Here is a 57,671-nt window from a genome sequence, read left to right on the forward strand (position 1 = left end):
GCCGCCAGCGTTCGTCCTGAGCCAGGATCAAACTCTCCAATAAAGTTTGATTGCTCATTTGTTTTAAAAAAATTAACGTTGACGCTTTTGTTTTGTTTAGTTTTCAAAGAACATTTTTTGTTGCTGCCGCTCAGAAGCGACTTTATTAATTTAACATTTTTGCTTGTTGATGTCAACACTTTTTTAAAATGTTTTTTCATGCTTTCATCTGTGTTATCGCGTTGTTTATCAGCGACGTTTATTAATATATCACCCTAACACTATGAAGTCAACATGTTTTTTGCTTTTTTAAAAGAACAAAATTCCACAACAATATTTGAATAATAAACACTGGCTATGAAAGCTATATATTTATATTCCAAAAGACCTTCAATGCTTTTATAACATCACTTATCATTCTGAAAAATATGCTTTTTTTGAGCGAATATATCGATTACATTCTGATGGTGTTGCAACCTTTCTAAATAGTTGAAACAATATTTGATATCTTTCTTCCATCGCACGCTTAACTACATAGTCAATTCGAGAATCTTGAAAATCAAGTAGTAATTCTTCTAACTCTCTTTTTATTAAATATTCAATTTCTTTTATTTCCTTTTTTGTTACTAAAAGTCCAAGCATAATGTCACCTCACTATTAGTTATTCTAGTTATTTCCACTGTGAAACAGTTTTATGAAATTTTTTCTTTACTAGTCAGTCTTTTATCATATCTTCTAATAGGGAGCATAGTATGTAGACAAGTAATTGTATAAGATAGGCTATTTTCGTAAACTTTGTTGTTTTTAGATAGTGTCATCGTTTTCTAGCAAAAAGGATGATACGCACCTTAATAGGTTTCATATTTATTTCTTAATACGAAAAACAACAATGAATGCGAACCAGCTGTATGAGAAAAGGAGGGGGTTATGTGAATTTCTTTTTCGTTGTAAATGGGAAAAAGGGAAAACAAGCACTAATAATTATTGCTGCTGCTTTATTTACAGCTATTTTTCTTTATCTTGAGGACGCGCTAAATAATACAGTTTTTTCGACTGAAGATGGTCCTAGAGCTATTTATAAAGGAGATGAACGAGGGGAGAAAATAGCTTTAACATTTGATGTCAATTGGGGTGACGAGCATATATTAAACATCCTAGAGGTATTAAAAAAAGAAAAAGTGAATGCAACTTTTTTCATTCTAGCAGATTGGGCTGAACGACATCCTGAAGTCGTAACTCAAATTGCAGACGACGGACATGAAATAGGTAGCAAAGGATATAGTTATAAAGATTATTCAGAGCTGGAAGCTAGTGAGATTAAAACCGATATTTTAAAATCTAGGGACGTATTTAAGGTATTACAAGTAAAAGCTGCCCCGCTACTACGACCACCTACTGGGAATATAAATGAAGAAGTGATTACTACTGCATCCGAAGTTGGATACACTGTTGTACATTGGAGCATAGATTCACAAGATTGGCTACGGCCTGGTACTAAAGAAATAACTAAAAATGTTACAAAAAACCTTAATGGCGGAGACATTATTTTACTTCACGCATCTGACTCTGCCAGTCAAACGGCTGAGGCACTTCCATCAATTATTCAATTTATAAAAAAGAAAGGATACAAAAATGTTACAGTGACTGAACTTATTACAAACACAGATACAAAAAGCGGAGAAATTAAGTGAAATGATGGGAATAAGAAATTCCTCTCTATTTGGAAGTAAAAAATGAGTGGATTAAACCTCCACTCATTTTGTTTGAAATCAATTTTTAGCTGTTAGTTAATTTCGGTAATATTAGTAGCTGGTACATGTTACATAGCAATAGAGGAAATAACATCAAATATAACCAACTATCATCATTTGCTTGAACTGCTGGTATTAACTCTATGATTGTTACGACTATCATAAAAAACATAGCCGGGACAAATGCCTGTTTATTTGTTTGTTGCTTTTTTAACAATGCAACTACAATGCCTACAACAGCAATAATTAAAGCTACTACGATATACGAGAATATTGAATCTCCCTCATCTGCAAACAATTTATATCGAAAATATATAAGATCGAATAACACAAATACAATTAATACAATTTGTACTGCATTCCATAACTTAACCGATCGAAAGATCCCTAAGCCAAACCGATGGATCGTTAAATAAGCAAAAAATCCCATTTGACTAATAACACTAAATATAAGGCCTACACCAACAAACCAAATAAATGCCAATACAATATCCATAAATTCAAATGAAGAGAATAGCTCTTTGTATTCACTCCACTTTACAATAAATCCTATAATACCTGCACTAAATCCGCCAACAGCTAAGGTCGACATAAACAAACGAACCCAATTTCGACTATTCACAGCAAGACTCCTCCATTACACATTCTCCTACTGATTGTACCAATCGACTGCTGAAAATACCACATTTTCAGCATTAACAACGTATAATTTTTTGTATATAAACTATCCTAAAGTATAGGACAACCCTGAAAGGAGTTAGTGAGCAATGAAAACAAACGTGTTGCTCCTATTTATCATAGTCACAATTTTAACGGCTAGTGGGTGTGGACAGCAGGAACAAGCACAAGAATTGGATTATGAACAATCTAAGAAAATGATTGTTGATATTTTAAAGACTGATGAAGGAAAAAAGGCGATTCAAGACATTATGTCTGAGGACGGCATGAAGCAACAATTAATTATGGACCAAACAATTGTTACAGCTGCAATTGAAAAATCACTTACTTCTAAAGAAGCTACTGAATTTTGGAAAGAAAGTCTATCAGATCCTGAATTTGCAGAAAGCTTTGCAAAGGGCCTGCAAGAAGAACAAGAAAAATTAATAAAGGAATTAATGAAAGATCCTGAATACCAAGGAATGATGCTAGAACTATTTCAAAATCCAGAGATGGAAGAGCAAACTTTAACTGTGCTCAAAGGTAAAGAATATCGGACTCATCTACAGAAGGTAATAACAGAAACGATAGAAAGCCCCTTATTTAAAGTTAAAATTCAAGAAATTCTATTAAAAGGTGCGGAGGAATTACAAAGCGGTGAAAAAAGTAGTGATGAAGAACAAAGCGCCGATAATGAAGAAGGTGGAGGTGATTCTGGAGGTAATGGAGAAGGAGGGTAACCTCTTACAAGTGTTTGAAAGCAGCAAATAAAAAGGGTCTACCTCACAATTTTTAAAAATGCTCACAAAAAATTGTAGGTCTGACCCTCTGTCTAATAAGAATTTACGACCATTTATACTATCGATGTAACCCTTTCAGCCATGTTCATATAAATTTTACCTAGTTGATGATCTTCAGCATAAATAGAAGGTGCAAAATCATCATCATCCCAATCAGGTTGCTGCAACGGAAGTTGTCCTAGCAGCTCTGTTTGTAGCTCCTTCGCTAATTTCGTGCCACCGCCATTCCCAAAGACATATTCCTTTTCCCCCGTCAGCTTGCTTTCAAAATAAGACATATTTTCAATGACACCAATAACTTCATGCTCAGTGCGCAGAGCCATAGCACCAGCACGAGCAGCTACAAAAGCGGCAGTAGGATGTGGTGTTGTCACAATAATTTCTTTACAAGAAGGTAGCATAGCATGGACATCTAACGCAACATCCCCTGTTCCAGGAGGTAAATCTAACAATAGATAATCCAACTCGCCCCATTCAACCTCTTGAAAAAAGCTATTAAGCATCTTTCCTAACATTGGGCCTCTCCAAATAATAGGTGCATTATCTTCGACAAAGAATCCCATTGAAACCACTTTTACTCCTAATCTTTCAACAGGAATAATTTTCTCGCCTCTAACAACTGGCCTCTTCGTAATACCCATCATGTCTGGTACACTAAATCCATATATGTCAGCATCAACTAAGCCAACTTTTTTCCCTAGTCGTGCTAAAGATACAGCTAAATTAACAGAAACAGTTGATTTTCCAACCCCACCTTTACCACTTGCAATCGCAATAAACTTTGTGTTGCTACCTGATGATAATGGTGAATCACTACCTGCCTCAGAGGGTGGTGGGCTTTCCGACTTAGCAGTTTTATCCTGCGGTAATTCTGAAAAACGGAGCCCAACAGACTTAGCACCGGCATCCTTTAATACTTGTACGATATGTCCTTGTATTTGCAACTGCTCAGATGTACCAATTTTTGATAATGCAATTTTTACACTTACATGCCCTTTCTCTTCTTTAATATTTATGTCTTGGATTGCACCAGTCTCTTCAAAAGTTTTATGTAAAAATGGATCTTTTAATTGACGTAATAGCTCAACTACTTGATCTTTCGTTATCAATTATTACACCGTCCTTTTTGTGTATTCGTTTTCATACGTTCAACTGTTAGTATACCATAATTACATATGACGGCTAAAAGAATTCACAATAATTAACTATTACTCAGGAGCCTTCCCCTCATTAGAAAAATATCTAATAATCCCTTTATATATGGAAAACGCTAATGTTTCTTGATATGTGTCATCAGATAATAAATTCCTTTCTGCACTATTCGATAAAAATCCTACTTCGACTAAGGAACCAGGTATATTTGCATTTTTCAATAAGTACACACCACTAATTGCCTTAGCTTTTCTCGTAGTATTGTCTAGAGTTGTTCGAAATTCATCTTGTATAAACCTTGCGATTTCCTTATTTTCAATATAATTGGGGTTGTAAAACGTTTGTGCCCCCCTATATTTTGATGAAGGTATCGCATTTAAGTGAACACTGATAAATAAGTCACCTTGCGACTCATTAACTATTTCTGCTCTTTTTTTCAAATCCTCAGTTTTCCTTTTGCTATAGCCTTTTGTACCGCTAGATGCGAGGTCGTGATCATCTTCACGAGTCAAAATAACGAGCGCACCCTGTTCCTGAAGAAAATCCTTCAATAAGATAGTAACCTTTAAAGCTACATCTTTCTCAAGCACATCACCACCAACTGCTCCTCCGTCAGGACCACCGTGGCCAGGGTCTAAAATAATTATCTTACCAGATAGAGGTAAATTCCATGATTTCCATGAAGCATTTTCTGTAAACTGGTATTGAACGATTATTAGTAGGATAATAAAACCTATTAAGTATCCAGCAAATTTCAGTTTTTTCTTCACTTTGTCTCTTCCTCCCACTTTTTCCTTGTAAACACTATATGGGACAAGAGGCAAAAATAGACCACCTAGCTTTATGCCTATCGTTAATAATGCTAGATGAGCAGTGAAGAAAATGATCAACTTAAATTTTTCATGTTATAGACACTTATCACCGTTTGCTAATGTAATTTCATTCGATACCGTTTTTCCCCTTTATAAAAACCTTCATTAAACCAATAGTCAACAAAGTGTTCGCATGTGTAATACATTGATTCATTCATTAGACTAAAATCATCAACATTCCCCCAATATATAACGTAATCATACAAAGTATTAATTAAATACTTTTCTTCTGTTATACACCTTAGCTTTACCTTTTCTAAAGGTTCACCAAAATAACCAAATCGACTATAGCTTGCTCCCAACAAATATGATTCTACAGCGATGTCAATACACCCATCCTCAATAGCACTAATCGCCACAACTCCTAACTCGTAAAAATCATTAAAAGTTTGCTCAACTTGTTTTTTTATAATTTCAAGAGATAACTCTCTTAGCATTTTCCGTTCGTAAATGACTTGCTTTTCCTTCTGCTTCGCAGCAAAAGTTGTAATAACATTCATTTCTTATTCAACCCCTTTTGAAGGTAGTTTACACTTCTCTAAAAGCTTCATACGTTACTGTCTTTACCAATTGAGAAAAGGTGAGGACATCTCATTATCCCTTATAACTTGCTCCCATGTAGCATGCACTGCTGATCGTCTTCAGCCAGTCCTCGGGCCAAGAATAGATGCTCCTTATATCTTTATATCAGTACGAAAGGCTTTTTCGTAAACTTTGTTGTTTTTTTCACTTACATTTAAGTAACTAATGTGTTTAATATGATTTTTATGTTTTTATCGTATTTAGTGAAGAAAAGTTGCCACGAACGTTAAGTGTATACGTGCTTATACCTTTGAATGAAAAGCAACAATAAACCGAAAACAGCTATAAGAAAAGAATATCCATCTGGCTGACATCGACATGCGTTAGATAGTGTTTTTTGTCTTAACGAAAAGTGGTGGAGTGATTTCGTGGGGACAAGCGTGGAACTGCAAATTCTCAATATATTGTGAGTCTATTCATCTGAACACTCATTAGTCATAACAATTAGTGAGTCAGTTTATAAAAATTGTTTAACAAAAAGTTTATTTATCATAAACTTTGTTCCTATTGTCAAACGCTAGTAATGATTTTTTTTACAGAAGAAAAAGGTGTCATCAACTCTAGTAGTGTATGTATTACTTAATTCAAAAAACAACAATTAATAAGAAAACAGTCAACAAAAAAACCCCCAACCAAATTGGTTGAGAGTCTTTGAAACGTAAATAAAATTAACGTTTTGAGAACTGTGGTGCACGACGAGCGCCTTTAAGACCGTATTTTTTACGTTCTTTCATACGAGCATCACGAGTTAATAAACCAGCACGCTTTAATGTTGGGCGATATTCTGGATCTGCTTGTAGTAAAGCACGTGCGATACCGTGACGAATTGCACCAGCTTGACCAGTATATCCACCGCCATGAACGTTAACTAAAACGTCATAAGCACCTGTAGTTTCAGTTGCTTCAAGTGGTTGTTTTACAACTTCTCTTAATGCTGCAAATGGAATATAGTTTTCAATATCACGATCGTTGATCACGATACGTCCGTCACCAGGAACTAAACGTACACGAGCAACAGAGCTTTTACGACGGCCTGTGCCATAATATTGTACCTGTGCCAAATTAATACCCTCCTAAAAATATTATCCGCGAAGTTCGTAAACTTCAGGTTGTTGAGCTTGATGTGGATGTTCGTTACCAGCATATACATGTAACTTTTTAAACATTTGACGACCTAATGAACCTTTTGGTAACATACCACGAATTGCGCCTTCTAGCATTCTTTCTGGGTAGTTCGTACGCATTTCAAGCGCAGTTCTTACTTTTAATCCGCCTGGATGTTGACTATGACGGTAATATAGTTTGTCAGTTAATTTCTTACCTGTAAGTTCAATTTTCTCTGCATTGATGATGATTACATGATCACCAGTATCAACATGTGGTGTATAAGTTGGTTTATGTTTACCACGTAAAATCGATGCAATTTCGCTTGCAAGACGACCTAAAGTCTTTCCTTCAGCATCAACCACGTACCATTTACGTTGTACTTCTGCTGGCTTTGCCATAAAAGTTGTACGCATGATTTTCCCTCCTAAATAAAAAAATCCATGATTGGTTACATATATTATTCAACACGATTTTTCCGGGGCTAATCGTGGTTTTAAAATACATACCATATGATATAATAAATCTTTATGAGTCTATTGTCAAGAAAATGTTACACCAGGTTTAGTTGTCATAATTCACTTGCCATAAATACAATCCATGAGATGGCGCAGTTTGCCCCGCTAGCATCCGATTCTTTTGTTCTAAAATAGTTTTTATTTCCTGAGGCTTTATTTTTCCTTGACCCACTTTTAATAAAGTACCGACAAGAATTCTTACCATATTATATAAAAATCCTGACCCATTGAAGTGCAAAATCAACTCGTCGTTTTCTTCATACAAATCTATATAATAAATCGTTCGAACTTTATCTTCTTTTGCAGTTTTAGCAGAGCAAAAGCTTGTAAAATCATGAGTACCAATGAAATATTCTTTCGCCATTTTCATAGCTGAAATATCAAGGGGATATGGATAATGATATACGTACTTTCTAGTGAATACATCATATTGTTTTGACCTTAGTATTTTATACCGATATTCCTTTGAAGTTACATCATAACGCGCATGAAATGTTGGGTCTACCTGAATGACTTCCTTAATCACAATGTCATCAGGGACGATCGAATTTAATGCAGCGGGCCACCTGTTCGCAGGGATATCTAATGGTGAGTCGAAATGGATGACCTGTCCATAAGCATGAACACCCGAATCTGTTCTTCCTGAAGCATATATTGTAACATGATGTCCCTTATGAATTTTCATTAGGGCTTTCTCAAGGTAACCTTGCACGGTCCGCTGATTTGGGAGAGACTGAATTTGAAATCCATTAAATTGTGACCCATCATAGGCTATTGTACATTTTAAACGTTGCATGATTTTTCTACCTTCTCCATTAACTTCTTAGTAAAAATAACAAAACAGATACTAATAAAGGACTCATAATTACAATGGTATCTCTACTATGCCACTGCAATTGATGAAATTTCGTTCTACCGTCACCGCCACGATAACCTCTTGCCTCCATGGCTGTTGCTAAATCTTCAGCTCTCTTAAACGCGCTAATAAACAGAGGAATTAACAAAGGAACAATTGACTTTATTCGATCCTTTATTGGTCCACTTGTGAAATCTGCTCCTCTAGCTGTTTGGGCCTTAATTATTTTTTCTGTTTCTTGCATTAATGTCGGTATAAACCGAAGTGATATAGACATCATTAAAGCAATCTCATGAACAGGCAAACCAAACCGTTTGAATGGGTTTAATAGACTTTCCATCCCATCTGTAATTTCTATCGGTGTTGTCGTTAACGTAAGCATAGAAGTCATTAAAATCAAATTTAAAAAACGTAGGGAGATAAATACACCTTGCCTAATACCTTCTTCATAGATTTCAATCCATCCTAAACTAAATAATAGTGCACCTTCCTTAGTTACAAAAATATGTAATATGAAAGTAAAAATAATAATCCAAAATATAAGTTTTAGCCCTTTCAAAATAAACCGAATAGGTATTCGAGTTAGCAGCATCATACCTACTGTATATATACATAAAATCCCATATGTAAGTTCATTATTTGCTAAAAAAACAACTATGACATAAAGAAATATTAATGATAATTTCGAACGAGGGTCCAACTGATGGACAATTGATGAACCTGGTACATACCTACCTATTATAATTTTATCCATCATGCTGCTTCACCTTACCCATAATCAATTGTGCTTGTTCTAGTGCATCGTCGATCGTAAGGCATGTGGACGATAGCTGAATACCAAATTTGCTTTCTAATTTCATCTTAAACTTTAATGCTTCAGGAACATCTAACCCTAGTTTGACCAGTTCTTTTGGTTTAGAAAATATTTCTTCTGGTTTCCCCTTCATTCTAATCGTACCATTATCCATGACCACAATCTCATCAGCATACTTTGCTGCATCCTCCATGCTATGAGTTACCAATACCGTCGTTATCTTCTTCTTCTGATGTAGTTTATAGAACATATCCATTATCTCTGTACGCCCTCTAGGATCTAATCCAGCTGTTGGCTCATCTAACACAAGAACTTCTGGTTCCATTGCTAAAACTCCAGCAATTGCTACTCTTCTCATTTGACCACCACTTAAGTCAAAGGGTGATCTTTGCAAAAATTCACTTGGTAATCCAACTAACTCCAACGCTTCTAGTGCCTTCTTCTTCGCTTCTTTCTCAGATACACCAAAGTTAGTCGGACCAAAACATATATCTTTTTCTACTGTTTCCTCAAATAATTGATGTTCAGGAAATTGAAATACAATGCCCACTCTTTGTCTAAGCTTCTTTATCTTTTTATTCTTTTTCCCAGAGTCGATTGTCATTTCACCAACGGTTAAACTTCCTACTGTCGGTTTTAATAGACCATTTAAATGTTGTAAAAGAGTCGATTTTCCTGAACCAGTGTGTCCAATAATTGCTAGAAAAGTCCCAGAATTAATAGCTAAATTAATATCGTAAAGTGCTAACCGTTCAAGAGGGGTATGTTGATGATATTTATGTTCTACATTTTGTATTGTAATGTCCATAACTCATCCACCAATCCTTCATCTGTTAAATGATCAACTGTCAAAGGAATACCTGCTCGCCTCATTTTTTTACTAAGTCTAACGGAGAAAGGAAGATCAAGACCTATATTAACAAGCTCCTTCTCTAAAGCAAAAATATCTTCGGGTCGTCCCTCCGTGAAAATATTACCCTTATTCATAACCAATATACGATCAGCTTTACTTGCTTCATCCAAATCATGCGTGATTGAAATAACAGATATAACTTGCTCATCTTTAAGTTTTCTAATTGTTCTCAAGACTTCTTCTTTCCCTTTTGGATCAAGCATAGATGTCGCTTCATCTAGAATAATAATATCAGGCCTCACAGCTAACACACCAGCAATTGCAACTCTTTGCTTCTGTCCTCCGGAGAGATTATGTGGCTCTTGATCAACAAATGCTTCCATTTTCACTCTATTAATTGCTTCGTCAACTCGATCTACCATTTCCGAACGTTCTACACCATTATTTTCTAACCCAAAAGCTACATCATCAATGACAGTTGTACCAACAAATTGATTGTCTGGATTTTGGAACACCATACCAATTTTCTTACGAACATCCCAAATCGACTCATTTGTAAGTGTGATACCAGCCACTGATACCTCTCCAGACTCTGGTATTAACAACCCATTCAATATTCTCGCCAGTGTTGATTTTCCAGAACCATTATGGCCTACAATTGCTAACCATTCACCATTTTTAAGTGAAAATGAAATATCTTTTAACGCATAATGTGATTGGTCATTATAGCGAAAGGAAACACCTTTGACTGATAATAGTTCATTCCCCATATCCTTTCCTCCTCTATTATTCGACATATTTCCTAAGAAATAAAAAAGAGCTTTATTGCAACATTAGTTCTGATGGTAAGATGAGGAGACTTAAAGGAGATATGCACTGAGGGTGGACAGTTAGTTAAGCGTTGACTCTCGATTTACTCCAATCCGCCTGATAATTTTCTTGCCCCTTGTTGGCCCCTGCTATCATTATAAAGAGAAAATATGAAGCATCATAGTTTAGACATTTATTGATAGTATAAAAACAATAGCAAAAAAGGGCATAGATTCAGTCATTAAAACTGTCCTGCCCTCATTTACTCATACAAAGATGTTCAAAAATCTCCTTTTGAACATTCAGTAGTATTAAACTAATTCAATAATAACCATTGGTGCTCCGTCTCCACGACGTGGACCCATTTTCATAATACGAGTGTAACCACCTTGGCGTTCTTCATAACGTGGTGCAATATCGCCAAATAACTTTTGAAGAGCGTCGTCACCTGTTTCTTCATTCGCAACTTCATTACGAATAAATGCTGCAGCTTGACGGCGAGCATGTAAATCTCCACGCTTACCTAAAGTTATCATTTTATCTACAAGAGAACGTAATTCTTTTGCACGTGTCTCTGTTGTTTGAATGCGTTCATTGATAATTAAATCAGTAGTTAAATCACGTAGTAACGCTTTACGTTGAGCGCTTGTACGTCCTAATTTACGATATGACATGAGATGTCCCTCCTTTTTAGAGTGTTATCATAGCAGTAAGGAAAACATGAAAATGCCTAGTTAAGAGTCTCATAACTAGTCATCTTTTCGCAATCCCAACCCTAACTCATCAAGCTTTGCTTTAACCTCTTCTAAAGACTTTCGACCTAGGTTTCGTACTTTCATCATGTCTTCTTCGGTTTTATGAGCTAGTTCTTGTACAGTGTTAATACCTGCACGTTTTAAACAATTATAAGAACGAACTGAAAGATCTAATTCTTCAATTGTCATCTCAAGCACTTTTTCTTTTTGGTCTTCTTCTTTTTCAACCATGATTTCAGCATTTTGTGCTTCGTCAGTTAAACCAACAAAAATATTTAAGTGCTCAGTCAAAATTTTCGATCCAAGAGCAATAGCCTCTTTAGGACCTGTACTTCCATCTGCCCATACGTCAAATGTTAGTTTATCAAAATTTGACAACTGACCTACACGAGTGTTTTCAACTTGATATGAAACACGAGATACCGGTGTGAAAATCGAATCAATTGGAATCACCCCTATTGGTTGATCCTCACTTTTATTTGCATCAGCTGAAGTATATCCACGTCCACGTCTTGCGGTTAATCTCATACGCAAATGACCATCTTTTGCTAAAGTAGCGATATGAAGGTCAGGGTTAAGAATTTCCACATCACTATCATGTGTAATATCAGCAGCTGTTACTGCTCCTTCACCTTGTATATCAATTTCAAGCGTCTTGTCCTCGTCTGAATAAATTTTCAATCCGAGTTTCTTTACGTGTAAAATAATAGACGTTACATCTTCCACGACGCCTTCAATTGTTGAGAACTCATGCAGTACACCATCTATTTGAATAGATGTGACAGCTGCACCAGGTAGTGAGGATAATAGAATACGACGTAAGGAGTTACCCAAAGTTGTACCATATCCACGCTCAAGTGGCTCGATGACGAATTTACCGTATTTGGCATCATCGCTGATCTCAACCGTTTCGATTTTTGGTTTTTCAATTTCTATCATTACAAACCCTCCTTCAAAACGTCGAAACCCCGGCTAGACAATTTAATGTTAGTTTGTCTATGGATGTCTAACCGAAATTCCCCAATAATAAGTTCCCGAATGTGCACAACAACTAAAATAATTAATCTGTTTCGCAATAAAAATGATTTATCATAACCCATTATTGACATGAATTCAAAATCTATACAGAGAAATTATACACGGCGACGTTTTGGTGGACGACATCCGTTATGTGGAACAGGTGTAACATCCTTAATTGCAGTAACTTCAAGTCCTGCTGCTTGTAGTGCACGGATAGCAGCTTCACGTCCAGCTCCAGGTCCTTTTACAGTTACTTCAAGTGTTTTTAAACCATTTTCTATAGAAGTCTTGGCAGCCGTTTCTGCAGCCATTTGAGCAGCAAAAGGAGTAGATTTTTTAGAACCTTTGAAACCTAATGCACCGGCGCTAGACCAAGAAATCGCGTTACCATGAACGTCAGTGATCGTAACGATTGTATTATTAAACGTTGAACGAATATGTGCAATACCAGACTCAATATTCTTTTTCACACGACGTTTACGTGTATTTGTTTTACGTGCCATTTCTTAAGAACCTCCTTTACTATTTCTTCTTATTCGCTACAGTACGACGTGGACCTTTACGTGTACGAGCATTATTTTTAGAATTTTGTCCTCGAACTGGTAATCCACGACGATGACGAATTCCTCTATATGAACCGATTTCGATTAGACGTTTAATATTTAATGATACTTCACGACGAAGGTCACCCTCTACTTTATAGCCGTCGATGATATCACGGATTTTCCCTAATTCTTCTTCAGTTAAATCACGCACACGAGTATCTTCTGAAACTCCTGCATCAGCTAGAATTTTCTCTGCTTTTGTGCGTCCAATACCAAAAATATATGTTAATGATACTACAACACGTTTATCACGAGGAATATCTACACCAGCAATACGCGCCATTATACGTGCACCTCCTTATGCTTATCCTTGTTTTTGTTTATGTTTTGGATTTTCACAAATAACCATTACTTTTCCATTTCTGCGAATAACTTTACATTTTTCACAAATAGGTTTAACTGATGGTCTTACCTTCACTGTTCTAACCTCCTTGGTAATAACGGAGTTTAATTATTTAAAGCGGTACGTAATCCGTCCGCGAGTTAAATCATATGGTGATAATTCTACAGTAACTTTATCTCCTGGTAAGATTCGAATGAAATGCATACGAATTTTACCTGAAACATGTGCTAATACTGTATGTCCGTTTTCAAGTTCTACCTTAAACATTGCATTTGGTAATGTTTCTACGACAGTACCTTCAACTTCAATTACATCGTCTTTCGCCATCTAAAAGCTCTCCCTTCTTCAAATCAGTAACTTGCTCATTGACAAACTTTGTTAATGCATAGCGCAATTTCCCGTTTGTCACACGACCAGTTTCACTTATACTGTTCTGAACTTCCGGAGATACGTAATCAAAAAACTCAAGGTGTTGAATATTCTTCTTTTTTGGCCGATCATATTTTCGCTTTTCTCCATCCGCAAGTAAAACAAATCGCTCATCAACACTTTTTATAATTATTGCATACTGTCCAGCGTCTCTGCCTTGAGTGATTAAAACAAACTGACCTATGCGCGGACTCGAATCAGAATCGTTCAACTATTATCACCTTCACTTAGGCTTTTGTTAAAATTTCATAACCAGTCTCTGTAATAACAATCGTATGCTCAAAATGTGCACACATTTTACCATCAACAGTTACAACTGTCCAGTCATCTGCTAGCGTTTTTACATATCGACTACCTGCATTTATCATCGGCTCAATCGCCAATACCATCCCTGGTTTCAATCGCGGACCCTTATTTGGTGGGCCATAATGTGGTATTTGAGGATCTTCATGCAAATCTTGACCAACACCGTGGCCAACATACTCACGAACGACTGAGAAATTATTTTCTTCAGCATACGTTTGGATCGCATGAGAGATGTTTGATAACCTTACATGAGACTTAGCTTCTTTTAAACCCTCATATAATGAATTCTCAGTCACATCTAAGAGCCTCTGTGTTTCTTCAGTAATATTCCCAACTGGATATGTCCAAGCAGAATCACCGTGATATCCATTGTATTTAGCCCCAATGTCTATGCTGATGATGTCTCCATCTTTTAAGACACGATCACCAGGAATACCGTGAACTAACTCTTCGTTTACTGAAGCACATATACTCCCGCGAAAACCATTATACCCCTTAAATGATGGAATTGCATCATGTTTCCGAATAAACTCTTCAGCAATTGTATCCAATTGCTTAGTAGTAATACCAGGTTTAATATGTTTCTGTAATTCCTTGTGAGTCAAAGCAACGATACGGCCTGCTTCACGCATTATTTCTATCTCACGTGGGGTCTTACAAATAATCATTTAGATATGCCTCCAAGCAATTTATCTATATCTACAAATACTTTATCAATTGCTTGTTGTCCATCAATGTTTTGTAAATAACCTTTTTGCTTGTAGAAATTTAACAAAGGCTCTGACTGTTTAATGTTTACCTCTAGGCGAGTTTCTACAGTAGCCTCATTATCATCAGCACGTTGATATAATTCTCCTCCACACTTGTCGCAAACGCCCTCTTGTTGTGGTGGATTAAATACTAGATGATATGTGGAACCACAGTTCTTGCAAATTCTTCTACCTGTTAAACGATCTAATAGTATAGATTTATCAACATTTATATTGATAACAAAATCTATCGTACTGTTCATGACATGTAGCAATTGTTCTAACGCCTCTGCTTGAGCGACTGTTCGAGGGAAACCATCTAACAGAAAGCCATTTTTACAATCATTTTTACCTAATCTTTCACGAACAATACCTATTGTAACTTCATCAGGAACAAGTTTGCCCTCATCCATAAAAGCCTTTGCTTTTAAGCCTAATTCAGTTCCTTCACTTATAGCAGCACGGAACATATCTCCTGTTGATATGTGAGGAATATTATACTTGCTAACAATTTGCTCTGCCTGCGTACCTTTACCAGCACCAGGGAGCCCCATTAATACGAGATTCATATGTGTTCACCCTCATCTAACAATGAGGAAATGGGAGAACCCCAAAACCTCATGACTTAATAAATCCTTTGTAATGACGTTTTACAAGTTGGCTTTCAAGCTGTTTCATTGTCTCAAGTGCAACACCAACAACGATGAGCAAGCTTGTTCCACCAATTTGTACTGATTCCGGAAGACTGGTAAATTTAATAAAAATAATAGGAAGAACAGAAATTGCAGCTAAGAAAATAGAACCTACAAATGTAAGACGATATAGTATCCGAGTTACATATTCTTGCGTATTTATCCCTGGACGAATTCCAGGAATATACCCACCTTGTTTTTTAAGGTTTTCTGCCATTTGCTCAGGATTAACTTGAACAAACGTATAGAAATAGGTAAATGCAATAATTAATGCAACATATATTGTCATACCAACAGGTTCGGTATACCTGAATGTATTTTCAATCCACATAGTAACATCGTTTTGTCCAAAGAATGATGCAATTGTTGGTGGTGTAATAATAAACGATACTGCAAAGATAACAGGTATTACACCCGCAGCATTTACTTTTAAAGGTAAATGAGTAGATTGTCCTCCAACTGGACTACGACCCACTAAGCGTTTTGCATATTGAATTGGAATTTTTCGAAATGCTTGTTGGATGAAAATAACACCAACGACGATTGCAACGATCGCGAGTAGCAATAAAACTACCGTAACGATACGTAAGAATAGCTGTTCTCCAGCACCTTCAAATTGTGTTGCATATACTTGGTTAGCGATATTCGGAATGCCTGCCACAATCCCAGCAAAGATGAGAATGGAAATTCCATTACCAACACCGTGAGCTGTTATTTGTTCACCTAACCACATTAAAAAGGCAGTTCCAGCCGTCAATACTAATGCTATTAACAAATAAGTTGGAATGCCAGGGTTCTCAATTAATGCCCCGTTCGACATAGTGTTAAAGCCAATGGACATACCAATTGCTTGAATAAATCCAAGAACTATTGTGCCGTAGCGGGTAAACTGAGCTAATTTACGACGACCAACTTCACCTTGTTTTGACCACTCAGTAAACTTTGGAACAACATCCATTTGTAGTAATTGAATAATAATGGAAGCCGTGATATAAGGCATAATCCCCATTGCAAAGATGGAAAAGTTCTGTAATGCTCCTCCACCAAATGTATTCAATACTCCAAATAGATTGTTTTCGCCTGTAACCTGTAATACTTCAGCATTGATGTTCGGAACAGGAATAAACGTCCCTATTCTAAACACAACTAACATTAACAAGGTGAATATTATTTTCTTTCTTATATCACCAACGCGCATAAAATTGGAGATTGTTCGGAACATTAAATCACCTCAGTTTTACCGCCTGCAGCTTCAATTGCTTCTTTTGCAGCAGAAGAGAATTTGTGAGCTTTAACAGTAAGCTTTTTCTCAACTTTTCCTTTTGCAAGGACTTTCAAACCCGATTTAAGCTTACTTACTACACCTGTTTCGATTAATAATTCAGGTGTTACTTCCGTACCATCTTCAAAACGATTTAATGTTTCAAGATTAACGACCGCATACTCTTTTCGGTTAATGTTCGTAAAACCACGTTTAGGTAGTCGTTGGAACAAAGGTGTTTGACCACCCTCGAAGCCTGGACGTACGCCACCGCCAGAACGAGACTTTTGACCTTTTTGGCCTCTACCAGATGTTTTACCATTACCAGTAGCAATACCACGTCCTACACGATTACGAGTTTTACGAGACCCTTCAGCTGGTTTAAGTTCATGAAGTTTCATCAGGGCACCTCCTTATTTACTCATGTTAAAATTATTGTTCTTTTACCGTAACTAAATGTGCAACTTTGTTTACCATGCCGCGAATTGCAGCATTATCTTCATGTACGACCGTTTGATGCATTTTTTTCAAACCTAAAGTTTGAACAGTTACTTTTTGATCTTTAGAACGGCCAATAACACTTCTTGTGAGGGTGATAGCTAATTTCTTTGACATTTCATTTCCCCCCTTATCCTAACAATTCTTCAACTGATTTTCCACGCAACTTTGCAACGTCTTCAGCGCGCTTCATATCCTGAATACCACTAATTGTAGCACGAATCATGTTAATAGGTGTATTTGAACCTAAAGATTTTGATAGGATGTCATGTACACCAGCTAGCTCTAATACCGCACGTACAGGACCTCCAGCGATAACTCCAGTACCTTCAGAAGCAGGCTTTAACAAGATTTCTCCTGCGCCAAATCGTCCGATAACTTCATGTGGAATTGTTGTACCAACCATAGGTACAGTAACAAGATTTTTCTTAGCATCTTCTATAGCTTTACGAATAGCTTCTGGAACCTCTTGAGCTTTACCAGTTCCAAAACCAACGTGACCGTTTTTATCACCAACAACAACAAGTGCAGCAAAACGGAAACGACGTCCACCTTTCACTACCTTTGCTACGCGGTTTACGGTAACAACACGTTCTTCAAGTTCTAGTTTACTTGGATCAACACGGACCATCTGTATCCCTCCTTTGACAATTAAAATTCTAAGCCATTTTCACGAGCTGAATCAGCTAACGCTTTAATACGTCCATGGAATAGGTATCCTCCACGATCAAAAACCACTTCTTTAATACCTTTTTCTGACGCACGTTTAGCAACTAACTCGCCAACTTTTTGCGCTGCGTCAACATTACCTGTTGACTCAATGCTTAATTCTTTATCTAAAGTAGATGCACTTGCAAGTGTAACACCATTCACATCATCGATTACTTGCGCATATATGTGTTTGCTAGAACGAAACACATTCAAACGCGGGCGTACAGCTGTTCCTGAAATTTTCGCACGAACACGTCCGTGTCTTTTTTTACGAACTGCATTCTTATCAGGTTTTGTAATCATACTATGCCACTCCTTTCTTATACACTAGGCGGTATTACTTACCAGTCTTACCTTCCTTACGACGTACATATTCGCCTTCATAACGAATTCCTTTACCTTTATAAGGCTCTGGTGGACGTACATCACGAATGTTAGCAGCTAAAGCTCCAACACGTTCCTTATCAGTACCTTTAATAACAATTTTTGTATTCGCAGGCACATCTATTTCGATCCCTGCTTCAGGTTCGATTTCAACAGGATGTGAGTAACCTACATTTAGGATTAGCTTTTTACCTTGCTTTTGTGCACGGTAACCTACCCCGATCAATTCTAGTCCTCTTTCATACCCCTTAGAAACACCTTCAACCATATTAGCTAGTACGCTACGAGTCGTTCCATGTAATGAGCGGTGCTCTTTTGAATCAGATGGTCGAACAACTGTTACAGCGTTTTCTTCTATTGTTAATTCCATATCTGCATGGATTGTACGAGTTAATTCACCCTTCGGTCCTTTAACAATAACGTTTTTATTTTCCTCAGTTACCGTTACACCTGCAGGGATAACAATTGGTTTTTTACCAACGCGTGACATAAATTACACCTCCATTCTAAAAAAACTTTTTACCAAACGTAAGCTAGTACTTCTCCGCCTGTTTGCTTTTGACGAGCTTCTTTGTCACTTAACACACCTTGAGAAGTAGACACAATCGCAATTCCTAAACCATTAAGTACACGAGGTACCTCATCAGCTTTAGCGTATACGCGTAAACCAGGTTTACTAATACGCTTTAATCCAGTAATTACACGTTCATTATTTGCACCATACTTTAAGAAAATACGGAGAATACCTTGTTTGTTATCTTCAATAAATTCCACATCACGAACAAAACCTTCACGTTTTAAAATATCAGCGATATCTTTCTTCATGTTTGAAGCAGGAACCTCTAATTTGTCGTGACGTACCATGTTCGCATTGCGAATACGAGTAAGCAAATCTGCAATAGGATCTGTCATCACCATAATATTTTTACCTCCTTCCCATATCTGGGTTTTACCAACTTGCTTTTTTTACACCTGGGATATGTCCCTTATATGCTAATTCACGGAAACAAATACGGCAAAGTTTAAATTTTCTTAGCACTGAATGAGGACGACCACATCGTTCACAACGTGTGTACTCACGCACTTTAAACTTTTGATCACGTTTTTGTTTTACGACCATTGATTTTTTAGCCACATTTTCGCCTCCTTATATTTAGATGGCACTGATTACTTTTGGAACGGCATACCCATTTGAGTTAATAATTCACGAGCTTCTTCATCAGTATTTGCAGTGGTTACGATAACGATATCCATACCACGAACTTTCGAAACTTTATCATATTCAATTTCAGGGAAAATCAATTGTTCTTTAATCCCTAATGTATAGTTACCACGACCATCGAATGATTTTTTAGATACACCACGGAAGTCACGTACACGTGGAAGTGCAACAGACACTAGTTTATCTAAAAATTCATACATACGCTCACCGCGTAAAGTTACTTTCGCACCAATTGGCATTCCTTCACGAAGACGGAAACCAGCGATAGATTTCTTTGCTTTTGTAACTACAGGCTTTTGACCAGTTATTGTTGTTAATTCTTCAACAGCATTATCTAATGCCTTTGAATTTGCAACTGCATCTCCAACACCCATATTTACAACTATTTTTTCAAGTTGAGGTGTTTGCATAACTGATTTATAACTGAATTTACTCATAACACTAGGAGTAATTTCTTTTTGATATTTTTCCTTTAGGCGGTTCATAATAGTACCTCCTTTCTACAACTAGTTATTTATCTAATAATTCACCAGATTTTTTTGCATAGCGTACGTTTTTGCCATCAACTTGCTTATGTCCAACACGTGTAGGTTCACCCGTCTTTGGATCTAATGGCATAACATTTGATACATGGATAGGTGCCTCTTGGCTGTTAATCCCGCCTTGGGGATTAGCTTGTGAAGGTTTAGAATGCTTCTTCACAATATTCACACCTTCCACAAGAACTCTACTTTTCTTTGGCAATGCAGCAAGGATAACTCCTTGTTTACCTTTATCCTTACCTGAAATCACAAGTACTTTATCACCTTTTTTTACATGCATCTTATCTGCACCTCCTTGATAAGGCATTTCAATTTTCAAATTAAAGAACTTCAGGAGCTAATGATACAATTTTCATGAAGTTGCTATCACGTAATTCACGAGCTACCGGGCCGAAAATACGAGTACCACGTGGACTTTTGTCGTCACGGATAATCACGCATGCATTTTCGTCAAAACGGATGTAAGAACCGTCTGGGCGTCGTGCTCCTTTTTTTGAACGTACAACAACAGCCCTAACTACTTCACCTTTTTTGACAACGCCTCCTGGTGTTGCTTGTTTCACTGTACAAACAATTACATCACCAATATTTGCGTATTTACGTCCAGAGCCACCTAGAACTTTTATCGTTAACACTTCACGAGCTCCAGAATTATCAGCAACTTTCAACCGAGATTCTTGTTGAATCATTCACGAAACCTCCCTTCGGATATAAAATTCATCCGACCTTGTATTATATAATTACCGCTTTTTCAACTACTTCTACTAAACGGAAACGTTTTGTTGCAGATAGTGGACGTGTTTCCATTACTTTAACTACGTCGCCAACTTTTGCAGTATTTTGCTCATCATGTGCTTTGAATTTCTTTGAATACTTAACACGTTTACCATATAGTGAATGAGTTTTGTATGTTTCAACTAATACAGTTATCGTTTTATCCATTTTGTCAGATACAACACGACCTGTATACACTTTACGTTGGTTGCGTTCACTCATTTAAGCAAACCTCCCCTCATTTATCGATTATTCACACCGATCTCTCTTTCACGTATCACAGTTTTCATACGAGCGATCGATTTACGTACTTCGCGAATACGAGCTGTATTTTCAAGTTGTCCAGTCGCTAGCTGGAAACGTAAATTGAATAACTCTTCTTTTAAAGACTTAACTTTTTGTTCAATTTCGGCAGTGGTAAGGTCACGAATTTCATTAGCTTTCATTTGATTCACCACCAATTTCTTCTCGTTTTACAAACTTACATTTTACTGGAAGTTTATGTGATGCAAGACGAAGTGCTTCACGTGCCACCTCTTCAGGTACACCTGAGATTTCAAACATAATCTTACCTGGTTTTACAACAGCAACCCAGCCCTCTGGAGCACCCTTACCGGAACCCATTCGAACTTCTAGAGGTTTAGCTGTATATGGCTTGGATGGGAATATTTTAATCCATACTTTACCGCCACGTTTCATATAACGTGTCATCGCAATACGAGCAGCCTCGATTTGGCGGTTAGTAATCCAAGACGCTTCTAGCGCTTGTAAGCCGAACTCACCGAAATTTACTTCAGTGCCGCCTTTTGCACGACCGCGCATTTTACCGCGGTGTTCGCGACGATACTTAACGCGTTTTGGCATTAACATGATTATTTTCCTCCTTCCTCTTTATTCTTCTTTGTAGGAAGGACTTCTCCACGATAAATCCATACTTTTACGCCTAATTTACCATACGTAGTATCTGCTTCAGCTGTACCATAATCTATGTCAGCACGGAGCGTATGAAGTGGAACTGTTCCCTCACTGTAATATTCAGCACGAGCGATATCTGCACCACCTAAACGACCAGATACCATTGTTTTAATCCCTTTTGCTCCAGCGCGTAAAGCACGTTGAATAGCTTGCTTTTGCACACGACGGAAGGATACACGGTTTTCTAATTGACGAGCAATATTATCTGCTACTAATTTAGCATCTAAGTCAGCTCTCTTAATTTCTACGATATTAATGTGGACACGTTTACCTGTCAACGCATTTAACGCTTTACGAAGTGCTTCTACTTCTGTACCACCTTTACCAATAACCATTCCTGGTTTTGCAGTGTGTACTGAAATATTCACACGATTAGCCGCACGTTCAATTTCCACTTTTGATACTGCAGAGTCACTTAATCTCTTAGTAATGTATTCACGAACCTTAAGGTCTTCATGCAACAAATCTGCATAGTCCTTATCAGCATACCACTTTGATTCCCAATCACGGATGACTCCGATACGCAAACCTACTGGATTTACTTTTTGACCCACTGATTATCCCTCCTTCTTTTCTGATACCACTACAGTAATGTGGCTCGTACGTTTATTAATTTGACTAGCACGTCCCATTGCACGCGGGCGGAAACGTTTCATAGTCGGGCCTTCGTTCACATACGCTTCTTCAACAACTAAATTATTAATATCCATCTCATAGTTGTGTTCTGCGTTTGCAACAGCTGATTTTAATACTTTTTCTACTATCGGAGAAGCCGCTTTGTTTGTTAAGCGTAAAACTGCTAATGCTTCACCAATTTGCTTTCCTCGAATTAAGTCCACTACTAAGCGAGCTTTACGAGGCGCAATTCGAACTGTTCTTGCAACAGCTTTTGCTTGCATTTAGGATGCCTCCTCTCTTAACGTCTTGTTTTCTTGTCATCACTAGCGTGACCTTTATACGTACGAGTTGGTGCAAACTCTCCAAGCTTGTGACCAACCATGTCTTCACTTATATATACAGGCACATGTTTTCGACCATCATAAACTGCAATTGTATGACCAATGAATTGAGGGAAAATCGTTGAACGACGAGACCATGTTTTAACCACACGCTTACCATCAGTTTCATTCAAGCTCTCAATTTTTTTCATTAAATGATCATCTACAAAAGGTCCTTTTTTTAAGCTGCGACCCATATGTGAACCTCCCTTCGCGATTGGCATACGGTTCCTGTGAACCGTAGCACAACCCCGTTATTTTTTACGACGACGCACGATAAATTTATCTGACTTCTTATTTTTCTTGCGCGTTTTATAACCGAGTGTTGGTTTACCCCAAGGTGTCATTGGTGACTTACGTCCGATAGGAGCTCTACCTTCACCACCACCATGTGGGTGATCAACTGGGTTCATTACAGATCCACGTACAGTTGGGCGTTTACCTAACCAACGAGAACGACCTGCTTTACCGATATTAATAAGTTCGTGTTGCTCATTACCAACTTGACCAATAGAAGCACGGCAAGCAGCTAATACCATACGCACTTCACCTGAAGTTAAACGTACTAAAACGTATTTTCCTTCTTTACCAAGAACTTGAGCAGATGTTCCAGCAGAACGTACTAATTGTCCACCTCTACCTGGTTTAAGTTCAATGTTATGAATAACTGTACCAACAGGAATATTAACTAAAGGTAATGCATTACCCACTTTAATATCCGCTTCTGGGCCAGACATGATTTCCATGCCCACTTCTAAATTTTTCGGAGCTAGAATATAACGTTTTTCACCATCAACATAGTTAATTAACGCAATATTAGCTGATCTATTTGGATCATACTCGATTGTAGCAACGCGTCCTGGTATACCATCTTTGTCGCGTTTAAAATCAATGATGCGGTATTGACGCTTATGACCGCCACCTTGATGACGTACTGTTAATCTACCTTGGTTGTTACGTCCACCCTTTTTATTTAAAGGAGCCAATAACGACTTCTCGGGAGTATCAGTAGTGATTTCTGCGAAATCTGATACCGACATACCACGACGACCGTTTGAGGTAGGTTTATACTTTTTAATCGCCATCTCTATTTCCCTCCTTCACTAGTAAACTTATACTTCAAAAAGTTCGATTTCTTTGCTATCAGCAGTTAACTTCACAATTGCTTTTCTGCGACGATTAGTATAACCGCTATGACGACCCATACGCTTGAACTTACCTTTGTAGTTCATGATGTTTACTTTTTCTACTTTCACATCAAAAATTGCCTCAACAGCATCCTTGACTTCAGTTTTATTAGCTTTCACATCAACGTCAAACGTATATTTTTTCTCTTCCATTAAATCTGTAGAACGTTCTGTAATAACGGGGCGCTTAATAATATCACGAGGTTCTTTCATTACGCAAGCACCTCCTCTACTTTTTCCACCGCATCTTTAGTGATCACAAGTTTATCGTGGTTTAATAAGTCCAGTACGTTCACACCTGTAGCAGATACAACTGTTACTCCAGGAATATTACGCGCTGAAAGAGTCACGAATTCATTTTGATCAGCAGTTACGATTAACGCTTTGCGATCTGCAGAAAGACTGTTTAAAATGTTTACCATTTCTTTTGTTTTAGGAGCTTCAAATGCTAGGCTCTCTAATACAACGATATCATTTTCAAGCACTTTTGTTGATAGTGCTGATTTAAGTGCTAAGCGACGTACCTTCTTAGGTAGCTTATAGCTGTAGCTTCTAGGTGTAGGTCCGAATACTATTCCACCACCACGCCATTGTGGAGAACGAATTGATCCTTGACGAGCACGTCCAGTACCTTTTTGACGCCAAGGTTTACGTCCACCGCCACGTACTTCAGAACGACCTTTTACTTTGTGAGTTCCTTGTCTTAAGGAAGCTCTTTGCATAATAACTGCATCGAATAATACACTCTTGTTAGGCTCAATACCAAATACAGATTCATTAAGCTCTACTTCACCTACTGTAGAACCATTTTGGCTATATAATGTTACTTTAGGCATTGGTATATTCCTCCTTTCTTACAAAAATTACTGTGCCTTAACCGCACTATTAATAGTTACAAGACCTTTTTTTGGTCCTGGGACATTACCTTTAATAAGTAAAATGTTACGTTCAGCATCAATTTTTACAACTTCTAAGTTTTGAACAGTTATACGTTCTCCACCCATACGTCCAGGTAAAAGCTTTCCTTTGAATACACGGTTTGGATCAACAGGTCCCATTGAACCAGGACGACGGTGATAGCGCGAACCGTGTGACATAGGGCCGCGTGATTGTCCGTGGCGCTTAATTGCACCTTGGAATCCTTTACCCTTTGAAATACCTGTAACATCTACTACATCGCCTTCAGAGAAGACGTCAACTTTGACTTCCTGACCAACTTCATATTCCTCAACGTTCAGCCCGCGGAATTCACGGATGAAGCGCTTAGGCGTAGTATCCGCTTTTGCAACATGTCCTTTAGCTGGTTTGTTAGCAAGCTTTTCACGCTTGTTATCAAAACCAAGTTGTATAGCTTCATAACCATCTGTTGCTTCAGTTTTCTTCTGAAGAACTACGTTAGGTGAAGCCTCAACTACAGTAACTGGTACAAGTACATCTCCAACGAACACTTGTGTCATACCAATCTTTCTACCTAAGATTCCTTTGGTCATTCGTCACACCTCCTGTTATCTAACTTATTATTTATTATAGTTTAATTTCAATATCTACACCTGACGGCAAGTCTAAACGCATTAGTGAATCTACTGTTTTTGGAGTAGGATTTACGATATCAATTAAGCGTTTATGTGTACGCATTTCAAATTGCTCACGAGAATCTTTATACTTATGAACAGCACGAAGAATCGTATAAACAGACTTTTCAGTTGGTAACGGAATCGGACCAGAGACATTTGCACCTGATCGCTTAGCTGTTGCTACGATTTTTTCTGCAGATTGATCAAGAATTCGGTGATCGTAAGCTTTTAATCGAATACGAATTTTTTCTTTTGCCATTATTTTCCCTCCTTTATCGCCTATTTTATTTAATAGACATTCTCCGTGGAAATTTCCCCACACTCGCCATGGCAAAGCGGCCGGGTGTGTCAGCAACCTTCCACATCATCGCAGTCAAAGACCAACATTCACTATTATATAAAAAAATTGCACCTAATGCAATAGCAAATTTTAATCTATCAATTTTTTTAACCCACGACTTAGTATACACGCCTTACAGTCTCTTTTCAATTACTCTAGCACAACATACTGTTAGCAGTTTTTGTTAATGTCCCTTTAGGTGACTTTTAGATCTTAATATTGTTTAACAAGGAACCATTCCATAAAAAAACAGGTCTACGTATAAACGCAAACCTGTTTCTTATCTATTATCACTCAGTGATAGTAGCTACTACTCCAGCACCTACAGTACGTCCACCCTCACGAATAGAGAATTTAGTACCTTCTTCAAGTGCGATAGGAGCGATAAGCTCAACTGTCATTTCAATGTTATCCCCAGGCATAACCATTTCTACGCCTTCTGGAAGATTAACGATACCAGTTACATCAGTTGTACGGAAGTAGAACTGAGGACGGTAGTTTGTGAAGAATGGAGTATGACGTCCACCTTCTTCTTTTGATAATACGTAAACTTCAGCTTTAAATTTTTGGTGTGGAGTAATTGAACCAGGCTTAGCTAAAACTTGCCCACGCTCAATGTCTTCACGTGATACACCACGAAGTAATGCACCAATGTTGTCTCCAGCTTCAGCATAATCAAGAAGCTTACGGAACATTTCTACACCAGTAACTGTAGTTTTGCTTGACTCTTCAGCTAAACCGATGATTTCGATTTCATCTCCAACATTTAATTTACCGCGGTCAACACGACCAGTAGCAACTGTACCACGACCAGTGATCGAGAATACATCCTCAACTGGCATCATGAAATCTTTTTCTGTGTCACGCTCTGGAGTTGGGATGTAGTCATCAACTGCAGCCATTAACTCAATAATTTTTTCTTCGTATGCAGCGTCTCCTTCAAGAGCTTTAAGAGCTGAACCTTGGATAACAGGAATGTCATCACCAGGGAAGTCATACTCAGATAATAAGTCACGCACTTCCATTTCTACTAATTCTAGTAACTCTTCGTCATCTACCATATCACATTTGTTTAAGAAAACAACGATGTAAGGTACACCAACCTGACGAGAAAGAAGGATGTGCTCACGAGTTTGTGGCATTGGACCATCAGAAGCTGAAACAACTAGGATAGCTCCATCCATTTGCGCCGCACCAGTGATCATATTTTTAACATAGTCAGCATGTCCTGGGCAATCTACGTGTGCATAGTGACGAGTGTCAGTTTCGTACTCAACGTGTGCAGTAGAAATTGTGATTCCACGCTCACGCTCTTCTGGCGCTGCATCAATTTGATCATATGCTTGTGCCTCTGCTCCACCTTTTTTAGCAAGAACAGTTGTAATAGCAGCAGTTAAAGTTGTTTTACCGTGGTCAACGTGACCAATTGTACCGATATTCGCATGTGTTTTGGAACGATCGAATTTTTCTTTACCCATTATAATTTATCCTCCTTAATATACATATCATAATTTATATAAGATAGTAGTTGCTATCTTGAACTACTTTCTTTCTTACATAAGTAGTTATACTTTAATAAATGGAATAAATCAATTATTCACCTTTATTTTTCTTAATAATTTCTTCTGAAATTGCTTTTGGTACTTCTTCGTAGTGATCAAAGTGCATTGAGAATGTACCACGACCTTGCGTATTAGAACGCAATGCAGTAGCATACCCAAACATTTCAGATAATGGAACCATCGCACGAACGACCTGTGCGTTACCGCGAGCTTCCATACCTTCAACGCGACCACGACGTGATGTAACGTCACCCATGATGTCTCCTAAGTACTCATCAGGCATTACAACTTCAACCTTCATAATAGGTTCAAGGATGACTGGGTTACATTTAGAGATCGCATTTTTCAATGCCATAGATGCTGCGATTTTAAAGGCCATCTCAGATGAGTCAACATCATGGTAAGAACCATCTACAAGAGCAGCTTTCACATCAACTAGTGGATACCCAGCAAGTACACCATTGCCCATTGCATCTTCTAATCCAGCTCCAACGGCTGGAATGTACTCACGTGGAACTACACCACCGACAATTTTATTTTCAAATTCAAAGCCTTTACCTTCTTCATTTGGCTCAAATTCGATCCAAACGTGACCGAATTGTCCACGTCCACCTGATTGACGCGCGAATTTCCCTTCAACTTTTGCAGCAGCACGGAAAGTTTCACGATATGCAACCTGTGGAGCACCTACATTTGCTTCTACCTTGAACTCACGGCGCATGCGATCAACGAGGATGTCTAAGTGTAATTCACCCATACCTTCGATAATTACTTGGCCTGTTTCTTGGTCAGTATGTGCTCTAAACGTTGGATCTTCTTCTTGAAGTTTTTGAAGTGCTGTTGTCATTTTATCTTGGTCAGCTTTTGATTTTGGTTCGATCGAAAGTGAAATTACCGGCTCAGGGAATTCCATAGACTCAAGAATAACTTGATTTTTCTCTTCGCTCAACGTATCACCTGTAGTTGTAACTTTTAGTCCAACTGCAGCTGCAATATCACCAGCATAAACTTTTGATATCTCTTCACGTGAGTTTGCGTGCATTTGTAAAATACGACCTACACGTTCACGCTTACCTTTTGTTGAGTTTTGTACATATGAACCCGCGTCTAATGTTCCTGAGTAAACACGGAAGAATGTTAATTTACCAACAAATGGGTCTGTCATAACTTTAAATGCAAGTGCTGAGAATGGCTCATCGTCACTAGAAGGGCGAGTAACTTCTTCGTTAGTATCAGGAAGAGTACCTTTGATAGCCGGAACATCTAATGGTGATGGAAGATAGTCAACAACTGCATCAAGCATTAATTGAACACCTTTGTTTTTGAAAGCTGATCCACAAATTACTGGATAGAACTCAACATTAACTGTTCCTTGACGGATTGCAGCTTTAAGCTCTTCCTTAGTAATTTCTTCGCCGCCTAAGTATTTTTCCATTAAATCTTCATCAAGCTCGGCAACCGCTTCAACTAATTTTTCACGGTATTCTTCAGCTTGATCCATATACTCTTCAGGAATTTCACGAACTTCTATATCAGTTCCTAAATCGTTCCCGTAAAAAACAGCGTTCATTTCAACTAAATCGATAATCCCGTGGAATTCATCTTCCGCTCCGATTGGTAGTTGAATTGCAGCTGCATTGGCTTGTAAACGATCGTGAATAGTGCTTAGAGAATATAAGAAGTCTGCACCGATTTTGTCCATTTTATTAACGAACACCACTCGGGGAACTCCGTAAGTAGTCGCCTGTCGCCAAACTGTTTCAGTTTGAGGCTCAACGCCTGATTGAGCATCAAGAACTGCTACTGCTCCGTCAAGCACACGAAGTGAACGCTCAACTTCAACAGTGAAGTCTACGTGTCCTGGTGTATCGATGATATTAACGCGGTGACCTTCCCACTGTGCAGTTGTTGCAGCAGAAGTAATAGTAATACCACGTTCTTGTTCTTGCTCCATCCAGTCCATTTGAGATGCACCTTCATGAGTTTCACCGATTTTATGAATACGACCAGTGTAATAAAGTACACGCTCAGTTGTTGTTGTTTTACCAGCATCAATATGTGCCATGATACCGATATTTCGAGTCTTTTCTAAGGAGAACTCTCTTGCCATTGGGTCTTTCTCCTTCCATTATAAAGTATCGTATTATAATTATTAGTTGACCATCAAAGAGTCAATGGAGATCTTATAATGATTCACATTGCTCTTTATTAGGTCGATCAAGTTTATTGGCTTACCAACGATAATGAGCAAATGCTTTATTCGCTTCAGCCATTTTATGCGTATCTTCACGCTTTTTAACTGCAGCACCTGTATTGTTAGCTGCATCTAAAATTTCGTTAGCTAAACGCTCTTCCATCGTTCTTTCTCCACGAAGACGTGCATAGTTTACTAACCAACGAAGTCCTAATGTAGTACGACGATCAGGGCGCACCTCAACTGGTACTTGATAGTTAGATCCACCAACACGGCGAGCTTTAACTTCCAATACTGGCATGATGTTTTTAAGAGCTTGCTCAAAAACTTCCATAGCTTCTTTACCAGAACGTTCTTTTACTAATTCAAACGATTTGTAAAGAATATCTTGAGACTTTCCTCTTTTTCCATCAACCATCATTTTATTAATTAAGCGTGTTACTAGCTTTGAATTGTAAATCGGATCTGGTAACACGTCTCTTTTTGCAACGGGTCCTTTACGAGGCATTGATATTCCTCCTTTCAGTCATTGTTCTTACTATGTTGTTATTTCTTTGCTGCTTTAGGTCTTTTCGTTCCATATTTAGAACGACTTTGCATGCGGTTATCAACACCAGCAGTATCTAACGCACCACGAACGATGTGATAACGTACCCCTGGTAAGTCTTTTACACGTCCGCCACGGATTAATACAACACTATGTTCTTGTAGATTATGTCCAATCCCAGGAATATATGCTGTAACTTCAATTCCATTCGTTAAACGAACACGAGCATATTTACGAAGTGCTGAGTTCGGCTTCTTAGGTGTCATTGTACCTACACGTGTACATACACCACGTTTTTGTGGAGATGAAACGTTAGTTTGTGACTTTTTGAAGCTATTGTACCCTTTATTCAAAGCAGGGGACATTGATTTTTTAACTTTCGTCTCGCGACCTTTGCGTACTAATTGATTAATAGTAGGCATCTTGTTTCCTCCTTCCGTATGTTGCTAAGACCACACATCCAGGTGGTTCATTTTTTTACAAAAACAAAGTTTTTGTAGAAAATGATATTTCCACAAAAACAGTTTTAATAAATAATTGCAACTGTTGCTGCTCCCACTTCAATTCCACAAGCTCTACCTAGCTGTTTCATTGAATCTACTTTATTAATAGGCACATCGTTCGCTTTAGCTACATTCACAATTTTACTAATTATGCGTTCATCAGCATCAGCAGCAACGATCACTTCTTTCACAGCTTCCGATTTGAGAGCTTTAACCGTCTGCTTTGTACCTATTATAATCTTTGTTGCCTGTGATACTTTTTCATAAGACAACTTTAATATCCTCCAAAGTAACAGGTTATTTGAAACACCTTTGCTATAATAACATTCTGTTCAACAAATGTCAACAAGAAAAAAACTTGCTTATAGAGGAGGTTACAAACACTCCTCTATAAACTTCAGTCAACAATTACTGCAGCTTCTTCTTCAATGATCGATGGTAATTCTGGTGTGGCTTTGCGATACTGTGTCATTCCAGTACCAGCGGGAACCAATTTACCAATAATTACATTTTCTTTCAACCCAAGTAAATCATCACGTTTACCTTTAATAGCTGCATCCGTTAACACACGCGTTGTTTCTTGGAATGAAGCGGCTGATAAGAAAGAATCTGTCTCTAATGACGCTTTCGTAATACCTAATAGTACTGGACGACCAGTTGCAGGTGTTTTACCTTCTAATAGCACTTTTTCATTTGCATCTGTAAATTGGTGAATATCTAGTAACGATCCAGGTAACACATTTGTATCACCAGCATTATGGACACGTACTTTACGAAGCATTTGTCTTACCATTACTTCGATATGTTTATCACCAATCTCAACACCTTGCATACGGTATACGCGTTGAACTTCTTTGAGTAAGTACTCCTGAACAGCAGTCATATCTTTTACTTTCAACAGCTCTTTAGGATCGATTGAACCTTCAGTTAGCTCTTGGCCACGCTCAATGACCGAACCTTCCGCTACTTTCAATCTTGCGTTATATGGTGCAAGATAATTTCTTGTTTCTACATCATTTCGTATAACAATTTCATGCTGTCTATCACGCGCTTCTTTGATTTCGACGACAGTTCCATCGATTTCAGAAATAATCGCTTGACCTTTTGGATTTCGTGCTTCAAATAATTCTTGAACACGAGGGAGACCTTGGGTAATATCGTCTCCTGCAACCCCACCTGTATGGAATGTACGCATTGTTAACTGTGTTCCTGGTTCTCCAATTGATTGAGCAGCAATAATACCAACAGCTTCCCCAACTTCAACTTCCGATCCAGTAGCTAAATTGCGTCCATAACACTTCTTACATACTCCATGACGGGTATTACATGTGAATGCTGAACGGATCCAAACTTCTTCAACACCCGCTTCAACTATTACACGCGAAAGATCTTCATCAATTTGTTCATTTTCTGCAACAAAAACTTCCCCTGTTTCTGGGTGTTTAATTGCTTTACGAGCATATCTACCAATCAAACGCTCTTCAAGCTTCTCAATTACTTCAGTACCTTCCATTAATGAACGAATAAACAATCCTCTGTCCGTGCCGCAGTCGTCTTCACGTACAATAACATCCTGGGCAACATCAACTAGACGACGAGTTAAGTAACCAGAGTCAGCTGTTTTTAACGCTGTATCTGCTAAACCTTTACGAGCACCGTGTGTAGAAATAAAGTACTCTTGTACGTTCAGCCCTTCACGGAAACTTGATTTAATCGGTAATTCAATAATTCTACCAGCTGGGTTGGCCATGAGTCCGCGCATCCCTGCAAGCTGAGTAAAGTTAGATGCGTTACCACGAGCACCTGAATCACTCATCATAAAGATTGGGTTACGCTTATTTAATGACGCCATTAATTTCCCTTGAATAACATCCTTAGCTGAGCTCCAAATAGATATCACTCGATCAAAACGCTCATCATCTGTAATAAGTCCGCGCCTGAATTGCTTTATGACAGTATCTACTTTGTTCTGAGCTTGATTTAATATTTCTTGTTTTTCAGGTAACACGACAATGTCTGATACTCCAACTGTAATACCAGCCTTTGTAGAATACTTAAAGCCTAAATCTTTCATGCGGTCAAGCATTTTGGATGTTTCGGTGATCTTGAATCGTTTAAACACTTCAGCAATGACATTACCAAGAATTTTCTTCTTGAACGGATCAATGATTGGACGTTTTTTAATCTCTTCCTTAACATTAACCGTCTTCTCAATAAAATACTTCTCTGGTGTTTTTTCTTCTAAGTTAGACTTGGTTGGCTCATTAATGTACGGAAATGACTTAGGTAAAATTTCATTGAAGACTAACTTACCTACTGTTGTTATAAGTAATTGATTATTTTGTTCTTCCGTGAAGTTTGGATTATTTAATGTACCTGCATTTACAGCTACTCTCGTATGAAGATGGACATAGCCATTTTGATACGCTAGAAGTGCTTCATCAGTATCATTAAATATCATTCCTTCTCCAACGGCTCCTTCTCGTTCCATCGTTAAATAGTAGTTACCTAAAACCATATCCTGCGATGGTGTAACAACTGGTTTTCCGTCCTTAGGATTTAAGATATTTTGAGCTGCTAGCATAAGAAGACGTGCCTCAGCTTGTGCTTCTGATGATAAAGGTACGTGAACTGCCATTTGGTCACCGTCAAAGTCAGCGTTATATGCTGTACAAACTAACGGATGGAGACGAATTGCTCGACCTTCCACCAAAGTAGGTTCAAACGCTTGAATACCTAATCTATGCAATGTTGGTGCACGATTTAGTAAAACTGGGTGCTCTTTAATAACTGATTCTAATACATCCCAAATCTCTGGCTGTAAACGCTCAATTTTACGTTTTGCACTTTTAATATTATGAGCAAGACCTTTTTCTACTAGCTCTTTCATAACAAATGGCTTGAACAGTTCAATTGCCATCTCTTTCGGTAATCCACACTGATACATTTTCAAATTAGGTCCAACTACGATTACAGAACGACCTGAATAATCGACACGTTTACCTAGGAGGTTTTGACGGAAACGTCCCTGCTTCCCTTTTAACATGTGCGATAATGATTTAAGAGGTCTATTCCCTGGCCCTGTTACCGGTCTTCCGCGTCTACCATTATCTATAAGTGCGTCAACAGCTTCTTGAAGCATACGCTTCTCGTTTTGTACGATAATGCTCGGTGCACCAAGATCTAATAAACGCTTCAAGCGATTATTTCTATTTATTACACGACGATATAAATCGTTTAAATCTGATGTAGCAAACCTTCCACCATCAAGCTGTACCATCGGGCGAAGTTCAGGTGGGATAACTGGTAAGACATCCAAAATCATCCACGATGGATGATTGCCAGAGTTTCTAAATGCCTCAAGCACTTCAAGTCGTTTGATGGCACGAGTACGACGCTGGCCCTGTGCTGTTTTTAATTCTTCTTTTAGACTGTCTACTTCTTTTTCTAAATTAATATCCTGAAGAAGCTTTTTAATCGCTTCTGCTCCCATTGAAGCCTGGAATGTTTGCCCATATTTTTCTCGATACACACGAAATTCTTTCTCAGAGAGCAACTGCTTCTTGTCTAACGGCGTATCCCCTGATTCAGTTACTACGTAAGACGCAAAATATATTACCTCTTCTAGTGCACGAGGAGACATATCTAATACAAGTCCCATACGACTTGGAATACCCTTGAAATACCAAATGTGCGTTACCGGTGCAGCGAGTTCAATATGCCCCATGCGTTCACGACGAACTTTAGCACGCGTGACTTCTACTCCACATCGGTCACAAACTACACCTTTATAACGAACACGTTTATATTTTCCACAATGACATTCCCAATCTTTTGTAGGACCAAATATGCGTTCACAAAATAAACCGTCCTTCTCTGGTTTAAGAGTACGGTAGTTTATCGTTTCAGGTTTTTTTACTTCACCGAATGACCATGAGCGAATCTTATCTGGTGAAGCGAGTCCAATTTTCATATATTCAAAGTTATTTACGTCTATCAAGGGGCCTACCTCCCTTTTAGTCTCAGGTTTTCCCTTTACACCCAAACTCAATTATACCTAGATGTTCAAAAAGCTAGTGAAGAACAATTGTTAAACTAACACAAGATGTTTTCGCCGTCCATTTTTGAACACGTATTAATATAGAATTTCAAAGGGGATTTCCCCTTTGAAATAAGTATAGCTTTTTACTATCTCTACTCTTTAACCACTGCATCTGCCTCTTGTTCTACAGGAGCTTCTTCATCTATAGATACACTAGCATTTTGTTGATCATCATCATCTTCAGTATCACGCATTTCTATTTCTTGTTCATCACTAGAGAGCATTTTAACGTCCATACCTAAACTTTGTAGCTCTTTAATTAATACTTTAAATGACTCAGGAACACCAGGCTCAGGTACATTTTCACCTTTGACAATAGATTCATACGTTTTCACACGACCTACTACATCATCTGACTTAACAGTTAGAATCTCTTGTAGTGTATATGCAGCACCGTATGCTTCAAGTGCCCAAACCTCCATTTCACCAAACCTCTGACCACCAAATTGAGCTTTACCACCCAATGGTTGTTGAGTTACTAGTGAATATGGACCCGTTGAACGAGCGTGTAGCTTATCATCAACCATATGCGCTAGTTTAATCATATACATAACACCGACTGATACACGATTGTCAAATGGCTCTCCTGTACGTCCATCATACAAGACTGTTTTCGCATCACGAGCCATACCTGCCTCTTGTAATGTATCCCATACGTCTTCCTCGCGAGCACCATCAAATACCGCAGACGCAACATGTATACCGAGTTTTCTAGCAGCCATTCCAAGATGTAATTCTAATACCTGACCGATGTTCATCCGGGAAGGAACCCCTAATGGGTTTAACATTATATCAATCGGCGTACCGTCTGGTAAATATGGCATATCTTCTTCAGGTAAGATTCTTGAAATTACACCTTTATTTCCGTGACGTCCTGCCATTTTGTCACCTTCAGAAATCTTACGTTTTTGAACAATATATACTCGAACAAGCTGATTAACTCCAGGTGGTAATTCATCCCCATCTTCGCGATTAAACACCTTTACATCCAGGATGATTCCTTCTCCACCATGAGGAACACGAAGTGAAGTATCACGAACTTCACGTGCTTTTTCTCCGAAAATCGCATGGAGTAAACGTTCTTCAGCAGTAAGCTCCGTTACACCTTTAGGTGTTACTTTACCTACTAGTAGATCTCCATCCTTCACTTCAGCACCGATCCGAATAATACCGCGTTCATCTAAATTACGAAGTGCATCTTCACCCACATTAGGAATATCACGAGTGATTTCTTCAGGACCAAGCTTTGTATCACGTGACTCTGATTCGTATTCTTCGATATGGATTGAAGTATAGACATCATCTTTCACTAGTCGTTCACTCATGATGATCGCATCTTCATAGTTATAGCCGTCCCACGTCATAAATCCAACAAGTACATTACGACCTAGCGCTAATTCTCCCAACTCCATCGAAGGTCCATCAGCAAGGATTTCTCCCTTTTTTACTTCATTACCAACAGCTACAATTGGACGTTGGTTGTAGCATGTACCTTGGTTTGAACGAATAAATTTTAATAAACGATATTTATCAAGGTTACCTTTGATCTTTTGACCGTCTACTTCTTCATACCTTCTTACCCAAACCTCTTTCGCTTCAACACGCTCTACTATTCCCGGATGTTTACAAATTACAGCTGCCCCTGAATCCTTACCAGATACGTATTCCATACCTGTACCAACTCTTGGTGCCTCAGGTTGCATCAACGGTACAGCTTGACGTTGCATGTTCGCTCCCATCAATGCACGGTTAGAGTCATCGTTTTCTAAGAACGGTATACAAGCTGTTGCAGCAGAAACGACTTGTTTAGGAGATACATCCATATAGTCAGCGCGCTCACTCTTGACAACAATATTTTCACCACGGAAACGGGCAAATACATCATCATCTATGAATGTTCCATCTTCAGCTAGCCTTGAATTAGCCTGTGCAACTACATAGTTATCTTCTTCATCTGCAGTAAGATAATCTATTTTGCTAGACACTTTACCAGTTTCAGGATCAACTTTTCGATATGGTGTTTCTATAAAACCAAATCGATTTACCTTTGCAAAAGATGATAATGAGTTGATTAGCCCGATGTTTGGACCCTCTGGTGTTTCAATAGGACACATCCGACCGTAATGTGAGTAGTGAACATCTCGGACCTCGAACCCGGCACGTTCACGGGTCAGACCACCTGGTCCAAGCGCTGATAATCTACGTTTATGTGTTAATTCAGCTAACGGATTTGTTTGGTCCATAAACTGAGAAAGCTGAGAGCTTCCAAAGAATTCTTTTATAGATGCAATAACAGGCCTTATATTAATAAGTTGTTGTGGCGTGATCGTATTCGTATCTTGTATAGACATTCTTTCACGCACAACACGTTCCATTCTTGATAGCCCAATACGGAATTGATTTTGGAGTAATTCTCCAACCGAGCGAAGACGACGATTACCTAAATGGTCAATATCATCCGTATCTCCTACTTGATGTAATAGATTAAAGAAGTAACTAATAGAAGCAATAATGTCAGCTTGAGTAATATTCTTAACAGACTCCTCAATATAAGCATTGCCGATCACATTAATTACTTGCTCACCATCTGCATCACTAGGTGCATAAATTTTAATAGACTGCAGTAAAATCTCTTCTTCTATTACTCCACCTATTGTATGGAAGCTTTTAAACCCAGCTCCATCAATTAGCTGAGGAAGTATGCGATCTAGTGTCCTACGATCTAACAAAGTTCCTTTTTCAGCAATGATTTCACCAGTTTCAGAATCAACAAGTGTTTCAGCTAAACGTTGATTAAATAATCTATTTTTTAGATGCAACTTCTTGTTAATTTTATAGCGTCCTACACTAGCTAGATCATAGCGCTTCGGATCGAAGAAACGAGACTCTAGTAGGCTTTTTGCATTATCTACTGTAGGTGGTTCACCTGGTCGTAGACGTTCATATATTTCTAGTAGTGCTTTTTCAGTACTTTCGGTGTTGTCTTTTTCAAGGGTGTTGCGGATATATTCGTTATCACCAATTAAATCGATGATTTCTTGATCAGACCCAAACCCTAACGAACGCAAAAGAACCGTAACCGGTAACTTCCGAGTACGATCGATACGCACGTATACTACGTCCTTCGCATCAGTTTCATATTCTAACCATGCTCCTCGGTTTGGAATTACAGTTGCTGTAAAACCCTTTTTACCGTTTTTATCAACTTTGCCACTGTAATAAACACTAGGTGAGCGTACAAGCTGAGAAACAATTACTCGCTCAGCACCGTTAATAACAAACGTACCTGTTTCTGTCATTAACGGGAAATCTCCCATAAATACATCCTGGTCCTTCACTTCACCTGTTTCTTTATTCACTAAGCGTACTTTTACGCGCAGTGGAGCAGAATATGTAACATCGCGTTCCTTCGATTCTGCTACAGGGTACTTAGGCTCACCCAAGCTATAATCAATAAACTCAAGTGAAAGGTTACCTGTAAAATCTTCAATTGGAGAAATATCTCTAAACATTTCTCTAAGACCCTCATCAAGAAACCACTGATATGAAGAGGTTTGAATTTCAATAAGATTTGGCAATTCTAATACTTCACTAATACGAGCGTAACTTCTTCGTTGGCGGTGTCGTCCAAACTGAACTACTTGACCTGTCAACTGATTCACCCCTCAAATCAAGCGTTTTATTATTACTGCATATATATATTTGTCTTACGAACTGAAAGATCATCAGTCATAAGGCAAAAAATAAAAGGGTTTCTTTTTAGAAAACCACATTTTACTCACGAACTATTGATTTTTTTAGTTTTTCCATTCAAACTAAACAATATACAACTGATATGATAATTTTTTCAATTATATTAGAAAAAATACATATTTGGCATTTTATAATGTTAACACAACAAAAAATAACCGTCAACTTTTTTTTGCTTTTATGATATAATAGCCTTTTTTCTTAATAACAATCTCTACTTCACTGAAGATTGCTTTAAGCTTTTCAACTGCTGAGGGAGCTCCTTGCTTTTTCTGAATAACAACCCATAGTTCTCCACCATCATCTAAATAATCGATACTTTTTTCTAATATCGTATGAACTACTTTTTTCCCTGCTCGAATAGGTGGATTTGATAATATCGCAGAAAAACACCGTTGACTTACACCCTCAAACAAATCACTTTTATAAATAGTTACATTTGTAACACCATTCAATTGCTTATTTTTCTGAGCTAACTCAAGTGCTCGTTCATTAACATCAACCATTTCCACCTGTTGTTTGTGGAATGCTTTTGCAATCGAAAGACCAATCGGCCCGTAACCACAGCCAATATCAAGTATAGAACCACCTGCTTTAGAAGGCTCAAAATGTTGTATTAATAATTTAGAACCGAAGTCAACTTCACTTTTCGAGAATACACCATTATCTGTAATAAAAGAAAACATAAAGCCCTTTAGTTCATAACTCCAAGTTTGCGGATTGCTATTCACTTTAGGCTTATCTGTAAAATAATGATCCCCCAAAAAACGACCCCCTGTCCTTCTTAAGATTTTGCATTAACTTCTTTCGCATGAATTGTTGTTTCACACCCTTAGAAATTAACCATTCGCAGCATCTTATCTTAAGGTTTCAAATGATTGCTGGCTTTTCTTCAAAAGAGCTAAAAACTAATATAACTAACGTTATTGGAATATTTTATCTCTAAAGACATCAGTTACTCAAATGTATGTGAAAACAACAACAGCATTTTTAACAATATGAGTCTTAAAAAAAGCTCGCTAATATTATTAGCGAGCTTTTTTATTATTCAACAAAATTACTTAACTTCTACGCCAGCTCCAACTTCTTCAAGCTTCGCTTTAAGTTCTTCAGCTTCGTCTTTAGAAACGCCTTCTTTAAGTGTTTTTGGAGTGTTATCAACTAATTCTTTAGCTTCTTTTAGGCCAAGACCAGTGATTTCACGAACAGCTTTGATAACTTTAATTTTTTGTGAACCAGCACTTGTTAGTTCTACATCAAATTCAGTTTTTTCAGCAGCAGCGTCTCCACCAGCAGCTCCACCTACTACAGCTACAGGAGCAGCAGCAGTTACACCAAATTCTTCTTCAATAGCTTTTACTAAGTCGTTTAATTCTAAAACAGTCATTTCCTTAACTGCTTCAATGATTTGTTCTTTAGTCATTATAATTTCCTCCTTGAAAAGTTGTAATTTTTTATACGAATACTATTTGTTTACTTAAATTATGCGCCTTGTTCTTCTTTTTGATCTGCAACAGCTTTTGTTGCAAGAGCAAGATTTCGAATAGGTGCTTGAAGAACGCTAAGCAACATAGATAATAATCCTTCGCGTGATGGAAGTTCTGCAAGAGCTTTAACGTCTTCTACTGATGCGATATTACCTTCAATAACACCCGCTTTAATCTCAAGTGCTTCATGGTCCTTCGCAAAGTTGTTAAGAATTTTCGCAGGAGCTACTACATCTTCAACACCAAAAGCAATTGCATTTGGTCCAGTTAAATGTTCGTTCAACCCCTCTAAACCAGCTTCTTCTGTTGCACGACGTGTTAAAGTATTTTTATATACTTTAAATTCAACACCTGCTTCACGAAGTTGCTTACGAAGTTCTGTTACTTCTGCAACAGTTAAACCACGATAGTCTACTACTACCGTTGATTTACTACCACGAAGTTTATCAGCAATTTCCGTTACGATCTGCTGTTTTTGTTCAACTGCGTTACTCATCCCTACACCTCCTATGATTTTTCTCTGGTTACTTATACCGCTTGGTGTATGCCGAAATTTATCTTTCTCTTTCAGCAAAAAACCTCCATATCTATAAGACAAGGAGGTTTGATATACAATAATTAACATTCTGTTACTACACTGTATATTTACAAAACACCTCGGTGGGAAATTAAGCTCATTGCGAGCACCTACTGTCTACGGTATAAATCATATTCTATTTAAACAACAAGACTGATTATATAGAATCATAACCTGTTTGTCAAATTATTTATTAATTAGTTTGCACCAGTTACTGTTGAAGGGTCAATTTTAATTCCAGGTCCCATCGTTGAAGTTACTGATACATTTTTCATGTACGTACCTTTCGCTGCTGCAGGTTTCACTTTTACCATCGTGTCAAAAATTGTAGTAAAGTTTTCTTCTAGTTTTCCTTCTTCAAAGGAAACTTTACCAATTGGCACATGAATGTTACCTTGCTTATCTACACGGTACTCTACTTTACCAGCTTTAATTTCATTAATAGCTTTCGCAACATCAAATGTTACAGTACCTGTTTTAGGGTTAGGCATTAAACCTTTAGGTCCTAATACTCGACCTAATTTACCTACTTCACCCATCATATCTGGTGTTGCAACAATCACATCAAAATCAAACCAACCTTGATTGATTTTATTAATGTAGTCGCTATCACCAACAAAATCAGCACCCGCTGCTTCTGCTTCTTTCGCTTTTTCACCTTTAGCAAAAACTAACACACGTTGTACTTTACCAGTACCATGTGGTAGTACGACAGCACCACGGATTTGTTGGTCTGCTTTCTTAGGGTCTACTCCTAAACGAAAAGCAACTTCAACCGTTGCATCAAATTTTGTTGTGTTTGTTTTTTTAACTAGTTCAATCGCTTCTCCAACTGGGTAAGCTTTTGTACGGTCTACTAATTTAGCAGCCTCTACGTACTTTTTACCTCTTTTAGCCATTGTATTTCCTCCTTATTTGTGGTTTTAACGGAACAACCTCCCACGAATAAAGGTTGCGAATGAGAATGCACTCATAGCCGCAACCTCCCAACACCTATATATGCACGCGATTAATCTTCAATAACAATCCCCATACTGCGGGCTGTACCTTCAACCATTCGCATTGCTGATTCAACGTTTGCTGCATTTAAATCAGGCATTTTTGTTTCAGCAATTTCGCGTACTTTGTCACGTTTTACAGTCGCTACTTTATTACGGTTTGGTTCACCTGAACCAGACTCGATTCCAGCAGCTTTTTTAAGTAATACTGCTGCAGGTGGAGTTTTCGTAATAAAAGTAAATGAACGGTCTTCAAAAACTGTAATTTCAACCGGTATAATTAAACCAGCTTGATCAGCTGTACGAGCGTTAAATTCCTTACAGAATCCCATGATATTTACACCTGCTTGCCCTAAGGCTGGTCCAACCGGTGGTGCCGGATTTGCTTTACCAGCAGGAATTTGTAACTTAACAACTTTTATTGCTTTTTTAGCCACGAGACACACCTCCTTAAAGTCCGTGATGTGGTAATAGGGTATTCCCTCCCACTCATCGTAAACCTTTATTATCTATTCGAGGATGTCCAAATCGTCTGAGAGAAGGAACCGTCAAGAGACTTCAGTCGACTTGCATTACCACTTCTCATGTACGATGCATATGTACATGAAATTAGGAGCATAGCCTCCTTGTACTTCTTCATCCTTTTTGAACACTCACTATAATAAAGATATATTATCATCTAGCCCCATACTTTTTGAGACATACTGACTTTGAAATATTACCACTTTTTTTGTGTCATTTCAAGTTTAATTGGTTATATTTTTTCTATTTGGTCAAAGTCTAGCTCAACTGGCGTTTCACGCCCAAACATATTTACAAGAACTTTAACTTTACTCTTATCAACGTCAAGCTCTTCAATTTTACCTGTAAAGTTAGCAAAAGGACCATCCTTCACTTTTACCGTTTCACTAAGTTCAAAATCAACCTCAACAACTTTTTCTTCCATACCCATTCTTTTTAACACATGGGTAATTTCATCTGGCAACAACGGAGTTGGTTTTGATCCAGAACCTGACGATCCGACAAAACCTGTTACTCCAGGTGTGTTTCTTACAACATACCAAGAGTCATCTGTCATTATGATTTCTACTAGCACATATCCTGGGAATACCTTTTTCTTAACGACTTTCTTTTTTCCGTTCTTCACATCTGTTTCTTCTTCTTCAGGAACTACAACTCTAAATATTTTATCTTGCATTCCCATTGATTCAACACGTTTTTCTAAATTTGCTTTTACCTTGTTTTCATAGCCTGAATACGTATGAACAACATACCAATTCTTTTCCATTCGATAGGACTTATTATGTCCTTCCCTCCCCAACAATAAAATAGACTGAAAGCGCAAACAGCACACTCACCGGTGACAAACATATGGCGAACCATCAATAAGGTTGCTTTTTATCCTTAATGACGGATTGGCTTATAACCTCGAGCCGATGGCTGCTGAAGCAAGTCATTCAGCAAAGTCCAAACGTCTCATTCATCCCACACAAGCACTGGAGTCACCTCACTTGAAGGCGTTTTTTTGCCTTCTAGTAAAAAGGTATAGTGACCTCGAGGAGATGGTTAAATTCCCTACACCTAAAGAGACCATTAACATTTCGTCAATTTTCATAAAGGCACATTCAGACGTAAAACATTCATCAGCAGGTTATATACCTTGATTATCTTCGTCTTCTTACTAAAGCGCCTACTCGAAATACATTTCTTCCCAAATCAAAAAACCCGTTACCGGGCTTTTCATCTACTAACTTTATCAATCATTATACCATGACAATGCAATTGTTATTCAACTACTAATTCAATTAAAAAAGAAATAATTTGGTCTGTTAAAGCAAAAAACAACACAAAAAATACTACAGTTGATAGTACTGTAATAGTATAGCGAGTCAATTCCTTTCGTTTAGGCCAACTTACTTTCTTCATTTCACGTACAACATCACGCAAAAATGTTGTTAAACGTTTCATATACGTAACCTCCAGCGCCGGTTTTTATATAATCTAGGTTGTTAAAAATTATTTTGCTTCTTGATGGGTTGTATGTGTATTACAAGTTTTACAAAACTTATTTATTTCAAGTCTTTTCTCTGTTTTTGCATCAGTTTTCATAGTTATATAGTTTCGACTTCCACACTCACTGCATGCAAGGACTATTTTTTTACTCATGATAACACCTACCATAGACATACATGTCCTTAAAAGATTATCATACCATTCTTTTCTATGTCAACAACTGTTAAGAAATGGAGGAAAGCTACAAACTTATCTCTCTCAGCTCTAAGTAACGCTCCAGCTTTCTTTTTACTCTTTGTAGTGCATTATCAATAGATTTCACATGACGATTTAGATCTTCGGAAATTTCCTGATAAGACCTGCCATCTAAATAAAGAACTAATACCTTTCTTTCTAAATCACTTAATAACTCTGACATTTTCACTTCAATATCATCATATTCTTCTTGATTTATAATGAGTTCTTCTGGATTCATTACCTTCGTACCAGAAATTACATCCATTAGTGTTCGATCCGATTCCTCGTCATAAATAGGCTTGTCCAGTGATACATAGGAATTTAACGGAATGTGTTTTTGTCTAGTAGCAGTTTTAATAGCAGTAATAATTTGTCTCGTTATACATAATTCCGCAAAAGCCTTAAATGATGTAAGCTTGTCCTCTTTAAAATCACGTATTGCTTTATATAAGCCTATCATACCCTCTTGAACAATATCTTCTCGATCTGCTCCAATTAAGAAATACGATCTCGCTTTTGCACGGACAAAGTTTTTATACTTATTGATCAAATAATCAAGCGCTTCACTATTGCCACTGTGAACTAATTCTACAATATGTTCATCCTCATACTGCTCATATATTCCCCTTGTCTTCCCTTTGAAGTTCGAAACCACACAGATCCCTCCGACCGTTATATAGAAATATTATACAGCACGATTTTTTTCAACGTCAACTACTCATCGTTGTCCACGTCTCCATTTTTCGAAAATTTCTGCAACTTCTTCACTAAGATGTATTTTAGACTTTGGCTTTTTTTGTTGTGTTACTTTGACCTTCTTCTCAATTCGCTGTTTAATTGCGGTCATTTCATTGTATAGTTCTCGTGCGGATTTCCTCAATGCGCCCTGTCCAAAAATCGTCCATTGTTCCATATAATCTGATGTTGCAACATGAACTTGCGTTTGAATATTATTAAGTTCTTTCACGAGCTTCTCTATACGTTCATCTGCAGTTTCATTCTCACGTGTGAATATGATCTCTACTTTGTGGTTTTTTAATTTCTTTTCAATGCCTTTAACGAGATGAGCATCAAAAACAATGATTACTCTATAGCCAGTATAAGCTTGATATTCAGCCATCTGATTGATTAAGTTATCACGAGCTGAGTTAAAATCTTTATCCCTTAAAGGCCTTAAGTTTGGCCATGCCCCTATAATGTTGTATCCATCAACAATCAGGATATCCATAAAGGCTAGTCCCCTAACGGGATTCGTTTACGGTAAACCTCATACATTAGTAAGCCAGCAGCAACCGATGCATTTAAAGATGTTACCTTCCCACGCATAGGAAGATTAATGAGAAAATCACATTTTTCTTTTATAAGTCTTCCGATCCCTTTTCCTTCACTACCAATGACAAGGCCTAAAGGCATATTTCCGTCAATGCTCCTGTAGTCATCTTGACCATTTGCATCTGTACCAATAATCCATATGCCATTTTCTTTGAGCTCTTCTATCGTGCGAGACAAATTTGTCACCTTGGCTACTGGAATATACTCTATCGCTCCGGTTGAAGCTTTAGCAACAGTTGCAGTTAATCCTACCGCTCTTCTCTTCGGAATAATAATGCCATGAGCACCAACTGCATCTGCAGTTCGCATGATAGAACCCAGGTTATGTGGATCCTCAATTTCATCCAGTAAGATAAAAAAGGGCATTTCTCCTTTTTCCTCTGCTTTACGATATAGATCATCTAGGCTTGCGTATTCGTATGCAGCCACTTGAGCAATAACACCTTGATGATTGCCATCGTTCATTTGATCTATCTTTTTCTTTGGGACAAATGAAATCGGTACTTGCTTATCCTTTGCAAGCTGAGCAACCTGTTGCATTTGCCCTCTTTGTGATCCTTCAGCAATCCAAATCTTATTAATTTCCCGCTTTGATTTTAACGCTTCTAACACAGGATTTTTGCCAATAATATATTCCTGATTCATCATTTACCTCCTTTCTTTTGTTTCTCAATAAATTGAAAAGATTCACTTACAAGCTCCTCAAACCTATCTTCATTTCCCATTAAATAATGATATCCTAATAAAGCTTCAAACGCTGTGCTATATCGATAAGTTTGTACATCTGTATTTTTTGGAATGGTACCTGATTTTGCATTACGCCCTCTCTTTACAATTGTTTGCTCTTCAATACTAAGCATATCATTTTGGAGAAAGAAGTGAATAACATTTGCTTGCGCTTTCGCTGACACATATGCTTTAGCAATATTGTGTAATTGATTAGGTCTAATATTACCTTTTAGTAATAGATGATGCCGCACATGACTTTCATATACAGCATCACCCATATATGCTAAAGCTAGACTGTTTAACTGTTTCACATCAATAATATTAGGTGAATGTAACATTTTCTTTACCCTCTTCTCCATCTTGTACCTTGAGCAGTGTCTTCAAGTATAATATTTCGCTCTTTTAACTCATCTCGAATTTGATCAGATAATGCAAAGTCCCTATTCTTTCTAGCATCTATTCTTTGTTGAATCAGTTCTTCTATTTCATCATCAAGTAGCTCATTATTTTCTAATGTGAGTCCAAGCACGTTAAAGGTTTCTTCAAAGAGCAATATAAATCGTTGAATAACTTGATTGGAAGTGTTTTTTTCCATTAAATAAAGATTTGCTGTCTTAGAAAGGTCAAATAATACTGTAATTGCATTCGCAGTATTAAAATCATCATCCATCTCTTCAATAAATTTCACTTTGTATTGACTAATATTTTGAATCCATTCATCATCATTTGTAGTTAAATTAGCACTGCTATTCATCCGATGTTTTAAATTCGTATAAGCTGTACGTAATCTCTCTAGGCTACTTTTAGCACTCTGAAGTAATTCAATATTATAATTTATTGGATTACGGTAATGTACAGATAGCATAAAAAAGCGCAACACTTGTGGGTCATGCTCTTTAATAATGTCATGAACCAAAACAAAGTTCCCTAATGATTTCGACATCTTTTCGTTATCTATATTGATATACCCATTATGCATCCAATAGTTAGCAAGCTTTTTTCCTGTTAAAGCTTCTGATTGTGCTATCTCATTCTCATGATGTGGGAAAATTAAGTCTTGCCCTCCTGCATGAATATCTATTGTATCTCCTAAATATTCCCGTACCATTGCAGAGCATTCGATATGCCAACCAGGTCTACCTAAGCCCCATGGGCTTTCCCAGGAAATCTCTCCTTCCTTTGCTGCTTTCCAAAGAACAAAATCTATTGAATCGTTTTTCTTCTCATCAACTTCAATTCGAGCACCTACTCGCAATTCGTCAATTGATTGATGAGATAATTTTCCGTACCCATCAAATTCGCGTGTTTTATAATAAACATCTCCACCTGATTCATAGGCATAACCTTTGTTAATCAATGCTTGAATAAAGTCAATAATAATGTCCATCGTTTCTGTGACTCGTGGATGAGCATCCGCTTTTTTGCACCCTAACGCGGAAACGTCTTCGAAATATGCTTGAATAAACCTCTCAGAGACAGTAGGTACGTCCTCACCTAACTCGTTAGCAGCTTTTATAATCTTGTCATCAACATCAGTAAAGTTGGAAATATATTTCACATCATACCCGCGATATTCAAAATATCTGCGAACTGTGTCATATATAATATCAGGTCGTGCATTTCCAATATGGATATAGTTATATACTGTTGGTCCACACTTATACATTGTAACCTTATTTTCCTCAATAGGAATGAATAATTCCTTTGCTCTAGTAAGTGTATTATAAATTTGAATTGGCATGTTCTGTTTTCCTCTCTTTCATTTCTGCTAGTTCATTTCGTAATTCATTCATTTCTAATTCAATTTCTCTTATACGATCAGCTATCGGGTCTGGTAAGTCTCGATGATTAAAGTCTTTTTTAACACGCACACCATTTTTTATAACTATCCTTCCAGGTATACCAACAGCTGTAGAATTGTCAGGAACGTCATGTAAGACAACAGAGCCTCCCCCAATCTTTGAATTCTCTCCAATAGTAATTGATCCTAGTACTTTTGCTCCTGCCGCGATAAGTGCATTATCCTTAATAGTCGGATGTCTCTTACCCTTTTCCTTACCAGTTCCTCCTAATGTAACACCTTGATAAATCGTAACATTATCTCCAATTTCACACGTCTCACCTATGACAACACCCATGCCATGATCAATAAATAAGCGCCTTCCGATTTGAGCACCAGGATGAATTTCAATTCCAGTAAAAAATCTGCTTATTTGTGATATGAGTCTAGCAAGAAAAAACAGTTTTCGCTTAAATAATCCGTGAGCTATCCTATGTGACCAAATAGCATGTAACCCAGAATAAGTAAGGATCACCTCAATATAGCTTCTTGCAGCTGGATCTTGCTCAAAAACCACCTCAATATCTTCTTTAAACATTTTAAACACGGTGTTCCCCTCCATTCTTATTATTTGTTCAAAAGACAAGAAAAGTGCAAGAGCCTCAATCATCCCTAACATAGGTTAAAACAAGACAATTAGCATGTATAGAATGCTATACTATCAAATGGTTTTACGTTGAAATGACTGTAAGGGCCATATTTTCCATAACTCATCAATAAAGGTGTTGAATTTCTAACAAAACTCTTTTCGTAAACTTTGTTGCTATTGTACCTATACTAAAAGATAAAGATATCATTTTACGTAAAAGTCATCGTTTTATAGAAGAAAGGATGCACCAAATTTTAGTAATATTCTTGTTTAGTTATTTACGAAAAACTATAAAAAAAAGAAAAGATACGATGAACACAAGTTGTATTCGTGTACATTTCTATATACGAAAAAACGCCTCTATGCCTATGCACAGAGACGTTTTCACGCGGTTCCACCCTGTTTAGGTAGCTCAAACATGTAAGCCAACCCCAACTCAACCCTTCTAACGGAAGAGAATCCGTCCTAAGCTAGTTAATCAAAGATTAGTTCACCTAGAATACTCAGAGGTGCATTTCAAAAAACGGAGATATGAACCACTTTCAGCCGATGATGGTTCTCTCTTAAATATCTTTATCCGCTCATTTACTTTTCCTCGTCAACGTAATTACGTATCATTCATTTTGTTAAAGCTTGTTTCCCAAAATATATATTATAATCTACATTTAAACGTCGATTGATATATCTTTACTATATTACAAAGTTCAAAAAAAGTTAACTAATTAGGCTTTTTATCCGCTCTTTAATTTTTTCCTTACCGAGTAACTCAATTGCCATTGGTAAGTCCGGGCCATGTGTTTGACCTGTTGTCGCAACACGAATCGGCATAAAGAGCTTTTTACCTTTGTTGCCTGTAGATTTTTGAACAGATTTCATTGCTGCTTTAATATGCTCTGCTTTAAATGATTCAAGCTGTTCAATCTCTGACAGAAACCCAGTAAGTACCTCATTAACTTGCTCTTCTGATAGAACTACTTTTGCTTCCTCATCATACTCAATATCTGTTTTAAAAAACAATTTTGTTAAGCCAATAATTTCTGCCCCGTAACTCATTTTTTCTTGATGTAATAAAATTAAATTTCGAACCCACTCTCTATTTTCTTCATCCACGTTTTCCTGTATGAGCCCAGCTTTAATTAAATGAGGTAAGGATAAGTTTACGATTTCATCGGCATTTAGATGTTTTATATACTGATTGTTCATCCATGTCAATTTTTGTTTATCAAATAGAGCAGGTGATTTTGATAAGCGCTTAGCATCAAAAATATCAATCAATTGTTCCTTTGTAAATACTTCATCTTCACCACCTGGTGACCAACCTAGAAGTGCAATAAAGTTAAATAAAGCCTCTGGCAAATAACCTAATTCTTCATACTGCTCGATAAATTGAATAATCGCTTCGTCGCGCTTACTAAGCTTTTTCCGGCTCTCATTTACAATTAAAGTCATATGGCCAAATGTAGGATACTCCCATCCAAAAGCTTCATAAATCATCATTTGCTTTGGTGTATTAGAAATATGATCATCACCACGTAAAACATGTGAAATTTTCATAAGATAATCATCAACTGCTACTGCAAAGTTATACGTTGGGGTACCATCCTTCTTAACAATGACATAATCACCAATATCTTGTGATTCAAAAGTCACTTCACCCTTTACCATGTCTTGAAAACGGTATGTCTTTTCTGATGGTACTCTAAAACGAATGCTAGGTTTTCGACCTTCGGCTTCTAAAGATTTGCGTTGCTCATCCGTTAAATGACGGCATTTCCCTGAATATTGAGGCATGCCTCCATTTAAAGATTGCTCTTCGCGCTCTTTTTCTAGTTCTTCCTCAGTACAATAACATTTATATGCTAAATCTTTCTCTAATAGTTCTTTATAATACTGCTGATAAATATCATTTCTTTCCGATTGACGATAAGGCCCATAATTCCCACCTACATCAACACTTTCATCCCAATTAATACCTAGCCAAGATAAATATTTTAATTGGCTTTCTTCTCCACCTACAATGTTACGCTTTTTATCCGTATCTTCAATTCGAATAATAAATTTGCCATCATTATTTCGAGCAAATAAATAATTAAACAATGCCGTACGCGCATTCCCTATGTGTAAATGTCCTGTTGGACTCGGCGCATAACGAACCCTTATATCTTTTACCATAATTGTTACCCCCATAATTGTACATAGCAAAGTATTATCGTTATTTTATCACCAAACATGATTGTATACAAAGCATGTCTATGTTGCTACATTTTTTTTAGTAAAATAACTACTTGGGCAGCTATTCCTTCTTCTCTTCCTGTAAACCCAAGCTTTTCAGTAGTTGTAGCTTTTACATTTACTTGGTCAATAGTAGCCTCTAGAAGTTCAGCAATTCTCCCTCTCATTTGGTCAATATATGGGGCCATTTTTGGTTGTTGAGCAATAATCGTACAATCCACATTACCCAATTCATAGCCTTCATTCTTTACTAGCTTCCACACGTGTTGAAGTAGTAGTGATGAATCAGCATTTTTATATTGCGGGTCTGTATCAGGAAAATGTTTGCCAATATCCCCTGCAGCAATGGCTCCTAAACTGGCATCTGCAATTGTATGTAATAATACATCCGCATCTGAATGTCCTAACAAACCTTTTACGTGGGGAATTTCAATTCCCCCTAATATTAGAGGTCTATCATCAACAAATTGATGAACATCAAAACCTTGCCCAATACGAATCATAACTCTTCACTCCCGTTACTTTATCTCTCTATGTTAACTCGCTTATAATTTAAACTACTCACCCAAAATTGCATGTGCAAATTTGATATCTTCTGGTGTAGTAATTTTGATATTTTGATAATCACCTTCGACGATAATTACTTGTTTATTTAGTCGTTCTACTAAACTGGCATCGTCGGTACCAATATATTTATCTTTAATAGCTTGCTCATGCGCTTCTTCCAATAATGATATACGAAAAGCTTGTGGCGTTTGCACTGCCCACAAGCTAGATCGTTCAAATGTTTCCTCCACTTTCAAATCCAGAACACGCTTCACAGTATCTTTAACAGGTACTGCAAGAACAGCCGCCCCGTCATTGTATGCCGTATTAACTAAAGAATGAATATGCTCGATTTTAATAAAAGGTCTAGCACCATCGTGAATGAGCACAATATCAACATTATGTACTGCTTTTAAGCCCAGATGTACACTATGTTGCCGCTCAGCTCCACCATACACGATTTTTTCTATTTTCGAAAAGTTGTTCTCTTCAACAATTTCCCTCATATATTTCTCATCTAGTGAATTAATAACTAGGACAATCCCTACACAATGGGGATCATTTTCAAAAACTTTTAAAGTACGTGCTATGATTGGCGTTGACTGTAATGACATAAACAGTTTATTCATACCTACATTCATTCTTTTCCCCTGTCCTGCTGCAGGAATGACTACCTTATATAACATCATGCTGCTCTCCTAACATTTGTATAGGCATGATAAGGGTTAAGGGACTTGTTCACTTCACCACTAACCTTATCATTTATAAACTTAGTATTATATCTTATAATGCTCTTTCTAACAACTTCGGCTTAGCAAAAATCATTCTCCCAGCAGAAGTCTGTAGTACACTCGTAACTAACACATCAAGATTTTTACCTATATAATCTCTTCCATCTTCAACAACAATCATCGTTCCGTCATCAAGATACGCAATGCCTTGATTTTGTTCTTTCCCATCTTTAATTACTTGGACATTCATCTCTTCTCCTGGAAGAACTACTGGCTTCACGGCATTTGCCAAATCATTAATATTTAACACAGCTACATTTTGTAATTCACAAACTTTGTTTAAGTTAAAATCATTTGTAACTACCACTCCGGAAGTAATTTTAGCTAGCTTTACGAGCTTGCTATCAACCTCCTGTATATCTTCAAAATCACCTTCATATATCTCAACGTTATTTGATAATTCCTTTTGTATGCGATTTAAAATATCAAGCCCTCTTCTACCCCTATTACGCTTTAACACATCCGCTGAATCCGCGATATGCTGAAGTTCTTCTAGGACAAATTGGGGTATGACGATCGTTCCTTCTAAAAAGCCTGTTTGACATATATCCGCTACACGACCATCGATAATAACACTTGTATCCAATATTTTTAATTTTTTATCATACAGCTCAAAATCTTCTTCATTGCCTTTTTTTGTTCCTTTACGGTTAGATATTGAAAATAAGTTAATAAGGTCGTCTCGCTTTTTAAAACCTATTTGAAAGCCCAAATAACCTAATAACAGAGTCAAAAATATAGGTATAATGGTATTGAATAATAAAAATTGGAATTTTTGTATTGGGATATTAATAAAAAAAGCAACAATAAGGCCAAAGATTAACCCTAGACTCCCAAAGACTACATCAGTTGCTGGAGCCTTGACAACAGTCTCCTCTAACCAACGTATCAAATTTACTATATAATCTACTAACCAAAATGTAACAAGAAAGAAAATAAGTGCACCTAATATGGCTAGCATGTAATGTTCTCTTAACAATGCAATGTTATCAATATTCATTAAAGGTAATACATATGGAATATAAAATATACCTAATATCCCACCGATAATGAGAAAAAATAATTGTACAATTCTTTTTAACATTCTTTCACCTCCTTCTATACATTATAAACAGTTTGCAATAATTGAAACGTACTATTACTATTATTTTTTCTATTTGTAACCGCGATGAAATATATTTGTAAAATAAAGACATCTTTCACTTAGCATATCATCCTTTATGCGATGATTGCAAATGACTACTATATTTGACGATCGATTAATAATTGCTGCTGTATTCTTTTAAGTCCTTCTTTAATTTTTCGTGCTCGAACTTCTCCAATCCCCTCTACTTCATCTAATTGTTCTACACTTGCTTTCACAATTTGATTCATATTTTTGAAGGTTTCTATTAAATTTTCTATAACAACTGATGGCAAACGTGGTATTTTATATAAGGCTCGATAACCTCGAGGTATCACACCTTTATCTATATTTGTATTTTGAGGATACCCAAGTAATTTTAAAAGTAGATAATCATCAAGAAGCTCCGAGCTCGAAAGCTTTTGTATTTTAAGTAACATTGCATCAATATCTTCCTTAGCTTCACATGCATAATCCTTAATAAGTAAAATTGCCTCCTCTTCAATATGGGCAACTAACTCGTTCATTTGTAGTCGTATTAACCTTCCTTCAGAACCTAACTCAGTGACATAGCTGATGATCTCATTTTTAATTCTTAACACCATTTCAATACGATGTAGAACTTGTAAAACTTCTGAAAAAGTTACTTGTTCTTCAAATTCCAATGCACCTAAATTGGTCATACTTTGATTCAAAACAGCGTGATATTTCTCAAGTGTTTGCATAGCTTGATTTGCTTTCGTCAAAATGACACCAATATCTTTTAATACATAGCGAAAGTCAGCTTTATATAACGTAATAACATTACGGCGTTGTGAGATAGCAATGACTAAGCTGCCAGTTTGTTTCGCAAATCTCTCTGCAGTACGGTGCCTCATTCCCGTTTCAGATACAACAATACAAGAATCCGGAACTAATTGTGCATTGGATATTAAGATTTTCGTCCCTAATTCATTTAAGATAATTGCACCATCCATTTTAGCTAATTCATATAAATATGATGGTGAGAACTGACAATTTATTTGAAACCCACCATCAACCAATTTTTTCATTTTATCGTTGTAGCCAACAACGATTAATCCACCGGTTTTTGCACGTAATACGTTATCTAACCCTTCCCGTATAGGGGTTCCAGGGGCAATTAGCTTTAATATGTCTGCTAATATTTGTTCGCTATGCACTCTCTCCATTAACTATCTACCCTCCCAATGCATGTTGTAAGGTCTCATTAACAGATGATACTCCAATTACCACAATTCCAGCTGGAACAGTCCATCCTCCTAAGTTTTTCTCAGGCAAAATAACCCTCTTAAAGCCAAGTTTCACAGCTTCCTGAACTCTCTGTTCAATTCTAGAAACGCGTCGTACTTCCCCAGTTAAGCCAACTTCTCCGATAACTACATCTGTAGGATTTGATAGTTGGTCTCGAAAGCTTGAAGCGATACTGACGGCTACAGCTAAATCAATTGCAGGTTCATCTAACTTGACTCCTCCAGCAACCTTTAAGTATGCATCTTGATTTTGCAGTAATAGCCCAACTCTTTTTTCTAGTACAGCCATAAGTAGTGATACTCTATTATGATCGATTCCAGTTGCCATTCTTCGTGGATTACCAAAACTTGTTGGTGAAATGAGTGCTTGTATTTCAACGAGAACGGGCCTTGTTCCTTCCATAGAGGCTACAACTGTAGATCCAGCTGCTCCTTTTGAACGCTCCTCAAGAAAAATTTCCGAAGGGTTTTGAACTTCAGTTAGACCTATTTCCTTCATTTCAAAAATTCCTATTTCATTTGTTGATCCAAAGCGGTTTTTTACTGCTCTTAATATCCTATACGTATGATGACGTTCACCTTCAAAATAAAGAACTGTATCCACCATATGTTCAAGTAACCGTGGTCCAGCAATTGAGCCTTCTTTCGTAACATGACCAACAATAAAAGTGGCGATGCCTTTCGTTTTTGCAATTTTCATTAGCTCAGCGGTACATTCTCTTACTTGTGAGACACTGCCAGGAGCTGATGTAACCTCAGGGTGAAAAATAGTTTGTATTGAATCAATAACAACAAATGATGGCTCCATCTCTTCAATTGCTTTTGATATATACTGTAAATCAGTTTCAGCTAACACGAATACATTCTCTCCGTGAACCTCTAGTCGATCTGCACGAAGCTTCGTTTGTTTTATCGATTCTTCTCCAGATATATATAATACTTTATGTTCAGAATGTGCTAATTTTGATGATACTTGCAATAACAATGTTGATTTTCCAATACCAGGATCTCCACCTATTAATACAAGCGATCCTTTAACAATACCTCCACCTAATACCCGATTAAATTCCACAAAATCTGTATACATTCTTGGTTCGTTCGTTGTTTCTATTTTGGTTATAGCTGTAGGTTTTGTACTAGTAGAAGTAGGTGCTACATAAAACGATCCCTTCCGAGCAGATTTAGTCTGTTCAATTTCTTCTACCATTGTATTCCATGCATTACACCCAGGACACTTTCCCATCCATTTTGCTGATTCATATCCACAAGTTTGACAACTAAACTTTGTTTTTCTTTTCGCCATTATGTTAAGCTCCTCTATTTAAAATACCTATGTGTATTATATTTTATGACAATATAAGTAGATCTAAAGAAGAAAAGGTATACGACTTTACATGCTGACGTATACCTCTTTTCTTACTTATCGTATTTTATAAGTGGTTTAATTCACCGATTTCTTCTACTAAGCGAATAGTAAACTCTTTCTCAACAACATCTAGCATTACTTTCTGACCTTTTGCAATCGTTCCTTTGAGCAATTCTTCAGAAAGCAAATCTTCAACATGCTTTTGAATCGCTCTGCGCAAAGGACGTGCTCCATACTCTAGGTCATTTCCCTCTTCTGCTAGCTTTTCCTTTGCTGCGTCTGTAATTTCCAGGGCAATTTCTTGCTCCACTAATCTTTTTGTTAATTGTTCTGTCATTAATGTCACGATTTCTTTAAGATGCTTTTTCTCTAATGAATGGAAAACAATAATTTCATCGATACGATTTAAAAACTCAGGACGAAATGCTTTTTTCAGCTCATCCATCACTTTCCCCTTCATATCTTTATAATTTTGGTTTTCATCCTGTACATTAAATCCAACAAATTTATTTCGTCTTAGCGCATCTGCACCAACATTTGATGTCATAATTAACACTGTGTTCCGAAAATCTACTGTACGGCCTTTTGAATCAGTTAATCTGCCGTCTTCTAGCACTTGAAGCAAAATATTAAAAACTTCAGGATGTGCTTTTTCAACTTCATCTAGAAGAATAACTGAGTATGGTTTACGACGAACTTTTTCTGTTAATTGTCCACCCTCATCATGACCGACATAACCTGGCGGTGACCCTACGAGCCTTGACGTCGAATGCTTCTCCATATACTCAGACATATCAATTCGGATCATTGCATCTTCTTCACCAAACATTGATTCTGCTAATGCTCTTGCTAGTTCAGTTTTACCAACACCGGTAGGGCCTAAAAAAACAAATGAGCCAATAGGTCTTTTCGGATCTTTCAATCCAGCACGCGCTCGACGTACAGCTTTGGCAACTGCTTTCACAGCTTCTTCTTGACCAATTACTCTCGAGTGCAGGATTTCTTCTAATTTTAACAATTTATCTGTTTCAGTTTGAGCAAGTTTTGATACTGGAATTCCTGTCCAGCTAGCAACAACTTTAGCAATGTCCTCTACTGTTACTTCACAGTTTTCTTGACCTTGTTTCTGCTTCCAGCTTTTCTTTGTTTCCTCTAATTGCTCTCTTAAGCGTTGCTCAGTATCCCGTAGAGAGGCTGCTTTCTCAAACTCTTGACTTTGTACTGCTGCATCCTTCTCTTTTCTTATTTCATCTAATTTTTGTTCAAGCTCTTTTAAATTTGGTGGTGTCGTATAAGACCGCAACCGAACTTTTGATCCTGCTTCATCTATTAAATCAATCGCTTTGTCAGGTAAAAAGCGATCCGAAATGTAGCGATCTGATAATTTTACCGCCTCAATGATTGAGTCATCACTGATTGACACACGATGGTGTGCTTCATACCGATCACGTAAACCTTTCAAGATTTGAATTGATTCCTCATTCGTTGGTTCATCTACTTGTATCGGCTGAAAACGTCTTTCTAACGCAGCATCTTTTTCTATATATTTTCTATATTCATCTAAAGTTGTAGCTCCAATACATTGTAGCTCCCCTCTAGCTAATGATGGTTTTAGAATATTTGAAGCATCAATTGCTCCTTCAGCTCCACCTGCTCCAATTAATGTATGAAGTTCATCAATAAATAATATGATATTTCCTGCTTGGCGAATTTCATCCATTACCTTTTTTAGTCTATCTTCAAATTCACCGCGATATTTAGTTCCTGCC

Annotated in this window: 74 protein-coding genes and 2 other annotated features (1 of these 76 running past the window's edge); of the genes, 2 read left to right on the forward strand and 72 right to left on the reverse strand. The window is 37.3% G+C overall.

All coding sequences use genetic code 11. From position 1 onward, the window contains the following. Together SLH52_RS20375 and SLH52_RS20380 are read right to left on the reverse strand one after the other, a co-directional pair. Positions 1-200 (reverse strand): hypothetical protein (locus tag SLH52_RS20375; RefSeq protein WP_320211071.1); only part of this gene is annotated, 200 nt, incomplete at its 3' end. Between the two features lie 193 nt (positions 201-393). Continuing rightward, entirely contained in the window at positions 394-621 is a 228-nt protein-coding gene (locus SLH52_RS20380) for a hypothetical protein (RefSeq protein WP_320211072.1), read from the reverse strand. Positions 622-908: 287 nt separating this feature from the next. Between SLH52_RS20380 and pdaB the strand changes: the two genes are divergently transcribed. Next, positions 909-1,670 carry a polysaccharide deacetylase family sporulation protein PdaB gene (gene pdaB / locus SLH52_RS20385; RefSeq protein ID WP_320211073.1) on the forward strand — a complete coding sequence of 254 codons (762 nt, stop codon included), beginning with the start codon at positions 909-911 and terminating at the stop codon, positions 1,668-1,670. 85 nt (positions 1,671-1,755) lie between these two features. Here the strand turns inward: pdaB and SLH52_RS20390 are convergent, their stop codons facing one another. Next, the gene (locus tag SLH52_RS20390; protein ID WP_320211074.1) at positions 1,756-2,352 is read right to left on the reverse strand and encodes a KinB-signaling pathway activation protein; all 597 of its coding nucleotides are present in this window, start codon (positions 2,350-2,352) and stop codon (positions 1,756-1,758) included. Positions 2,353-2,497: 145 nt separating this feature from the next. On the opposite strand from SLH52_RS20390, the gene gerD reads away from it, so the two are divergent. Continuing rightward, positions 2,498-3,127: a spore germination lipoprotein GerD gene (gene gerD / locus SLH52_RS20395; RefSeq protein WP_320211075.1), complete on the forward strand. Its 630-nt coding sequence runs from the start codon at positions 2,498-2,500 to the stop codon at positions 3,125-3,127. Positions 3,128-3,240: 113 nt separating this feature from the next. Here the strand turns inward: gerD and SLH52_RS20400 are convergent, their stop codons facing one another. The 69 genes from SLH52_RS20400 to clpC form a co-directional block, all read right to left on the reverse strand. Next, the gene (locus SLH52_RS20400; protein ID WP_320211076.1) at positions 3,241-4,296 is read right to left on the reverse strand and encodes a P-loop NTPase; all 1,056 of its coding nucleotides are present in this window, start codon (positions 4,294-4,296) and stop codon (positions 3,241-3,243) included. 99 nt (positions 4,297-4,395) lie between these two features. After that, positions 4,396-5,109, reverse strand: a complete 714-nt coding sequence (cwlD, locus tag SLH52_RS20405) for an N-acetylmuramoyl-L-alanine amidase CwlD (protein WP_320211077.1) — start codon at positions 5,107-5,109, stop codon at positions 4,396-4,398. 158 nt (positions 5,110-5,267) lie between these two features. Then, entirely contained in the window at positions 5,268-5,711 is a 444-nt protein-coding gene (locus tag SLH52_RS20410; RefSeq protein WP_320211078.1) for a YbaK family protein, read from the reverse strand. Positions 5,712-6,461: 750 nt separating this feature from the next. Further along, complete coding sequence (gene rpsI / locus SLH52_RS20415; protein WP_320211079.1) at positions 6,462-6,854, reverse strand: 30S ribosomal protein S9; 393 nt, start codon at positions 6,852-6,854, stop codon at positions 6,462-6,464. A 21-nt stretch (positions 6,855-6,875) separates the two neighbouring features. Then, complete coding sequence (rplM, locus tag SLH52_RS20420; RefSeq protein ID WP_214483825.1) at positions 6,876-7,313, reverse strand: 50S ribosomal protein L13; 438 nt, start codon at positions 7,311-7,313, stop codon at positions 6,876-6,878. Between the two features lie 148 nt (positions 7,314-7,461). Next, the gene (truA, locus tag SLH52_RS20425; protein WP_320211080.1) at positions 7,462-8,211 is read right to left on the reverse strand and encodes a tRNA pseudouridine(38-40) synthase TruA; all 750 of its coding nucleotides are present in this window, start codon (positions 8,209-8,211) and stop codon (positions 7,462-7,464) included. Positions 8,212-8,230: 19 nt separating this feature from the next. Further along, positions 8,231-9,028, reverse strand: a complete 798-nt coding sequence (locus SLH52_RS20430) for an energy-coupling factor transporter transmembrane component T (RefSeq protein ID WP_320211081.1) — start codon at positions 9,026-9,028, stop codon at positions 8,231-8,233. Next, entirely contained in the window at positions 9,018-9,893 is an 876-nt protein-coding gene (locus SLH52_RS20435; protein WP_320211082.1) for an energy-coupling factor ABC transporter ATP-binding protein, read from the reverse strand. Before SLH52_RS20435 ends, SLH52_RS20430 begins: the two co-directional genes overlap by 11 nt. Then, positions 9,869-10,708, reverse strand: coding sequence for an energy-coupling factor ABC transporter ATP-binding protein (locus tag SLH52_RS20440; protein WP_214483829.1), 840 nt, complete (start codon positions 10,706-10,708; stop codon positions 9,869-9,871). The genes SLH52_RS20435 and SLH52_RS20440 overlap by 25 nt, the downstream gene beginning before the upstream one ends. Before the next feature lie 351 nt (positions 10,709-11,059). Beyond that, positions 11,060-11,422 (reverse strand): 50S ribosomal protein L17, encoded by a 363-nt coding sequence (gene rplQ, locus SLH52_RS20445; RefSeq protein ID WP_214483830.1) that lies wholly within the window; start codon positions 11,420-11,422, stop codon positions 11,060-11,062. Between the two features lie 75 nt (positions 11,423-11,497). Then, entirely contained in the window at positions 11,498-12,442 is a 945-nt protein-coding gene (locus tag SLH52_RS20450) for a DNA-directed RNA polymerase subunit alpha (RefSeq protein WP_320211083.1), read from the reverse strand. A gap of 194 nt (positions 12,443-12,636) precedes the next feature. After that, a complete protein-coding gene (gene rpsK / locus SLH52_RS20455; RefSeq protein WP_214483831.1) occupies positions 12,637-13,026 on the reverse strand; it encodes a 30S ribosomal protein S11 in 390 nt (129 codons plus the stop codon). Between the two features lie 19 nt (positions 13,027-13,045). Next, positions 13,046-13,411, reverse strand: a complete 366-nt coding sequence (gene rpsM / locus SLH52_RS20460; protein WP_214483832.1) for a 30S ribosomal protein S13 — start codon at positions 13,409-13,411, stop codon at positions 13,046-13,048. A 21-nt stretch (positions 13,412-13,432) separates the two neighbouring features. Continuing rightward, complete coding sequence (gene rpmJ, locus SLH52_RS20465; protein WP_017473641.1) at positions 13,433-13,546, reverse strand: 50S ribosomal protein L36; 114 nt, start codon at positions 13,544-13,546, stop codon at positions 13,433-13,435. Between the two features lie 33 nt (positions 13,547-13,579). After that, positions 13,580-13,798, reverse strand: a complete 219-nt coding sequence (gene infA, locus SLH52_RS20470; protein ID WP_003348578.1) for a translation initiation factor IF-1 — start codon at positions 13,796-13,798, stop codon at positions 13,580-13,582. Further along, a complete protein-coding gene (locus SLH52_RS20475; RefSeq protein WP_214483833.1) occupies positions 13,776-14,111 on the reverse strand; it encodes a KOW domain-containing RNA-binding protein in 336 nt (111 codons plus the stop codon). The genes infA and SLH52_RS20475 overlap by 23 nt, the downstream gene beginning before the upstream one ends. 16 nt (positions 14,112-14,127) lie before the next feature. After that, on the reverse strand, positions 14,128-14,874 hold the full coding sequence (gene map, locus SLH52_RS20480; RefSeq protein WP_320211084.1) for a type I methionyl aminopeptidase: 747 nt from the start codon (positions 14,872-14,874) through the stop codon (positions 14,128-14,130). Continuing rightward, positions 14,871-15,524, reverse strand: a complete 654-nt coding sequence (locus SLH52_RS20485) for an adenylate kinase (protein ID WP_320211085.1) — start codon at positions 15,522-15,524, stop codon at positions 14,871-14,873. The genes map and SLH52_RS20485 overlap by 4 nt, the downstream gene beginning before the upstream one ends. Before the next feature lie 49 nt (positions 15,525-15,573). After that, on the reverse strand, positions 15,574-16,869 hold the full coding sequence (secY, locus tag SLH52_RS20490; RefSeq protein WP_214483835.1) for a preprotein translocase subunit SecY: 1,296 nt from the start codon (positions 16,867-16,869) through the stop codon (positions 15,574-15,576). Further along, positions 16,869-17,309 (reverse strand): 50S ribosomal protein L15, encoded by a 441-nt coding sequence (gene rplO, locus SLH52_RS20495; RefSeq protein WP_214483836.1) that lies wholly within the window; start codon positions 17,307-17,309, stop codon positions 16,869-16,871. Before rplO ends, secY begins: the two co-directional genes overlap by 1 nt. Before the next feature lie 31 nt (positions 17,310-17,340). Continuing rightward, positions 17,341-17,523, reverse strand: coding sequence for a 50S ribosomal protein L30 (rpmD, locus tag SLH52_RS20500; protein WP_214483837.1), 183 nt, complete (start codon positions 17,521-17,523; stop codon positions 17,341-17,343). 13 nt (positions 17,524-17,536) lie between these two features. Further along, positions 17,537-18,037, reverse strand: coding sequence for a 30S ribosomal protein S5 (rpsE, locus tag SLH52_RS20505; protein ID WP_214483838.1), 501 nt, complete (start codon positions 18,035-18,037; stop codon positions 17,537-17,539). A gap of 20 nt (positions 18,038-18,057) precedes the next feature. Continuing rightward, positions 18,058-18,420 carry a 50S ribosomal protein L18 gene (gene rplR / locus SLH52_RS20510; protein WP_214483839.1) on the reverse strand — a complete coding sequence of 121 codons (363 nt, stop codon included), beginning with the start codon at positions 18,418-18,420 and terminating at the stop codon, positions 18,058-18,060. Positions 18,421-18,454: 34 nt separating this feature from the next. After that, on the reverse strand, positions 18,455-18,991 hold the full coding sequence (gene rplF, locus SLH52_RS20515; RefSeq protein WP_214483840.1) for a 50S ribosomal protein L6: 537 nt from the start codon (positions 18,989-18,991) through the stop codon (positions 18,455-18,457). A gap of 29 nt (positions 18,992-19,020) precedes the next feature. Then, positions 19,021-19,419, reverse strand: coding sequence for a 30S ribosomal protein S8 (rpsH, locus tag SLH52_RS20520; RefSeq protein WP_214483841.1), 399 nt, complete (start codon positions 19,417-19,419; stop codon positions 19,021-19,023). Between the two features lie 31 nt (positions 19,420-19,450). Next, a complete protein-coding gene (locus tag SLH52_RS20525; protein ID WP_214483842.1) occupies positions 19,451-19,636 on the reverse strand; it encodes a type Z 30S ribosomal protein S14 in 186 nt (61 codons plus the stop codon). Positions 19,637-19,668: 32 nt separating this feature from the next. Next, positions 19,669-20,208 carry a 50S ribosomal protein L5 gene (gene rplE, locus SLH52_RS20530; protein ID WP_214483843.1) on the reverse strand — a complete coding sequence of 180 codons (540 nt, stop codon included), beginning with the start codon at positions 20,206-20,208 and terminating at the stop codon, positions 19,669-19,671. A gap of 25 nt (positions 20,209-20,233) precedes the next feature. Continuing rightward, positions 20,234-20,545 (reverse strand): 50S ribosomal protein L24, encoded by a 312-nt coding sequence (rplX, locus tag SLH52_RS20535; RefSeq protein WP_320211086.1) that lies wholly within the window; start codon positions 20,543-20,545, stop codon positions 20,234-20,236. A 40-nt stretch (positions 20,546-20,585) separates the two neighbouring features. Beyond that, a complete protein-coding gene (gene rplN / locus SLH52_RS20540; RefSeq protein WP_214483845.1) occupies positions 20,586-20,954 on the reverse strand; it encodes a 50S ribosomal protein L14 in 369 nt (122 codons plus the stop codon). 43 nt (positions 20,955-20,997) lie between these two features. Then, on the reverse strand, positions 20,998-21,261 hold the full coding sequence (gene rpsQ, locus SLH52_RS20545) for a 30S ribosomal protein S17 (protein WP_320211087.1): 264 nt from the start codon (positions 21,259-21,261) through the stop codon (positions 20,998-21,000). A 20-nt stretch (positions 21,262-21,281) separates the two neighbouring features. Then, positions 21,282-21,485: a 50S ribosomal protein L29 gene (gene rpmC / locus SLH52_RS20550; RefSeq protein ID WP_214483847.1), complete on the reverse strand. Its 204-nt coding sequence runs from the start codon at positions 21,483-21,485 to the stop codon at positions 21,282-21,284. After that, positions 21,475-21,909 carry a 50S ribosomal protein L16 gene (rplP, locus tag SLH52_RS20555; protein ID WP_214483848.1) on the reverse strand — a complete coding sequence of 145 codons (435 nt, stop codon included), beginning with the start codon at positions 21,907-21,909 and terminating at the stop codon, positions 21,475-21,477. The genes rpmC and rplP overlap by 11 nt, the downstream gene beginning before the upstream one ends. Before the next feature lie 2 nt (positions 21,910-21,911). Further along, positions 21,912-22,568, reverse strand: a complete 657-nt coding sequence (rpsC, locus tag SLH52_RS20560) for a 30S ribosomal protein S3 (RefSeq protein ID WP_320211088.1) — start codon at positions 22,566-22,568, stop codon at positions 21,912-21,914. A 3-nt stretch (positions 22,569-22,571) separates the two neighbouring features. Continuing rightward, positions 22,572-22,913 (reverse strand): 50S ribosomal protein L22, encoded by a 342-nt coding sequence (gene rplV / locus SLH52_RS20565; RefSeq protein WP_320211089.1) that lies wholly within the window; start codon positions 22,911-22,913, stop codon positions 22,572-22,574. Positions 22,914-22,930: 17 nt separating this feature from the next. Then, positions 22,931-23,209: a 30S ribosomal protein S19 gene (gene rpsS / locus SLH52_RS20570; RefSeq protein WP_320211090.1), complete on the reverse strand. Its 279-nt coding sequence runs from the start codon at positions 23,207-23,209 to the stop codon at positions 22,931-22,933. A gap of 57 nt (positions 23,210-23,266) precedes the next feature. Then, positions 23,267-24,097: a 50S ribosomal protein L2 gene (gene rplB / locus SLH52_RS20575; RefSeq protein WP_214483852.1), complete on the reverse strand. Its 831-nt coding sequence runs from the start codon at positions 24,095-24,097 to the stop codon at positions 23,267-23,269. A gap of 27 nt (positions 24,098-24,124) precedes the next feature. Continuing rightward, positions 24,125-24,412, reverse strand: coding sequence for a 50S ribosomal protein L23 (rplW, locus tag SLH52_RS20580; RefSeq protein ID WP_214483853.1), 288 nt, complete (start codon positions 24,410-24,412; stop codon positions 24,125-24,127). Continuing rightward, on the reverse strand, positions 24,412-25,035 hold the full coding sequence (rplD, locus tag SLH52_RS20585) for a 50S ribosomal protein L4 (RefSeq protein ID WP_320211091.1): 624 nt from the start codon (positions 25,033-25,035) through the stop codon (positions 24,412-24,414). Before rplD ends, rplW begins: the two co-directional genes overlap by 1 nt. 27 nt (positions 25,036-25,062) lie before the next feature. Further along, complete coding sequence (rplC, locus tag SLH52_RS20590) at positions 25,063-25,689, reverse strand: 50S ribosomal protein L3 (protein ID WP_214483855.1); 627 nt, start codon at positions 25,687-25,689, stop codon at positions 25,063-25,065. A gap of 34 nt (positions 25,690-25,723) precedes the next feature. Next, complete coding sequence (gene rpsJ / locus SLH52_RS20595; RefSeq protein WP_214483856.1) at positions 25,724-26,032, reverse strand: 30S ribosomal protein S10; 309 nt, start codon at positions 26,030-26,032, stop codon at positions 25,724-25,726. Positions 26,033-26,057: 25 nt separating this feature from the next. After that, complete coding sequence (locus SLH52_RS20600) at positions 26,058-26,243, reverse strand: hypothetical protein (RefSeq protein WP_320211092.1); 186 nt, start codon at positions 26,241-26,243, stop codon at positions 26,058-26,060. Between the two features lie 160 nt (positions 26,244-26,403). Next, positions 26,404-27,591, reverse strand: a complete 1,188-nt coding sequence (gene tuf, locus SLH52_RS20605; RefSeq protein WP_320211093.1) for an elongation factor Tu — start codon at positions 27,589-27,591, stop codon at positions 26,404-26,406. 115 nt (positions 27,592-27,706) lie between these two features. Then, entirely contained in the window at positions 27,707-29,785 is a 2,079-nt protein-coding gene (gene fusA / locus SLH52_RS20610; RefSeq protein WP_320211094.1) for an elongation factor G, read from the reverse strand. A 121-nt stretch (positions 29,786-29,906) separates the two neighbouring features. Next, positions 29,907-30,377 carry a 30S ribosomal protein S7 gene (rpsG, locus tag SLH52_RS20615; RefSeq protein ID WP_214483859.1) on the reverse strand — a complete coding sequence of 157 codons (471 nt, stop codon included), beginning with the start codon at positions 30,375-30,377 and terminating at the stop codon, positions 29,907-29,909. Positions 30,378-30,415: 38 nt separating this feature from the next. Beyond that, positions 30,416-30,838, reverse strand: a complete 423-nt coding sequence (gene rpsL, locus SLH52_RS20620; RefSeq protein WP_320211095.1) for a 30S ribosomal protein S12 — start codon at positions 30,836-30,838, stop codon at positions 30,416-30,418. A gap of 104 nt (positions 30,839-30,942) precedes the next feature. Beyond that, positions 30,943-31,191: a 50S ribosomal protein L7ae-like protein gene (locus tag SLH52_RS20625; protein ID WP_320211096.1), complete on the reverse strand. Its 249-nt coding sequence runs from the start codon at positions 31,189-31,191 to the stop codon at positions 30,943-30,945. A 125-nt stretch (positions 31,192-31,316) separates the two neighbouring features. Then, on the reverse strand, positions 31,317-34,919 hold the full coding sequence (gene rpoC / locus SLH52_RS20630; protein WP_320211097.1) for a DNA-directed RNA polymerase subunit beta': 3,603 nt from the start codon (positions 34,917-34,919) through the stop codon (positions 31,317-31,319). Positions 34,920-35,113: 194 nt separating this feature from the next. Continuing rightward, complete coding sequence (rpoB, locus tag SLH52_RS20635; protein ID WP_320211098.1) at positions 35,114-38,674, reverse strand: DNA-directed RNA polymerase subunit beta; 3,561 nt, start codon at positions 38,672-38,674, stop codon at positions 35,114-35,116. A gap of 258 nt (positions 38,675-38,932) precedes the next feature. Continuing rightward, a complete protein-coding gene (locus SLH52_RS20640; protein ID WP_320211099.1) occupies positions 38,933-39,535 on the reverse strand; it encodes a class I SAM-dependent methyltransferase in 603 nt (200 codons plus the stop codon). A 293-nt stretch (positions 39,536-39,828) separates the two neighbouring features. Next, a complete protein-coding gene (rplL, locus tag SLH52_RS20645) occupies positions 39,829-40,194 on the reverse strand; it encodes a 50S ribosomal protein L7/L12 (protein WP_214483864.1) in 366 nt (121 codons plus the stop codon). 59 nt (positions 40,195-40,253) lie between these two features. Continuing rightward, positions 40,254-40,754, reverse strand: coding sequence for a 50S ribosomal protein L10 (gene rplJ / locus SLH52_RS20650; protein ID WP_214483865.1), 501 nt, complete (start codon positions 40,752-40,754; stop codon positions 40,254-40,256). 67 nt (positions 40,755-40,821) lie between these two features. After that, positions 40,822-40,976: a sequence feature (ribosomal protein L10 leader region), on the reverse strand. Between the two features lie 56 nt (positions 40,977-41,032). Next, entirely contained in the window at positions 41,033-41,734 is a 702-nt protein-coding gene (gene rplA / locus SLH52_RS20655) for a 50S ribosomal protein L1 (RefSeq protein ID WP_320211100.1), read from the reverse strand. Between the two features lie 110 nt (positions 41,735-41,844). Next, positions 41,845-42,270: a 50S ribosomal protein L11 gene (gene rplK, locus SLH52_RS20660; RefSeq protein WP_214483867.1), complete on the reverse strand. Its 426-nt coding sequence runs from the start codon at positions 42,268-42,270 to the stop codon at positions 41,845-41,847. Positions 42,271-42,587: 317 nt separating this feature from the next. Then, positions 42,588-43,121: a transcription termination/antitermination protein NusG gene (nusG, locus tag SLH52_RS20665; protein ID WP_214483868.1), complete on the reverse strand. Its 534-nt coding sequence runs from the start codon at positions 43,119-43,121 to the stop codon at positions 42,588-42,590. A gap of 497 nt (positions 43,122-43,618) precedes the next feature. Then, a complete protein-coding gene (gene secE, locus SLH52_RS20670; RefSeq protein ID WP_320211101.1) occupies positions 43,619-43,801 on the reverse strand; it encodes a preprotein translocase subunit SecE in 183 nt (60 codons plus the stop codon). A gap of 48 nt (positions 43,802-43,849) precedes the next feature. After that, a complete protein-coding gene (rpmG, locus tag SLH52_RS20675) occupies positions 43,850-43,999 on the reverse strand; it encodes a 50S ribosomal protein L33 (protein WP_214483870.1) in 150 nt (49 codons plus the stop codon). Between the two features lie 88 nt (positions 44,000-44,087). Next, positions 44,088-44,744 (reverse strand): RNA polymerase sporulation sigma factor SigH, encoded by a 657-nt coding sequence (sigH, locus tag SLH52_RS20680; protein ID WP_413785571.1) that lies wholly within the window; start codon positions 44,742-44,744, stop codon positions 44,088-44,090. Positions 44,745-44,801: 57 nt separating this feature from the next. Beyond that, the gene (locus tag SLH52_RS20685; protein WP_320211103.1) at positions 44,802-45,311 is read right to left on the reverse strand and encodes an NYN domain-containing protein; all 510 of its coding nucleotides are present in this window, start codon (positions 45,309-45,311) and stop codon (positions 44,802-44,804) included. A gap of 5 nt (positions 45,312-45,316) precedes the next feature. Then, positions 45,317-46,060 (reverse strand): 23S rRNA (guanosine(2251)-2'-O)-methyltransferase RlmB, encoded by a 744-nt coding sequence (gene rlmB / locus SLH52_RS20690; RefSeq protein ID WP_320211104.1) that lies wholly within the window; start codon positions 46,058-46,060, stop codon positions 45,317-45,319. Next, the gene (locus SLH52_RS20695; protein WP_320211105.1) at positions 46,060-46,482 is read right to left on the reverse strand and encodes a Mini-ribonuclease 3; all 423 of its coding nucleotides are present in this window, start codon (positions 46,480-46,482) and stop codon (positions 46,060-46,062) included. Before SLH52_RS20695 ends, rlmB begins: the two co-directional genes overlap by 1 nt. Positions 46,483-46,487: 5 nt before the next feature. After that, positions 46,488-47,885, reverse strand: a complete 1,398-nt coding sequence (gene cysS, locus SLH52_RS20700; RefSeq protein WP_320211106.1) for a cysteine--tRNA ligase — start codon at positions 47,883-47,885, stop codon at positions 46,488-46,490. After that, entirely contained in the window at positions 47,866-48,531 is a 666-nt protein-coding gene (epsC, locus tag SLH52_RS20705; RefSeq protein WP_413785570.1) for a serine O-acetyltransferase EpsC, read from the reverse strand. Before epsC ends, cysS begins: the two co-directional genes overlap by 20 nt. A gap of 413 nt (positions 48,532-48,944) precedes the next feature. Continuing rightward, positions 48,945-49,184, reverse strand: a binding site (T-box leader). 103 nt (positions 49,185-49,287) lie between these two features. Further along, positions 49,288-50,745, reverse strand: coding sequence for a glutamate--tRNA ligase (gltX, locus tag SLH52_RS20710; protein ID WP_320211108.1), 1,458 nt, complete (start codon positions 50,743-50,745; stop codon positions 49,288-49,290). A gap of 86 nt (positions 50,746-50,831) precedes the next feature. Further along, positions 50,832-51,308: a 2-C-methyl-D-erythritol 2,4-cyclodiphosphate synthase gene (ispF, locus tag SLH52_RS20715; RefSeq protein ID WP_320211109.1), complete on the reverse strand. Its 477-nt coding sequence runs from the start codon at positions 51,306-51,308 to the stop codon at positions 50,832-50,834. Between the two features lie 54 nt (positions 51,309-51,362). Next, positions 51,363-52,037 (reverse strand): 2-C-methyl-D-erythritol 4-phosphate cytidylyltransferase, encoded by a 675-nt coding sequence (ispD, locus tag SLH52_RS20720; protein ID WP_320211117.1) that lies wholly within the window; start codon positions 52,035-52,037, stop codon positions 51,363-51,365. Between the two features lie 97 nt (positions 52,038-52,134). Then, entirely contained in the window at positions 52,135-53,226 is a 1,092-nt protein-coding gene (locus tag SLH52_RS20725; protein WP_320211110.1) for a PIN/TRAM domain-containing protein, read from the reverse strand. A gap of 158 nt (positions 53,227-53,384) precedes the next feature. Beyond that, positions 53,385-54,455, reverse strand: a complete 1,071-nt coding sequence (gene disA, locus SLH52_RS20730; RefSeq protein WP_320211111.1) for a DNA integrity scanning diadenylate cyclase DisA — start codon at positions 54,453-54,455, stop codon at positions 53,385-53,387. Positions 54,456-54,462: 7 nt separating this feature from the next. Continuing rightward, positions 54,463-55,839: a DNA repair protein RadA gene (radA, locus tag SLH52_RS20735; RefSeq protein ID WP_320211112.1), complete on the reverse strand. Its 1,377-nt coding sequence runs from the start codon at positions 55,837-55,839 to the stop codon at positions 54,463-54,465. A 127-nt stretch (positions 55,840-55,966) separates the two neighbouring features. After that, positions 55,967-57,671, reverse strand: partial view of an ATP-dependent protease ATP-binding subunit ClpC gene (gene clpC / locus SLH52_RS20740; RefSeq protein ID WP_320211113.1) — the 3' portion only. 746 nt of this gene lie beyond the right edge of the window; only the last 1,705 of its 2,451 coding nucleotides appear in the window; its start codon lies off the right edge, out of view; its stop codon occupies positions 55,967-55,969.

The sequence above is a fragment of the Cytobacillus sp. IB215665 genome, from assembly GCF_033963835.1.
Taxonomy (GTDB): domain Bacteria; phylum Bacillota; class Bacilli; order Bacillales; family SM2101; genus Nanhaiella.

Bases quoted from the DNA above. Each gene is read 5' to 3' on its own strand.
- rpsJ (WP_214483856.1), bottom strand. From the start codon at position 26,032: ATGGCAAAAGAAAAAATTCGTATTCGATTAAAAGCTTACGATCACCGA.
- radA (WP_320211112.1), bottom strand. From the start codon at position 55,839: ATGGCGAAAAGAAAAACAAAGTTTAGTTGTCAAACTTGTGGATATGAA.
- SLH52_RS20440 (WP_214483829.1), bottom strand. From the start codon at position 10,708: ATGGGGAATGAACTATTATCAGTCAAAGGTGTTTCCTTTCGCTATAAT.
- rplA (WP_320211100.1), bottom strand. From the start codon at position 41,734: ATGGCTAAAAGAGGTAAAAAGTACGTAGAGGCTGCTAAATTAGTAGAC.
- rplX (WP_320211086.1), bottom strand. From the start codon at position 20,545: ATGCATGTAAAAAAAGGTGATAAAGTACTTGTGATTTCAGGTAAGGAT.
- rpmG (WP_214483870.1), bottom strand. From the start codon at position 43,999: ATGAGTAAAAAAATAGTCCTTGCATGCAGTGAGTGTGGAAGTCGAAAC.
- fusA (WP_320211094.1), bottom strand. From the start codon at position 29,785: ATGGCAAGAGAGTTCTCCTTAGAAAAGACTCGAAATATCGGTATCATG.
- rpsG (WP_214483859.1), bottom strand. From the start codon at position 30,377: ATGCCTCGTAAAGGACCCGTTGCAAAAAGAGACGTGTTACCAGATCCG.
- secE (WP_320211101.1), bottom strand. From the start codon at position 43,801: ATGAAACGTTTAACAACATTTTTGCGTGATGTTGTACGTGAAATGAAG.
- rplE (WP_214483843.1), bottom strand. From the start codon at position 20,208: ATGAACCGCCTAAAGGAAAAATATCAAAAAGAAATTACTCCTAGTGTT.
- secY (WP_214483835.1), bottom strand. From the start codon at position 16,869: ATGTTCCGAACAATCTCCAATTTTATGCGCGTTGGTGATATAAGAAAG.
- rplF (WP_214483840.1), bottom strand. From the start codon at position 18,991: ATGTCACGCGTTGGTAAAAAACCAATTGTTATCCCTGCAGGTGTAACG.
- rpsQ (WP_320211087.1), bottom strand. From the start codon at position 21,261: ATGAGTGAACGCAACCAACGTAAAGTGTATACAGGTCGTGTTGTATCT.
- rplC (WP_214483855.1), bottom strand. From the start codon at position 25,689: ATGACCAAAGGAATCTTAGGTAGAAAGATTGGTATGACACAAGTGTTC.
- tuf (WP_320211093.1), bottom strand. From the start codon at position 27,591: ATGGGTAAAGAAAAATTCGATCGTTCCAAAACACATGCGAATATCGGT.
- truA (WP_320211080.1), bottom strand. From the start codon at position 8,211: ATGCAACGTTTAAAATGTACAATAGCCTATGATGGGTCACAATTTAAT.
- SLH52_RS20430 (WP_320211081.1), bottom strand. From the start codon at position 9,028: ATGATGGATAAAATTATAATAGGTAGGTATGTACCAGGTTCATCAATT.
- rlmB (WP_320211104.1), bottom strand. From the start codon at position 46,060: ATGAATCAGGAATATATTATTGGCAAAAATCCTGTGTTAGAAGCGTTA.
- rpmD (WP_214483837.1), bottom strand. From the start codon at position 17,523: ATGTCAAAGAAATTAGCTATCACCCTCACAAGAAGTGTTATTGGCCGT.
- rplD (WP_320211091.1), bottom strand. From the start codon at position 25,035: ATGCCTAAAGTAACATTATATAGCCAAAATGGTTCTACAGTAGGTGAA.
- rplO (WP_214483836.1), bottom strand. From the start codon at position 17,309: ATGAAACTTCATGAACTTAAACCAGCTGAAGGGTCTCGTAAAACTCGT.
- SLH52_RS20695 (WP_320211105.1), bottom strand. From the start codon at position 46,482: ATGTTACATTCACCTAATATTATTGATGTGAAACAGTTAAACAGTCTA.
- SLH52_RS20435 (WP_320211082.1), bottom strand. From the start codon at position 9,893: ATGGACATTACAATACAAAATGTAGAACATAAATATCATCAACATACC.
- SLH52_RS20725 (WP_320211110.1), bottom strand. From the start codon at position 53,226: ATGTTAAAAAGAATTGTACAATTATTTTTTCTCATTATCGGTGGGATA.
- nusG (WP_214483868.1), bottom strand. From the start codon at position 43,121: ATGGAAAAGAATTGGTATGTTGTTCATACGTATTCAGGCTATGAAAAC.
- gerD (WP_320211075.1), top strand. From the start codon at position 2,498: ATGAAAACAAACGTGTTGCTCCTATTTATCATAGTCACAATTTTAACG.
- rplQ (WP_214483830.1), bottom strand. From the start codon at position 11,422: ATGTCATATCGTAAATTAGGACGTACAAGCGCTCAACGTAAAGCGTTA.
- rpsE (WP_214483838.1), bottom strand. From the start codon at position 18,037: ATGGTCCGTGTTGATCCAAGTAAACTAGAACTTGAAGAACGTGTTGTT.
- rplW (WP_214483853.1), bottom strand. From the start codon at position 24,412: ATGAAAGAACCTCGTGATATTATTAAGCGCCCCGTTATTACAGAACGT.
- infA (WP_003348578.1), bottom strand. From the start codon at position 13,798: ATGGCGAAAGACGATGTAATTGAAGTTGAAGGTACTGTCGTAGAAACA.
- SLH52_RS20685 (WP_320211103.1), bottom strand. From the start codon at position 45,311: ATGGATATCCTGATTGTTGATGGATACAACATTATAGGGGCATGGCCA.
- SLH52_RS20485 (WP_320211085.1), bottom strand. From the start codon at position 15,524: ATGAATCTCGTATTAATGGGGCTCCCTGGTGCTGGTAAAGGTACGCAG.
- rplV (WP_320211089.1), bottom strand. From the start codon at position 22,913: ATGCAAGCAAAAGCTGTTGCAAGAACAGTTCGAATTGCGCCTCGTAAA.
- rpsS (WP_320211090.1), bottom strand. From the start codon at position 23,209: ATGGGTCGCAGCTTAAAAAAAGGACCTTTTGTAGATGATCATTTAATG.
- rplN (WP_214483845.1), bottom strand. From the start codon at position 20,954: ATGATTCAACAAGAATCTCGGTTGAAAGTTGCTGATAATTCTGGAGCT.
- rpsH (WP_214483841.1), bottom strand. From the start codon at position 19,419: ATGGTGATGACAGATCCTATTGCAGATTTGCTTACTCGTATTCGCAAT.
- ispD (WP_320211117.1), bottom strand. From the start codon at position 52,037: ATGTTATATAAGGTAGTCATTCCTGCAGCAGGACAGGGGAAAAGAATG.
- rplM (WP_214483825.1), bottom strand. From the start codon at position 7,313: ATGCGTACAACTTTTATGGCAAAGCCAGCAGAAGTACAACGTAAATGG.
- SLH52_RS20380 (WP_320211072.1), bottom strand. From the start codon at position 621: ATGCTTGGACTTTTAGTAACAAAAAAGGAAATAAAAGAAATTGAATAT.
- SLH52_RS20450 (WP_320211083.1), bottom strand. From the start codon at position 12,442: ATGATAGAAATTGAAAAACCAAAAATCGAAACGGTTGAGATCAGCGAT.
- rpmC (WP_214483847.1), bottom strand. From the start codon at position 21,485: ATGAAAGCTAATGAAATTCGTGACCTTACCACTGCCGAAATTGAACAA.
- rplR (WP_214483839.1), bottom strand. From the start codon at position 18,420: ATGATTACAAAACCTGATAAGAATGCAGTTCGTAAAAAAAGACACGGA.
- rpsM (WP_214483832.1), bottom strand. From the start codon at position 13,411: ATGGCGCGTATTGCTGGTGTAGATATTCCTCGTGATAAACGTGTTGTA.
- rpsL (WP_320211095.1), bottom strand. From the start codon at position 30,838: ATGCCTACTATTAATCAATTAGTACGCAAAGGTCGCGAGACGAAAGTT.
- rplB (WP_214483852.1), bottom strand. From the start codon at position 24,097: ATGGCGATTAAAAAGTATAAACCTACCTCAAACGGTCGTCGTGGTATG.
- SLH52_RS20410 (WP_320211078.1), bottom strand. From the start codon at position 5,711: ATGAATGTTATTACAACTTTTGCTGCGAAGCAGAAGGAAAAGCAAGTC.
- rplP (WP_214483848.1), bottom strand. From the start codon at position 21,909: ATGTTAATGCCAAAACGCGTTAAGTATCGTCGCGAACACCGCGGTAAA.
- map (WP_320211084.1), bottom strand. From the start codon at position 14,874: ATGATTATTTGTAAGACCCCACGTGAGATAGAAATAATGCGTGAAGCA.
- disA (WP_320211111.1), bottom strand. From the start codon at position 54,455: ATGGAGAGAGTGCATAGCGAACAAATATTAGCAGACATATTAAAGCTA.
- rplL (WP_214483864.1), bottom strand. From the start codon at position 40,194: ATGACTAAAGAACAAATCATTGAAGCAGTTAAGGAAATGACTGTTTTA.
- ispF (WP_320211109.1), bottom strand. From the start codon at position 51,308: ATGATTCGTATTGGGCAAGGTTTTGATGTTCATCAATTTGTTGATGAT.
- rplJ (WP_214483865.1), bottom strand. From the start codon at position 40,754: ATGAGTAACGCAGTTGAACAAAAACAGCAGATCGTAACGGAAATTGCT.
- gltX (WP_320211108.1), bottom strand. From the start codon at position 50,745: ATGGTAAAAGATATAAGGGTTCGTTATGCGCCGAGTCCAACAGGACAT.
- rpsK (WP_214483831.1), bottom strand. From the start codon at position 13,026: ATGGCACGTAAAACAAATACACGTAAACGTCGTGTGAAAAAGAATATT.
- cysS (WP_320211106.1), bottom strand. From the start codon at position 47,885: ATGCCAATTCAAATTTATAATACACTTACTAGAGCAAAGGAATTATTC.